This window comes from Paraflavitalea speifideaquila, from assembly GCF_032395985.1.
Taxonomy (GTDB): Bacteria; Bacteroidota; Bacteroidia; order Chitinophagales; family Chitinophagaceae; genus Paraflavitalea; species Paraflavitalea speifideaquila.
The window spans coordinates 5,554,302-5,611,972 of record NZ_CP135920.1 but is presented as its reverse complement, the minus strand read 5'-3'; the positions used below and the strand labels follow the sequence as shown (position 1 = coordinate 5,611,972).

The window sequence follows — 57,671 nt, the reverse complement described above, 5'->3', positions numbered from 1 at the left end:
TGGTGCAGGTGTATGGACGTACGGGAGCACGGGCAAAATTATTGGCCGATCAATGGCAAGCTGCCTATACCACCAGTATGGAATGGATCGACAAAAGTGCCGACCTATACATCCTGGCAGTGGCAGATGCTGCGTTACCTGCTGTAGCTGCTACCTTACGGGTAAAGGATAAACTGGTAGTGCATACAGCAGGATCTGTACCCAGCGATGTTTTAAAAGGCTGTAGTACCCGTTATGGAATTTTGTATCCGCTGCAAAGTTTGCGTTGGGAAATGCAGGCACTGCCCGAGATACCTTTTCTGGTAGATGCCAATACAGAGGATGACCAGTTGTTAGTACGCGATTTTGCCATCAGTCTTTCAAACCGGGTAAGTATTGCAAACGATGAACAGCGTTTGCAGTTGCATGTGGCGGCTGTAATGGTAAGTAATTTTACCAATCACCTTTATACGCTGGCCGAAAAATATTGTAAGGCTCAGCATGTTGATTTTTCACTACTGCATCCATTGATCCTTCAAGTGGCCGAACGTTTACAGGTTATGTCGCCACATGAAGCACAAACTGGTCCGGCCATACGGCAGGATGCGCCTACCATAAAGAAGCACCTGGAGCTGTTGGAAGCGCATGGAGAGATGCGGGAGTTGTATGAGTGGTTTACGAAGAGCATCCAGCGTGAATCGTCAATCGACAATCGGTCTCGCCAAGGGGCGGGATGAGTGGGTTTACTTCGATCTTGATTACAACGTTTCTCAGCAGGTGGTTCATAGCTCGTGGCTCTTCTTCGCTTTCTTTTTCTTCGCCGGGTATTCGCCGAGGTAACGTTCTTTAATGATGTTCATATGGTGAGCAACGTGGCCTGCGCATACAAAGCCGAGGCCGGCCACACTCATGGTATTGCTATTGGCGGTACCTGTAGCCAGGTGTTGGTCCTCATCGAGTGCATTAAAGAAAAGTTCATTGGCCATACGAAGGGCCATAAATTCATCAACCAGGTCATTCCAACTCCGTTTGGGTGCCTTGGCTGTTATAGCCCATACATTTTCATCAAAACCAGGAAGGGGGCGTTGTCTTTGCGCGCAAAATGCAATGCCCGGAAGGTAAATACCCTTTCGGTGTCAATAATGTGCTGTAACATTTCCTTCAGGGTCCACTTGCCTTCCGCATAGGCATAGTTGATCTTCTTTTAGGAATATTCTTCAGCAGTTTGCGAAAGCGCCTGGTATTTTTCCGTAAGGCATCGGTAAGGTTGTTTTCGGAAACAGCGTTGACATAGCGGGTAAAAGCTTCGGGCATGGAGACTTCTTTCCGGCTGACCATGGTTTTAATGTTTAATTAAAGCTATTGAAAAGAGTTGGAAAGTGGAAAAGTTGACAGGTTGAAAAGTGAAAAGGGGGAGCAAGGGGTAAGTTGCCAGAGGCGGGTGGTAAATGGCGGGTAGTAAGTGGAGGAGGATTAAAGATCTTCAAACTGCTGGCGAATTGCGTTGCTAAAGAAAAAGCGTTTACAGTCTTGAAAGCTGTAAACGCTTTTGAAATTAATCAGATAATAGGTTTTCCACCACTTATTACCTTACCCCTTCTTGTTCTGCAGGGTAGGTTTGGGTGTTTTCTTCTGGGGAGCTACTTTGGTAGGTTGCAGCGTTGCTGCAATCTTAGCGGCTTCAAATACATTGATCACACCACCGGTTTTGCTGATATCAGAAAGGTTTACTTCCTCATCTGTACCGGGTTTATTGACCTTATTGGCGGGTGATTGCGCCGATTTCTCCAGGCAATACTTTATTTGCTGGGGTGTGAGGTAAGGAAAATATTCCAGCAGGAAGGCTGCTGCGCCGGCTACTACCGGCGAGGCCATACTGGTTCCCTGGGCATTGCCATAGGTGGTGGTGCCAGGTACGGTGGAATAGATCCTTACACCAGGTGCAAATACATCCACTTCCTTTTACCATAATTGGAGAAAGAAGCGGTAATACCACCTGCCTTGGGGTCGCCGCTGGCGCCAACAGTTATCCAGTTGGTAGCTTTTGTTTTACCATCTCTGAATACGGGGTTAGGGAAATTATCGGCCGTATCTACGTTCTTGGCATCATTGCCGGCTGCGTGTACCAACAGTACACCTTTGGTATCGGCATATTTTACTGCCTCATCGATCCATTTTTTTGTGGGGAGAAATCTTTACCAAAGCTCATATTGATGATCCTGGCGCCATTGTCTACGGCATAACGGATGGCCAGGGCAATGTCTTTATCGTGCTCATCGCCATCTGGAACTGCACGGATCATCATGATCCTTACATTATCTGCTACACCATCCATGCCTTTTCCATTGTTGCGCACAGCGCCAATGATACCAGCAACGTGGGTGCCATGGAAAGGGGTAGACGCCATTACATCGGGATTGCCGTAATATTTATCTTCAATATCATCCTCATTGTCTCCAGTGATATCTTTACGGTAGCTGGGAGGCACTTTGTCTTTGGCTTCTGCCTTCCTTTCTTCACCGCTTACAAACTCATCAAAATCACCAATGAGGTCCTTATTGGTTTGATCCATCCGCTGGTTAGCGCGGAAGAGATAAAGCAGGTTCTCACGGGCAGCCTTGTCAACTGCATTGGCGGCAGTCATGCTGTCGAGGTCATTACCTGTGTAAGTATCTTTGTTGAGTGCAACCTGCAAAATGCTATCGCCTTTTTGGCGCCTTTAAGCAATCGTTTCAGCAATAACAAGTCTATTTGAGGTTCACCGTCACCACCTTCAATACGCGATTTTGCTTTCAGCCATATCGTGTATTCTGCCAGTTCTTCGCCTTTCAATGTGGCAGGATCAATTTTTTTGTTGTCGTATTTGGGTTTCAGTTTGTGGTATACGCGCGCTCCTTCGTAAGAGTCCTGCTTAAGGTTGCGGCCATCTTTGTTGCCGATGAAGTTCCAACCGTATACATCATCAACGTAACCATTGCCGTCATCGTCGATGCCATTACCTGGGATCTCTTTGGGGTTTTTCCACAATATTTCTTTCAGGTCTTCATGCAATGTATCAATACCCGAATCAATGACTGCCACCACTACGGTTTTTCCCTTGAGTTTTTTTGTCTTAATAAATTCATAGGCTTTGTCAACACTGATACCATAGAACCCATCCTTCTCTTTATCCAACAAATGCCAACCCTTGGGTAATTCCTCGGGTTGTGTATGGTTATCCTGTTGCGCCTGGGATACGAATCCTGTCAACACAAGGGCGACAGCCAGCCCTGTAACTTTTACCGGTTTAATCATTGTGATTGATTTATTGACTTATTCTACAGATGTTTTAATTGCTTAAATCGTTTATTGCAAAGTCGCAAATATCTTGTTTTTATTATTTATTAACGTTAAATATCCAGCAATCACCAATCGACAATTGGCTCTTTTTGCTTGATACCTGTTATTATGCTGCTTTTGTTTAAAAACCGGACCAAAGTTACTGTCGCAGTTAAACCCCAGAATCTCAACTAATCTTGTACCCAATGTATAAAAAGAAGGCCATTCATGTAGTAAGATTACATGAATGGCCTATGAATATTTCGTAGGGACTTATTGTTCTGTTAATTTAAGTTCCACGCGCCTGTTTTTGATACGGCCCGCTTCAGTAGTATTGTCTGCAATGGGCTTTTCCGATCCATGACCGGCAGCAGTTAGTTTGCCAAAGGCTATTCCTTTATCTACCAGGTATTTCTTCACCATATCAGCACGTTTTTGTGATAATTGCAGGTTGGTAGCTGCTTTACCGCTATTGTCGGTATAACCGTCAATCGCTAAACGTAGCCTTGGGTGTTTCTGTAGGATTGTTGCAACTTCATCGAGTGACGCTTGTGAGCTGGCAACCAGTGTTTCACTTCCTTTGTGGAATAGAATATTGCGCGCGGCAAAGTTTACTTTTTCGATGACTTCCTTTTGGAGCACCGGGCACCCATTTTCGGCCTTTGTACCAGGTTCCGTAGGGCACTTATCATCTTTGTCTATTATACCATCACCATCTGTATCTGGTTCGGGCTTGGGTTGGGGTAAGGGACAGCCATTGTTTGATACAGGACCAGCTTCAGTTGGACATTTGTCTTCCTGGTCATTCAGGCCATCCTTATCAGTATCCGGGACCGGACAACCGTTATAAGCGGCTACGCCAGGTATTTCGGGACATTTGTCGACCTGATCGGCAATGCCATCCCCATCTTTATCCGGACAGCCTTTGGTAATAGCATTACCGGGTAGGGTAGGACATGCATCCTGGTCATCCGGAATACCATCATGATCTTTATCCTGAGGTTGCCTGGGTGCTGGCTTGGGCGCTTTGGTAAGCCAAAAACCAATGGAGGCGCCAATTACCTGGTGTTTAAAAGTGGCATCATAATCTGCCTGGAAAAAGTTACCCAATCCCTGGCTAAAGAAGCCGGAAAGGATCACCCCGCCTATTTCAAAGCCTGCCCGCCCATTGATACCGTAATCAAAGGTCTTTGCTTTACGAGAGCCCTTGCCTGTTTCAATCTTATCCTCTTGTTTGCTGAATTTGAGGGAAGTATCAGTAGGCGCCACTAATAGTTCTGAATTGTTCTTTCCGTTATAAAAGAAACTGATATAAGGTCCGGCACTGAGAAAAAACTTACCCTTTTTGCCTAAAGGCAACTTATAGGTAAGGTTGAGGGGAATGTCTATGTAGTTGGTAAAGAAATTGGTTTTGAGGGAAAGTGTATCGGTTTTCACGACGGTAGCATCAAAAGCCTGCTGGAATTTCCTTCCTTTCGACATATAAAAGATGCCTGGCTGCAGGGCCAGGTTGCCGGATTGATTCAAGGGTATTTCGGACAGGAAGCCGATATTCAAACCACCTCGATTGATATAAAAGGGCTTTACTTTTGTATCCCAACCTGAAATACTGTTTTTTTCATTAATGGAGGCGGAATGAGGGCCGGCAAGGACGGCCAGCCTAAGCTGTGAAAATCCCGGAATCAAGGCCCCCATAAAACAAAGCAGTGTAAACCATTTTTTTCATAAAGTAGTAGCTTTCCGACCACTACTAACGAATTGGAGAACAAAATAGTATGGGGAAGAAGTCGGAAAGTCGGAAAGTCAGGAAGACCGAAAGCCCGCGCGTTTTGTCTCACGGACTTTCGATCTTCCGGATTGTTTTATAGATCGAACTTAATACCTTGTGCCAAAGGCAATTGTGTGGAATAATTGATCGTATTGGTTTGACGGCGCATATAAGCTTTCCAGGCGTCGCTGCCGCTTTCACGACCACCACCTGTTTCTTTTTCTCCGCCAAAAGCACCGCCAATTTCAGCCCCGAGGTACCAATATTTACATTGGCAATACCGCAGTCGCTTCCTGCATAGGAAAGAAACTGTTCTGCTTCACGCAGGTTAAGGGTCATGATGGCGGATGACAGACCTTGAGGCACGCCATTCTGAATGGCAATAGCTTCTTCTAAGGTCTTGTATTTCAATAAATAAAGGATCGGTGCAAAGGTTTCATGCTGCACTATGGCATAAGCAGGCTTGGCTTCAGCAATACAGGGCTTTACATAACAGCCGCTTTCATAGCCCTTGCCATCCAAGACGCCGCCTTCAACGATGAATTGGCCGCCTTCTTTTTACAGGCTTCAATGGATTCGCTGTAGAGCCGTACGGCATCTGTATCAATGAGGGGGCCTACATGGTTCTTTTCATCCAATGGATCACCAATACTGAGTTGCTTATAGGCGGCTACCAGTTTATTTTTAACGGTGTCATAAACATCTTCATGGATAATAAGGCGGCGGGTGGTGGTACAACGTTGTCCGGCGGTACCTACAGCACCGAATATGGCGCCACGAATGGCAATATTCAGGTCAGCATCTTTGGAAATGATGATGGCATTATTACCACCCAATTCCAGGAGTGACTTACCAAGACGGGCGCCTACTGCTGCTCCTACGGCTTTACCCATCCGGGTTGAACCGGTAGCAGATACGAGGGGATCCTGGTATCGGCAGCCATCCATTCGCCGGCATCGCGGTTGCCAATGACCAAGCCGCATACGCCTTCCGGAACATTATTTTTAGCAAATACTTCGGCTACGATGTGTTGACAGGCTACGGCACAGAGTGGCGTTTTTCTGATGGCTTCCACACGCATACATTACCACATACCCAGGCCAGCATAGTATTCCAGCTCCAAACAGCTACAGGGAAATTGAAGGCAGAAATGATACCTACAATACCCAGTGGGTGCCACTGTTCATACATACGGTGGGCAGGACGCTCACTGTGCATGGTGAAACCATGTAATTGACGCGAAAGACCTACGGCAAAATCGCAGATATCGATCATTTCCTGCACCTCGCCATAACCTTCCTGCAAGCTTTTGCCCATTTCATAGGATACCAGTTTACCCAGGGTTCTTTATATTGACGGAGGGCTTCACCAATCTGGCGAACGATTTCCCTCTTTTGGGGGCAGGCCATTGCCGCCAGGCCAGGAAAGCCTCTTCTGCCTTGGCTACTACCGCTTCATAGCTCTGCCAGTCAGCAGCTTGAACTGTACCGATGAGCTTGCCATCTACGGGTGAATAGGAAGAAATAGAAGATCCAGTGGTATTGATCCACGCTTTGCCGGTAGATACGCCGGCATTATTAGCCTGTACTTTCAAGGAGGCAAGAAAATCCATAAGTTGTTTTTGTTAAGACCGCAAAAGTACGAAGACGAAATAGAATTCAGCATCCTGAATACAAAAGCCGGTTTTTGGCCTATAGTTGTATCTTAATACGACAAGGTGAGCCGCCCGGCGAGGGCGACCCACCTTGAATAAATAAACAGGAAGGCTTAGAACGTAAAGCTGAGCCGGGCAAAATAGTGGCGGCCACCAAAGTTCATTTGTACAGAATCCCACAAACCACCTTCTTCGGTATTTTCCTGATCTTGTTTATCGGGGTATGTATTGAATAGGTTATCAACGCCTGCATAAATGGCGATGTTTCTGGAAATGCGGTAGCCCAAGATCAGGTCGGTAGTGATCTTGGGATCATATACGTTGGTTTTATCATCGTAGCCAATCAGGCTTATTTCTCCAAAACGTACCGCTCTCACTGTAGTGCTAAACCGGTCAAGGGTATAATCCAGAGTGAGGTTCACCTTGCTTTTGGGAGCAGAAGCAATAATAAAAGACTTTTCTCTGGCGCTAAGGTAATGGTCTTCCTTGCCTACAAGTTTGGGGCTGGTATGGATAGCTTCAATGGTAAGTTTATTAAAATTAGCGGCGAGGGTGGTGTTCAAACGGCCATTGCCCAGCAGGGCATAGTGGGTAATGATCACATCCAGGCCAATATTGCGGGAGTCGATGGCATTAGTGAAGAAGTTGGCTTTGCCTACGCCCAATGCTGCCAGGTCATTACCGATATCGGGATCGTCTTTGTCGAAAGTACCGGTGAGTACGATCCGGTCTTTCACATTGATCAGGTATCCGTCCACCGTGATCGTAAGGCTTTTCACCGGTTTGGCGGTAAAGCCTGCGCTCAGGTTTACTGATTTTTCTTCTTTCAGTGGAGGTATACCCAGGGTGCGGGTTACCGTGCTGAGGTTATTGGCCAACAAGATCTCAACAGGTATTCCCTGTTCAAAATTGGTATAAATGGTGTTGAAATAAGTTTGTTGTAATGAGGGCGCACGGAATCCTGTACTCACCGAAGCACGCAGGTTGAATCCAGGAGCTACTTTGATCCTTGTAGCCAGTTTGCCATTGAGGGTATTGCCGAAATCACTGTATTTTTCATATCGTACAGCACCAGATAACAAGAAGGCTTTACTAACATCCAGCTCCACATCCACATAACTGCCAAAATTGGTACGACTGGCGGTCACCTCATTGCGTGGTTGAAAGCCTGGAAAGCCCTGGGAGCCGGCGGGTCTTTTCAGGGCATCATATTTTACTACGCGGTTGTTGATCACCGTATCAATAACGCCATAGTTTTGCCATGAGCCTTCTTCGCCGGCAAAAATATTGTAGCGGTCGGTACGGTATTCGGCTCCAAAAGCCACGTTAAGGCCAGCAGCTACATCCAAGGGTTTGGAAAAGTTGATGCCTGTAGTATTTTGGGAGAACCAGAAACCTCCTGCGTCAAAATGTGTGGGTGATTTGGCCAGTAGGGTAGCATTGAGGGTGCCATCCACGTAATAATGCATTTTGTTTTTACCATAGGTATTATTGAAATCAATGTTCCATCCATTGTGCATGGTGCGGATGCCTACTGAAATGGAATTATCGTCAATGGATGATTGTATACGTGGGTCAAAGCCGTTGGGGTATATTTCCTTCACATTCCTATCATCATCTGCATCGCGCGACCAGGCATAGGCATCTGTAAAACGATGGGTGGTGCCTCCGAAGGCATATACGGCAGTGTTTTCTGCTATTGGTAACTCACTATTGAAAAAAGCACTGAAACTTTCAGCTGAAGCATCGCCAAATTCCCGGCGGTAAGTCACTGCGCCGGGTGGGGGTACGCGGTTGGTCTTGGCATTGGTGAGGTAATCGGCTGTGAAATTGATAAAACCTTTGTCGCCAATGCGGGTACCATAGTTACCATTCAGCTGGAAGCTTTCGCCGTCGAAGTTCCTGTCGGTCCGGTATTTTTTTGCATTGTAAACGCCTGAATTAATATTGGCAGAAAATTCATTGACGGATGATTTGAGGATCACATTGACTACCCCGGCAATGGCATCGGAACCATATTGAGCGGAAGCGCCATCGCGCAGCACTTCCACCCGCTCAATAGCTGCGGCGGGAATGGCATTGAGGTCGGTACCGGTATTGCCCCGGCCCCTGGTACCAAACAGGTTGATGAGGGAGCTCTGGTGCCTTCTTTTGCCATTGATCAATACAAGGGTTTGATCGGGACCCAGTCCACGGATGGTGGCCGGATCAATATGATCGGCGCCATCTGATCCTGATTGTTTGTTGGCATTAAAAGAAGGAGTGGCAAATTGGAGCATATTGTTCACATCGAACCGGCCGGTTTGACGGGCAATGCTTTTGATGTCGATCACGTCGATGGGTACTGCGGTTTCGGTAGCTGTTCGTCCCAGTTTACGGCTGCCCACTATTGTAATCTCCTGCAGGTTGCCGGTGCCAGGTGATAGTTCTATGTCGAATGATGCTTTGTCATCTACTGTTATTTCAGCAGCAGCATAACCAATGTACCTGATAACGAGGATGTCTCCTTTTCGTGTTGTAAGGGTGAAGGTGCCAGTGTTGGAGGAAGTGGTGCCCTGGTTGGTGCCTTTGAGGGTGATGGTGGCACCGGGTAGTGGTTCTTTGGTTCTGGCGTCTTTAATGGTTCCGGAGATGGTAGTTTGAGCGGATAGCAGATAGGAGCTGGCAATTAATACCACCAGCATGAGTAATTTTCTCATAGTAGTCCAGTTTGGTTACTCCTAATTTAACCCATTTATGGGAGAATGCCATAAATAGGTTACCCGGCCTTCTATGAAACTGGTCTCATCCTTGTGCCATCCTTGAGTCAAAGAGGGGCTTCTCCAATGGGGAGGTCAGTTTGACACATGGTTCACACAAGGATCCTGTTATTTTTGGATACTTAATACTGTTCTTGTTCGTTGGGGAAGTCGCGGTCTTTTACATCTTTGATATAATGTTTCACGGCATTGGTCACCTGCTCGTGCAGGTTAAGGTATTGGCGTAGAAAGCGGGGCTTGAATTCTGTATTGATACCCAATAAGTCGTGCATGACCAATACCTGGCCGTCGCAATGCCTGCCTGCTCCGATGCCAATGGTGGGAATAGCTACGCTTTCGGACACTTCTTTGGCCAGTTGGGCGGGGATCTTCTCCAGGACCATGGCAAAGCAGCCGGACTCCTGTAATATCCGGGCATCGCTGCGTAGTTTATTGGCTTCGGCTTCTTCTTTGGCCCGTACGGTATAGGTACCAAATTTATAGATCGACTGCGGCGTTAATCCCAGGTGTCCCATAACGGGAATGCCGGCTGCCAGGATACGTTTAATGGATTCTACTATTTCTTCACCACCTTCCAGTTTAACGGCATGGGCTCCCGTTTCTTTCATGATCCGGATAGCAGAGGCCAGTGCTTCCTTGGAATTGCCCTGGTAGGCCCCAAAGGGGAGGTCTACTACGACCAGCGACCGTTCCACCCCCTGATCACCGAAGAAGCATGGTAGATCATCTGGTCCAGTGTGATGGGTAAGGTCGTTTCGTGACCAGCCATGACATTTGAGGCAGAATCTCCTACCAGTATCACATCAATACCAGCGGCATCGAATATTTTGGCAAAGGAAAAGTCGTATGCGGTGATCATGGAGATCCTTTCGCCCACAGACTTCATTTTTGCAAGGTGTTGGTGGTGATCCGTTTTACTTCTTTATTAACAGACATGGGGCTGATTTTTTTGTTGAGCGGGCGGAAAGGTAGGGAAAGTTTTGGGTTTACCGGGTGGACACCAGTTTGGTTTTGAGCTCGTCGTACAAGTGTTGTATAAGTCCATCTGCCAACCCGATCTTGGGAACATAAATTTCGGAGATATTGGCCCAGCGCATTACATTGATATAGATCTGCAGGGCCGGAACGATCACATCGGCCCTGTCTTCCCGCAGGCGATACAGGCGCATCCTGTCGGCCAGGGAAAAGCTGCTGAACTCTTTGTAATAATCCTTCAGCAGTTCCAGTTGAAGGGGTTTACCTTCCTTGCGTTTTGAAATGGAGAATATTTTATTGATGTTACCACCCGAACCAATGGCTACCATATCATTGTCGTGACCGCGGGTTTCACGCTTGAGCATTTCTTTCATTTCTTCCCATTGGGCATCTTCCACTTGCTGTTTCAGCAAACGGATGGTGCCAATATTGAAAGATCGTTTGAATACCAGTTTGCTGTCGGCAAAGAAAGTGAGTTCTGTACTACCGCCCCCTACATCAATGTACAGGTAGGAATGTTCTTTATCGAGGTTTTCGGCGATATGATTTTCATAGATCAGGGAAGCTTCAGCTTCACCGGAAATAATTTCTATATCGATGCCTGTTTCCTGCTTTACCCTATGTAATATAGCATCGGCATTGGAGGCATCGCGCATGGCCGAAGTGGCGGCAGCTTTCAGGTATTGTACACCATAGGCGTCCAATAGGTGGCGGTAAGCTTTGAGTGTGTTCATGATCATGGCTTCCTTTTCAGGAGATATCTCCTGCTGTTCAAATACATCAAAACCCAGCCGCAAGGGTACGCGGATCAGGTTGATCTTTTGGAACAGTGGTTTGCCATTATCCTGTAAAGTTACATCGGAGATCAGCAATCTTGCCGCATTACTTCCTATATCAATAGCCGCCAGCCTCATGGGTTAGTTTAGTGTGATTATTGCGCACTGCATCAGACTGTGGTCACCGGCAGTATAGTGGGCGGTTGTAAAATGCCCAGCACGGAACTTGTTTTCTGATGCAGGTAATTGTATATCTCTACCTGCGACCGCACCTTCTTCTGTTTTTTGTCACGTACATAGCGGTTGCTCAGATCATTGTCCAAAATTCTGGCTTTTACATTATCACTCAATTGAATTTCCAGTATATTTTTCAACACTTTCTTAATATTCTCATCTATGATGGGGCAAGTGGCTTCCACCCGGTGGTCGAGATTACGTACCATCCAATCGGCCGAAGAGATAAAAACTTTATCCTGGCCATTGTTGTGAAATATAAATACGCGGGCATGTTCCAGGAATTCATCAATTATGCTCACGGCTTTTACTGGATGCACAAATTTTTTACTTTCAGAGTACATGCAGAAGATACCACGGATAATGAGTTTGATCTCTACACCAGCTCTGCCGGCTTCATACAGGCGGGTGATGAGTTCCTCATCCGACAAAGAATTCATCTTAAGGGTAATGGCTGCTGGTAAACCTGCCCGGGCATTCCTGATCTCCTTTGTAATGAGTTTGTGCAGTTCGCGTCGCAGACTGGTGGGGCAGGGGATCAGTGTATTGCAGGCTTTCAGGAATTTAGCACCTTCCTTGGGCTTCTCCAGGTAATTGAAAAGGCGGTTAACATCGGCCATGATAAAGCGGTCTGCCGTCAATAGGCAGTGATCACCATATACAAAGGATGTTTTTCATTGAGGTTGCCGGTGCTTACGAATCCATAATGGATGGTATGGTTATTCTGTCTTTTCTTGATGAGGCAGATCTTGGCATGCACTTTCATGTTGGGGATGCCAAGCACCACTTTCACCCCTTCTAATTCGAGGCGTTCTTTCCATTCAATGTTGTTCTCCTCATCAAATCGGGCCCTTAATTCCAGCATTACGGTTACCTGTTTGCCATTGCGTACGGCATTGATGAGGGCGTTGATGACCTTGGAGTTGGAGGCCAGGCGGTAAGCGGTGATCTTGATAGACGTCACATCGGGGTCAATGGCTGCTTCGCGCAGGAGGTCGATCACGGGATTAAAGCTATGATAAGGGAAATTGAGCATGACATCAGTTTGTAATACCGTATCTGTTACCCGCATGGTATTTTTCAGTAAAGGATGCTGAAATGGTTTTTTCCGCTGCCCCTTGCGCTGAAATACGTCTGGGAAATCCATGAAATGTCGAAAATTATGAACCCGTCCGCCAGGTATCACACTTTCTTTCCGGGATATATTGAGCTTGCGGATGAGATAGGCCAGCAAGCCATCGTCCATTTCCTTGTCATAAACAAAACGTACGGGCTTGCCCTTACGCCGGTTCTTAAGTCCCTTTTCTATTTTTGGATGAGTGAGGTCGACAGGTCCGTATCCAGGTCAAGCTCGGCATCCTTGGTTACTTTAAATACCCAGCTTTGGTAGCGGTCGTATCCAAAATAGGAAAAGATGCTTTTCAGGTTGAAACGGATCACATCTTCCAGCAGGATGATATGGTGTTCGCCATCTGGTGAGGGTAGCTTGATAAAGCGGCCAATTGCCTTAGAAGGCACCTCAATAATGGCGTATTTACGGCGTAGGGTAGCGTCCTTTCGCGATAATACGACTCCCAGGTAGATAGACTTATCGCGCAGATAGGGGAATTGAGGGATGCTTTCCACCATCAGCGGGATAATATTAGAACGTACCTCTTCTTCAAAGTAGTTATGAACAAATCGCTGTTGATCTTTATTCAGTTGCTTTTCATTAATGAGGTAGATCTTTTCCCGGGCCAGGTCTTTCCGTATTGTTTCCCAGATCTGGTTAAATTCGGCCTGTTGTTCCAGCACGATCTGCTGAATTTGGTCGAGGATGCGGCCGGGGGCCTGCTCCAGGTGCATATTCCTGAGTTTGGAGCCCATTTCGGTCATACGTTTAAGGGTGGCTACACGTACGCGGAAGAATTCGTCCATATTATTGGAGAAGATGCCAAGAAATTTAATGCGTTCGCGCAAGGGAACGCTGGGGTCGGCAGCTTCCTGTAATACCCTTGCATTAAATGATAGCCAGCTAATATCCCGCGCAATGGTTTTCCTTTTCATTAGTGTCATTTAGAATAGCCTTTTGCCAAAGTTGTGGCAGGCAAAAGGAACTTTAAATTAAGGAATTATTAATTATCAGACTGTTTTCCATGCACTTGTAGGGCTGATACAGGCCTTATTATATATTTTACAAATACTAAAATAGTATTATATTTGGAGCGTAAAAGGCATTAATCGTAAAATTGGACTAGCTTTATGAGTACTATAAATATCAGGCTATATGATATCTTCAGGAAAATTTAAGATTACAAGAAATTGAGGCGAAGGAACTAGTGGAAGTGATTCAAGAAGTTACAAAAACGAACAAGCTGATAAACATAAACATACAGAACAAATGGTGCAGAAGGACATAAAGCTTTTAGGGGATCGCATGGATCTTGAATTTGGGCATATGCGGGAAAATATGCGCCAGGAGTTTGCTCGTTTGGATACTAAATTCGCCACCAAAGAAGAGCTAGCTAATCTGAAGGCGGACCTATCAAAAGCAATTTATTTTACTTCCCTGGCGCAATTAATAGCCATCATTGCCTCGGTGATCTCCCTGGTTTTGATCCTCAAAAGTAAATCCGGACATCTAAGTCCGTGATTTTGATAATTTTTGCTGAAATTCACACTGTGGACAACCTTTATTGTAAAAACCTTCATTTTCTTTTTCATAATTCATCGCTAATCGCTACCTTTGCCGTCCTAAATTTTTGAAGTCATGGCAAGAGTATGTCAGGTAACAGGTAAAGTTCCAGTGTCTGGGCACCGCGTTTCGCACTCAAATATCAAATCAAAGCGCCGTTTTCTGCCTAACCTGCAGACCAAACGTTTCTTTTTCGCTGAAGAAGACAAATGGATTACCCTGAAACTGTCTACTGAAGGTATCCGTACCATCAACAAGAATGGTCTGAGCAGCGTGGTAAAAGAGTTGAGAGCCAAAGGCGTAAAAATCTAACTTAACGTAAAAGTCTATAAAAATGGCAAAGAAAGGAAGCAGAGTACAGGTGATCCTGGAGTGCACAGAGCACAAAACCAGCGGTAAGCCCGGTACCAGCCGCTACATCACAACCAAGAACAAAAAGAACAATCCAGAGCGTCTGGAATTGAAGAAGTTCAACGCGATCCTGAAGAAGGTGACCGTTCACAAGGAAATTAAATAAGTGAGCGAATTTGCAAAATGTACGGTTGTGCGCATGCTATCCGTGAATACTGCAAGCCCGTCATTTTCAGATTTTCAAATTAACATATTTTCAAATTAAAGAATCATGGCAAAGTCAGCTAAAACCGCGATCAAGAAGGACCCTAAACTTGCTGCTGAAGCAAAGAACTGGACCAAAGTGATCCGTGCGGTACGCAGCCCTAAATCTGGTGCATATACTTTTAAGGAAGCTATTGTGCATAAGGATAAGGTAAAAGAATACTTAGCTCAAAAGTAAGTTGGATTGTAAGTACAATATTAAAAGCTGTTCTGTACCCAGAACAGCTTTTTGTATTCATTAAACCTATACAGTACCATGGGCCTGTTCAATAAATTATTCGGCAAGAAAGAGAAAGAAACCCTTGATCAGGGGTTGGAGAAAACCAAGACCGGTTTTTTATCGAAACTTACCAAGGCAATTGCCGGCAAAAGCTCTGTAGACGATGAAGTGTTGGATAACCTGGAAGAAGCGCTGGTGAGTGCCGATGTAGGTATTGAAACCACGGTACAGATCATCGAACGGATAGAAAAGCGGGTGGCGAAGGACAAATACCTAAACACCAGTGAACTGAATGGTATTCTACAGCAGGAAATGGAAAATATCCTGGTAGAGGCTCCGGAATCGTCGGCTTATACATTTTCCTCCACCTTACCGGCCAAGCCCTATGTGATCCTGGTCGTAGGCGTGAATGGAGTAGGTAAAACCACTACCATTGGTAAATTGGCCTATAATTTCAAGAAGGCAGGAAAATCGGTATTACTGGGCGCCGCTGATACCTTCCGGGCTGCAGCGGTAGATCAGCTCACGATTTGGAGTGAAAGGGTAGGGGTGCCCATCGTAAAGCAAGGAATGGGAGCCGATCCTGCATCTGTTGCTTTTGATACGGTACAAAGTGGTGTGTCGAAAGGTGTCGATGTGGTAATTATTGATACGGCTGGCCGCTTGCACAATAAAGCCCACCTGATGGACGAGCTGAGCAAGATCAAACGGGTAATACAAAAGCATATACCGGAGGCGCCGCATGAAGTATTGCTGGTGCTGGATGGATCAACCGGGCAGAATGCCCTGGAACAGGCCCGGCAGTTCACAGCTGCTACTGATGTAACAGCACTGGCTATTACCAAGCTGGATGGTACTGCCAAGGGTGGTGTAGTACTGGCCATTGCCAACCAATTTAAGATACCGGTAAAGTTTATTGGTATGGGTGAAAAGATGGAAGACCTGCTGGTATTTGATAAACATGAGTTTGTTGATAGCCTGTTTAGTTTGGAGAATAAATAAAGGAATTAGCTATAATACATAAGAAAAGGGTGAGTTACCTTAGAAAGGTGCCCCGCCCTTTTACTTTATCATTACTTCCAGAGGAAAGAATTAATTGCTTAGAAAGTAAACCGGAAGGCCAGGCCTGCCCAGAAATCAAAATCGGTGGAAGGCGCCAGGTTGAATACAGGATTCAGGTCGAAGGAAACATTGATGGGTGCGCCGGTGAATTTGTAATCAAGACCCAGTGTGCCTCGGAGAGCAAATACCACATCATCACCATATTTATCCCTGGTTGGGAAAAAGATCAATCCTCCACCACCGACATACCATTTTAGTCCTTGGGCTCCGTCGATATTATCATGCCACTCATATAACCCTTCCAGACCCAGGAAACCTCTTTCAAATAAGAGGGATGCATCCAGGGCGCCTTTGTTACTGAGAAAATGTTTAATGTTGATCCCTCCCGTACTGCCATCACCAAAATACATTTTGGCGCCAAGGGCTGTTCTGTAGGTACTACCGGTTGATTGGGAAAAGGCTGTTTGCGTGAAGGTAAGCAAACAGATCATGGCTACTGCAATAATGGTTAATTTCTTCATGTTTAGTTCATTTACAGCTGGATATAATAAATATTGTGCCAAATGTTTAACAAAAAACAGCCCAGTTGATGATATGAGGTTTAATGGATTGTAAACCATTCAGTAACATATTTGATTGTAAATGAACCAGAAACGAATATTGTATAGAAAATCAGGGTGTTAGGTGTTGGTTAGGTATTCCTTATCACCTCAACTTAATTACACTTTTCGGCATATCCTCAGTACCTTTGCCGGCTTATATTATTATGAAAACGAGGTCACTAAAAAGATAAGGTCAATATTATTACACTGGGCTGTAGTAAGAATATGGTGGATAGCGAGGTATTAAGTGGTCAGCTAAAAGCCAATGATATTAATGTGGTGCATGAGAATGCAGGTTTGGACCACAATATTGTGGTGGTGAATACCTGCGGCTTTATTGACAAAGCCAAGGAAGAGTCCATCAATACCATCCTGGATCAGGTGGATCTGAAGCGGAAAGGCAAACTGGATAAAGTGTATGTGACAGGTTGTTTAAGTGAACGCTATAAAAATAACCTGGAGCAGGAAATACCCGAAGTGGACGCCTATTTCGGGACGATGGAGCTACCCCTCCTCCTCAAGCAGTTTGAAGCTGATTATAAGGCCGAATTATTGGGAGAGCGGCTACTGGCCACCCCCCAGCATTATGCCTACCTGAAGATATCGGAAGGATGCAACCGTACCTGTTCATTCTGCGCCATTCCTTTGATGCGTGGTACGCATGTGAGCAGACCCATCGAGCAACTGGTGCAGGAAGCCGAACGGCTGGTGCAGATGGGGGTAAAAGAAATTATGTTGATAGCGCAGGAGCTTACTTACTACGGCCTGGATATTTATAAGAAGCGTATGCTGCCCGAACTATTGCATAAATTGGCTGATGTAAAGGGATTACACTGGATCAGGTTGCATTATGCTTATCCTTCCAAATTCCCACTCGAAATACTGGATGTGATGCGCGAAAGGGACAATATCTGTAATTACCTCGATATGCCTTTGCAGCATGCCAGCGATCCCATGCTGAAAGCCATGCGCCGCCAGATCACCAAGGCCGAAATGGATGAGCTTATATTTTCCATCCGGGAAAAAGTACCTGGTATTTGCCTCCGTACCACCCTTATTACTGGCTTCCCGGGTGAAACAACCCAGGATGTGGAGGATGTTAAAAACTTCCTGCGTCAACACCGGTTCGACAGGGTGGGTATTTTCACTTACTCACATGAAGAGGGTACATCGGCGCATGACCTGATCGATGATATTCCACAGGAAGAAAAGGAGGCAAGGGCCCAGGAGATCATGGAAGTGCAGCAGGAGATCAGTTTTGAAAAGAACCAGGAGAAAGTAGGGCAGGTTTTCAAGGTACTCATTGATAAAAGGAGTCGGGCCGTTACCTGGGCCGGACAGAATTTGACAGTGTGGAAGTGGACAATGAGGTGATTATTAATAGCTCCAAAAAGTTAACCCCGGGCGAGTTTGTACAGGTAAAGATCACCAAAGCGTATGATTATGACCTGGAAGGGGAGGTCATTTGATATCGGATGTAGATCATTGGAGAATTTTGTACTAAAATTGATTAAATACCGCAAAATATATCAATCCGTGGCTCCGTAGTTTTGTTCTCAAATTTTTAGCCCATGCATTTTGAATGGAAAGGTGTTTTTCCTGCACTAACTACACAGTTTACACCGGATGATGAATTGGATATCCCGCTTTTTGAAAAGAACCTGGCTGCCCAACTGGAAGCTGGCGTTGATGGCGTTATCCTGGGAGGTTCACTGGGCGAAGCCAGTGTACTTACTACTCCTGAGAAAGAGATATTGGTCAAAACAGCACTGCAAAAGACAGCCGGGCAAGTACCCGTGCTGATCAATATTGCAGAAGGCTCAACCCGTGAAGCGGTTCAACAGGCGGCCCTGGCTGCTAAATGGGGCGCTCATGGATTGATGTTGCTACCTCCTATGCGCTATAAAAGCGACCACCGGGAAACCGTTGCCTACCTTAAAGCAGTAGCCGAGTCGACTGACCTGCCAATCATTGTTTACAATAACCCGGTTGATTATAAAATTGAGATCACCCTGGATATGTTTGAAGAACTGGCAGATTGTAAGAATATCGGCGCGGTGAAAGAGTCAACACGTGATGTATCGAATGTAACCCGGATGATCAATCGTTTTGGTAAACGCTTCAAGATCTTATGCGGGGTGGATCCCCTGGCCATGGAAGAATTGGTGATGGGAGCTGATGGTTGGGTTGCAGGACTGGTGGATGCATTCCCCGTGAAACGGTGGCTATTTACCGCCTGGTAAAAGCAGGACAATTGGAAGAGGCGGCGGCCATTTACCGTTGGTTTATGCCATTACTGGACCTGGATATTCATCCCAAGCTGGTTCAATACATCAAGCTGGCAGCTACACAAGCAGGGATCGGTTCTGAATATGTAAGAGCGCCACGCCTCAGGCTTATTGGTGAAGAGCGGGAAAAGGTATTGGAGATTATTAATGAAGGTATCCGTACAAGACCCGTTTTACCGGATTATATGAATCTTACCGCAGTAAATAATTATCTTTAAAGCTTAGTTCATGGTGGGCAACCTTAATAAGATGCCCACTATGAACCTTTAAGTATCTACTTGCTTTGCAGTATCCTGACTGCTTATAAGAATATTGTTGGATCTTCATGAGTATCCTGGTGGGTAATTACATCGGGCAAAGCTTTGTCTTAGCTTATTCATGCTAAAAGTTATTATGTATGTTTAAAGATGCTACTATAGCGGAGATCAATGGGGTGATGGAAAATGCCTGGAAAGCTTTCCATACCTACCGTAAATTACCAATAAAGCAGCGTGCTAACCTTATGCGGGCAATTGCAACCGGATTAGACAATGCCCCGGATGAACTGATCAGTACTGCAATGCAGGAAACCAACCTGCCTGAAGCACGTTTGCGGAATGAAAAAGCACGTACCGTATTCCAGTTAAACAGTTATGCAGAGGCATGTGAAAAGGGGAGTGGCTGGAAGCACGAATTGATACGGCTAATCCTAACCGAACGCCACCAAAACCAGATATCCGCAAGTTATTGGTTCCCTTAGGGCCAGTCGTTGTATTTGGCGCCAGTAATTTCCCTTTTGCGTATTCTACGGCTGGAGGCGATACGGCTTGTGCCCTGGCGGCCGGTTGTCCTGTTATTGTAAAAGGGCATCCTGCACATGCGGGTACATCTGAGATCGTGGCCGGTATTATCCTGCAAGCAGTTCAACAGCTCAATTTACCCGAAGGTGTTTTTGCCCATGTACAGGGGGCTTCTTTTGAAGTAGGAAAGGCACTGGTTACACATCCCTATACAAAGGCGGTTGGTTTTACAGGCTCCTATGGAGGCGGTAAAGCCTTATTTGACTGGGCCAACCAACGCAAAGAGCCCATACCGGTATTTGCCGAAATGGGCAGTATCAATCCTGTATGGTTATTGCCTGGCAAACTGCAAACGGCGGCTGCCGACATTGCCAGGATGTATGCAGGCTCTATTACATTGGGCGTAGGACAATTTTGCACCAACCCGGGTTTGATCATTGGTATTGAAGGTGAACCGCTGCAACAATTTATCACCGCACTGGGGCAGGAAATAAAGCAGATAGCGCCCGGCACTATGCTGCACCCAGGTATTGCCAAGGCTTATGCTGAGAAAAGGCGGTTGCGCTATCGCAGCAAGAGGTGACTACTGTTGCAGAAGCAACTGCACCGGCGGCAGCTAACCAGGGAGTACCCGCCATTGCTTCAGCCTCGGGCAAAGCATTCCTGAACAACCCCGTATTGCACCAGGAGGTATTTGGCCCATATTCGCTGGTGATCCGTTGTGCCAATATGGAGGAGATGACACAGGTGGCTGAAAAACTGGAAGGACAACTGACTGCCACCCTAATGGCAACCGACCAGGATATACGGGAGCATGATGAACTGGTAGAGGCGATTAAAAACATCTGTGGCCGGTTTATCCTCAATAATGTACCTACTGGTGTGGAAGTATGCCTAAGCATGCACCATGGAGGGCCTTTTCCTGCCAGTACGGACGCCCGATTCACTTCGGTGGGAGCCGATGGGATTAAACGTTTTGCCCGCCCCGTAGCCTTCCAGGGATGGCCCGACAGTTTACTGCCAGATGAATTGAAAAATGCTAACCCGCTCAATATCTGGCGAACGGTCAATAATGAAGTAACAAAGAACAGTCTATAAATAGGATACATGCTACAAAGGGGCCACCCTGCTGCCCGGCATAGCAGTGCGGCAGGGTGACTCACCTTCATTTAGAAGAAGTGATACCGCTGATCAACAATCTGACTTTTTATGACGAATAACCCCATTACCAAACCCATTTCCACTTTATCCAAACCACTCCATGGGGCGGTATTTCATTGTGTGGACGCGCATACCTGTGGTAACCCGGTACGATTGGTAGCAGGCGGTGGCCCTGCTCTGACGGGAGCTAACATGAGTGAGAAACGACAACATTTTCTAAAGGAATACGATTGGATCCGCAAAGGCCTCATGTTTGAGCCGCGTGGGCACGACATGATGAGTGGAAGTATTTTGTACCCACCGCATGATCCGCAAAATGATGTAGCTGTACTGTTCATCGAAACCAGCGGCTGCCTGCCTATGTGTGGGCATGGTACCATAGGTACTATTACCATTGCCGTAGAGGAAGGACTGGTGGTTCCTAAAACACCAGGTATTATCCGTATGGAGGCGCCGGCCGGCCTGGTCATGATCGAATACAAGCAGGAGGGAAGCAAGGTTAAAAGTGTGAAGTTGACAAATATTCCTGCGTATCTTGCATCTACCGAATTAACCGTTGAGTGTCCCGACCTTGGTGAGTTGGTTATTGATGTATCCTATGGCGGTAATTTTTATGCCATTGTGGATGTACAGAAGAACTTTAAAGGGCTTGAACACTATGCCGCCGATAGGCTGATTGCCTGGGCGCGGGAATTGCGCAAGCGCATCAATGAGAAATATACTTTTGTACATCCGGAAGATCCTACGATCAATGATTGTTCGCATATCCTGTGGACAGGAGCTGTACTGGACAAAAAAGCTACTGCCCGGAATGCAGTATTTTATGGAGATAAGGCCATCGACCGGTCGCCCTGTGGTACGGGTACCTCGGCCAGGATGGCCCAGTGGTATGCGAAGGGACTGCTAAAAAAAGGGGATGAATTTGTACATGAAAGCATTATTGGTTCTACATTTATCGGCCGTATAGAAGAAGAGATATTCAATGCTTTTGGAATGGGCATATCGGCCATCAGGCCAAGTATTGAGGGATGGGCAAAGATCTACGGGTATAATAGTATTTCGATCGACCCGGAAGATGATCCGTATGCGTATGGATTCCAGGTGTTGTGATCGCAATCGTGAATCGGTGACCTAAGGGTGTAATAGCGATTGATGTGTTGAACTTCCTGTAAAGGGGACTGAATTGGGTTTGGCAAAATGTTTCAATTATAAACCAGTAATATGAAATCAAAACGATTGGTTACACATTCCTTATTTTGCATCGGTATGGCTGCTGCCATGGTAAGTTGCAATGACAGTACGAGCACCCAAACAGACAAGCAAACAGAATCATCATCAACATCTGTAAAAATGAGCCTTACACAAGCACCCTTTGGAACGACTGACGGAAAAGAGGTTACTGAATACACGCTCACCAACGGTAATGGTGTTAGCGTAAAGATCCTGACCTATGGAGGTACTATTACGCACCTCACCACACCCGATAAAAATGGTATCGCCGGTGATATTGTATTGGGATATGACTCTTTAAGCGGTTATCAGCAAAAGGGCAACCCCTATTTTGGCTCCCTGATTGGTCGTTATGGCAACCGTATTGCCAATGGAAAGTTTAACCTGGATAGTAAAACTTATACTTTAGCCCCAAATAACAATGGTAATTCATTGCATGGCGGATTGAAGGGGTTTGATAAAGTGGTTTGGACGGGAGCGCCCCTGAGCGACAGCAGCCTGAAATTAACCTATGACAGTAAGGACGGAGAAGAAGGCTATCCCGGTAATCTCCACACCGAAGTTGTGTACACTTTGACTGGTAATAATGAATTGAAAATTGAATACAAAGCTACCACAGATAAGGCTACACCGCTGAACCTTACCAATCATGCCTATTTTAACCTGAGTGCCGGAACTGATTCCACCATCCTGGATCATGAGTTGATGCTGAAAGCGGATAAATATACTGCCGTGAATGATAAACTGATCCCTACGGGGCAATTGCCAGACGTAAAGGGTACACCCATGGATTTCACAACCTCTAAGAAAATTGGTAACGATATAGGTATAGTACCTGGCGGATTTGACCACAATTGGGTATTGAGCAAAGGGGCTGGTTTAGAGCTTATCGGTGCCTTGTACCATCCTGCCAGTGGCCGGTATATGGAAGTGTTTACTACCGAGCCCGGGGTACAATTCTATTCCGGTAATTTCCTGGATGGTTCTTTGAAAAATACAAAGGGCGGCAAAACCTATGTGAAGCATGCAGGGCTTTGCCTGGAAACTAACATTTCCCCGATTCACCCAATCAGCCTTCTTTTCCGAATGCGATCCTGAAGCCGGGAGAAACCTATACACAAACAACGATCTATAAGTTTTCAACAAAATAAGTACCGGAAAGCCGTCCGGGTGACCTTCATGGCGAAACCCGGACGGCTTTTCTATTTAATAACCATAAAGGGTCTCTGTTATTACTATGAGCAAGCAAGTTACTATTGTAGGTGGTGGAGTTATTGGATTGTGCTGTGCCTATTATTTACAGCAGTCGGGCCACCAGGTGACGGTTATTGAAAAGGGAGATATTACGGATGGTACCTCTTTTGGGAATGCCGGCTATGTATCGCCCAGTCACTTTATTCCTTTGGCTACTCAGGTATTGTAGCTCAGGGATTGCGATGGATGCTGCGCTCGGATAGCCCCTTTTATATTAAACCCCGTTTAAACTGGGACCTGGTTCGCTGGTGTTTCAATTTTTATAAAAAAGCCAATGGGGCCAATGTGGAGCACAGCGCTCCCCATTTGAATAATTTCCTGCAGCTAAGCCGGGAATTGACAGTAGGCATGAAAGAACAACTGGGCAATCATTTCCGGATGCAGGAAGTGGGGTGTTTTATGTTGTACAAAAATGCCAGTACCGAAAAGCATGAAATAGAACTAGCCGAAGAGGCTGCTCATTTTAATATTGATACCAAAATATTCTCCGCACAAGAAATACAGGCCATGGAGCCTGATGTGGAAGTGAATGTACGCGGAGGAATATTGTATCCCATGGATTGTCATATGCACCCTGGTGATTTTATGATCACGCTAAAAAGCATCTGCAGCAAGCAGGGGTAAACCTTCAATTGAATACGACTGTTACGGGATTTGAAAAGAATAGCACCCGTGTAACGGGAGTGATCACCGATAAGGGCAAATTTGAATGTGAAGAGCTGGTATTGGCCAATGGCTCCTGGCTACCCGTAGTTACAGAACAACTGGGTATTGATCTTTTGTTGCAAGCGGGTAAAGGGTATAGCATTACTTATGAAAAAGTAGAACGCAACCTGCGTTATCCCGCTATCCTGGTGGATGACCGGGTGGCGATGACGCCCTTGGGAGGGGACCTGCGGATGGGAGGTACCATGGAGATCAGCGGATTGAACTCACCTACGCTGCCCAAACGGGCGCAGGCCATCTTTAAAGCGGTAAAGAACTATTATCCCGACCTCCCGGTGACATTCCCTTCCATAGACAAAATATGGAGCGGATTGAGGCCATTAAGCCCCGACGGGCTACCCTATGTTGGCCGGCATAGTAAATATGCCAACCTTACCCTGGCGGGTGGTCATGCCATGCTGGGGCTATCCCTGGCTGCTGGTACAGGGAAGCTGGTAGAGGAAATCGTGGAAGGCAGGAAGACAAGCATCGATGTTTCAGCCTTTAATGTAGAACGATATAAGTAGCTGGAGAACCTTTTCGCTTAGACTTTGTTAAAAATGACCGGTGGGTTTTTGCCGCCTGCAAGTTGTACTTTTACGATCGTTTAAGCACTTATGAACTGTAATACTACACAACTACCTTATATTGCTACCGGTTATTTTTCAAAAATCGTTACAGATTACCTGCAGCAATCGCCTTCTTTGCGTCCATTCTACCAATACGAGTCTACTATAGAAGGCGTAAAAGAAGCTATCAATAACCGGCAGCAACTACCTCAACACCGTTCGTTGCTATCGGCTGCCCTCAAAAAGCAATATGCTCATGTGCCTACCTCCGATGCGGTACATAAGAATATTGATCTGTTGCAGCAAGACAATACATTTACCATTACTACAGCACACCAGCCGGCCATTTTCACTGGCCACCTGTATTTTATCTATAAAATTCTGCATACCATTAAATTAGCGGAACAGTTCAGGAAAGAGCTACCCCAATACCAGTTTGTACCGGTATTCTGGATAGGGAGTGAGGATGCCGACCTGGACGAACTGGGGAATATCTGGCTAAGTGGCGATAAGCTGGTTTGGGATACCAAACAAACAGGCGCAGTAGGCCGGATGAATACCAAGGGGCTTGAAACGATCGTACACCGTATTGAAGGTGAACTATCGGTACTGCCACATGGGAAGGAGTTGGTTCAATTGTTAAAGGACGCCTACCTCAATAGCCCCGATATACAAACCGCTACTTTCAAATTACTCAATGCTTTGTTTGCCGGGTATGGATTGGTGGTGTTTTTGCCAGATAGTGCCGATCTGAAGCGCATTATGCAGCCGGTATTTGAAGATGACCTGTTTAATCAAACGGCTTCTTCCATCGTAGAGAAAACAATTGAACGGCTGGATGAACATTATAAGGTACAGGCCAATCCCCGGGCCATTAACCTGTTTTACCTGGAAGGCAATATTCGTGAACGCATAGAAAAACAAGGTGATGAGTGGGTAGTAGTAGGACAGAACATCCGGTTTACTGCCGAATCGCTTAAAAAGGAACTGGAAGAACACCCTGAGCGCTTTAGCCCCAATGTAATATTGCGGGGAATGTACCAGGAAACCATATTGCCCAATATCGCATTTGTAGGCGGTGGAGGCGAAACAGCCTACTGGCTGGAGTTGAAAGACCTGATGCAGCATTATAAGGTGTCTTATCCGGTATTGGTATTGCGCAATTCCTTCCTGATCGTGGAAGAAAAATGGCAGGATAAGATCAGTAGATTGGGTTTTACAATAGCCGACTTCTTTCAGAACGAACAGCAAATATTAACAGCTTTGGTAACAAGGCATTCAAACGGGCACCTGAAACTGGAGAATGAGTTGCAGGCGGCAGAACAATTGTATAAGCAATTGCGGGAGAAAGCCGGACAAATAGATGAAACGCTGGTGCCGCATATTGAAGCGCTGGAGGTAAAGACCTTGAAGCCTATACAGGAATTGGAAAAGAAGATGTTGCGTGCAGAGAAAAAGAAATATGAAAATGAGCAGCAACAGATCAATACCATTAAAACTGCCTTATTCCCTGTAGGCGGTTTGCAGGAACGTATTGAGAACTTCCTGCCATATTATGCATTATGGGGCAAGGCCTTTATTGATTGCCTATACAACAGCTCACTGGCTTTAGAACAGGAGTTTGTGGTACTGCATCAGAAATAGGGCTACTGTTTATTGTAATTTCCGCATCTTGGAGGAAGCAGTGTGCCCGCCCTCTTTTATGTAACTATCGTAAAAGTAGGTATTGCCTTCAGTTTTTACTATGGTTATCGTTACATCTGGAGTTGCAAGCCGAGTACTGTCAGTACTCTCTAAATACGAGAGGGTATACGTGCAATCATCTTTCCAGGTTACACGGAACTTATAGTTGTGGCCGTTTTCCAGGTTTTTTCAACCTGCGTGTCTTTGGTCCTGGTTATCCTATAAGGAGTATCATCTCCTTCCAATACGAATGTGCCTGTTTTAAATCTTGCACAATCTGGAGGAGGAGCGGCATTTTGTTTGCAGGAATAAAGAAAGAACGATAAAAAAAGATATACTTCATTGGAGTGCGCTATGAGCGCTTATTTAATTCTCACTTTAAACACACAACTTACTCCATTATCATTGTCGGCAACGAGTTGTAGTTTCAGGCGTTCATTCTTCTCTGTTTGAACGCAAACTGATTCTATCTTATATCCCTTCATGGATTTCTCGGCTTCGCGCAAATTGATGATTTCATTCACTTTCATGTCTTTACGCCCAATCTTACGGGAGGCGTTTTCAATAACGCCCAGGTAGCTGTCTCCAATGGGGCCATCATCAACGGGATTATCCGTTAATTCAGTAGAAGCGGTAAAAACCAGCCAATCATTCAGGGGTGAATAGGTGAGGCCTGAAATACCGGCTTGCTTTAACTTATTGTCTTTGCCTGGAAACTTGATGGGTAATATTTCAATTTCGGCTTCTGCCTGGTGTTTCCAGAAAGTATTCTTGGTAAAAATGAGGTGGTTATCTGGATTTTTGCCTGTACCCCGATTGCCCAGTACAATATAATCTTCTACCAGGGTAGCGGCAGATTCAATATTCAGGTCGGTAATGCCAGCTGCTTTGATCCTGTCATAGAAAACCGCCATGTCAAATTCATCCTTCAGGTAGCTGTCCAGGTCGAGCAGGATGGCCTTATTGCGGTGTTCGGCTTTGGAACCCGAACCCAGTATCAATAATCGGGGAATGCTGTTAACGACTACTACAGTGGTAGCTTCCAGGTCGGACTTGATCTTTTTGGGTATGCGATCTTCAACTGATTGAAAAAGGGGATGCGTTCCAGTTCTTTCCAACGCTTATTCATTACCAGCACTTCCCTGGCATCATCTCCAACAAGGAAAATTTTTTCATCATGGTACTCAATACCCGATCCAGAAGGAAAAGAAGTTAGTTCTTTAAAGTCTGTCAGCGTCAATTTCATATAATGTATTTATACTACCTGCACAAGCTACTGTTGCGGTTTATCAATATAAGTGCAACAGGTTATTGGTCGAACTGGTTTTGCCAGCCTTCTTTTTCAGTTTTTCTGCTTTCTTCAACACCTCGGCTTCCAGGTTCTTTTTATAGGTGGCTACTTTTGTGCCAATTCCGGCATCAAAGGCGCCAATTATGGAGGCCGCCAGGATGCCGGCATTTTTAGCTGCATTCAGGGCTACCGTAGCTACGGGTATACCATTGGGCATTTGAAGGATAGATAATATGGAGTCCCAGCCGTCGATAGAATTGGAAGATTTTACGGGAACGCCAATCACGGGAAGAGGGGTAAGGGAGGCCACCATACCAGGCAAATGGGCCGCGCCACCTGCTCCGGCTATGATCACTTTCAGGCCCCTGGTCTGCGCTGTAGTAGCATATTCCACCATCCGCAAAGGGGTGCGATGGGCCGATACCACCGTCAATTCGTAAGTGATGCCTAGTTCAGAAAGTATATCGGCAGCTGCCTGCATGATATTCAGATCACTATCGCTGCCCATTATTATGCCTACCTGCGGACTCATGCAAGGATTGATTTGAACGGCAAAGAAAGGAAAAATTTACAAGTAATACCTCAAAAGAATCTCCCGGATAATGGTATTTAATATGGGGATTCTTGTACAAATGAACTAATATCCAGCCCGGATGGAGCAGGTGTTTGATTGACAACTCGTCTATTGAAAGCCTATTATTTCACCAGATCGCCCTTGAGCCTTAACAACTCCGTTTCGGCCAATTTGGTATTGTACCGGGCAGCGATCAACCGGTTATAGGCATCCTGAAGGCTGATCTGCGCCTCGCGCAACTCCAGGAAAGTAGATACTCCCATGCGAAAACGTTCCAGGGCGATCATCACATTTTCCTTAGCCAGGGCAATATTGTCTTCTTCCAGGTGGAGGAGTTTTTTTGCAACTCATAATCCTTAAAGGAGTTGCCCAGGCCCACATCGATCAGGGACCGCTGATTGTCGTACACCAATTGTAGAGAACGTACCTCCAACTCGGCCTGTTTAATGAGCCTTTTGGTATTGAACCCATTCAGGATGGGAATGCTCATGCCAAAACCATAATTGAAACCTTTATTTCGATTAAAGAAAGGCTGGTTGATATTGACGGCTACACTATTGTCATTTTGCGTAAAGTTGTAGGCTGAATTAAATGACAGGATGGGGAACAGGTCAGCTTTGCGTTCTTTTACTGTAATGCGGGCTATATCAATATTCTTTTGGCAAAGAGGAGGGAAGGGTTAGATGCTTCAAAGTTTTGTGTCAGGTCGCTAAATTGAAGGGAGGTATTCAAGGGAATACTGTCGCTCACATTGTAGGTAGCGCCTATACGAAAGCCGATCAGTTGGTTGAGCCGGTCGCGCAATTGGGCAATCAGGGTGAGTTGTTGCAGTTGTGCTGCTTTCTGAGCATTGAGATCAACCCTGGCCTGTAATAACTCTGGTTTGCTGCCCAAGCCTACCGACAATTTCTTATCGGCCAGCTTTACTCTTTCCTCATTAATGGATATCTGTTCTTCAATAGCTTTTAATTGTTGTTTCTGACGAACAATGATATAGTAGCCATTAACAATGGCAGCTACCGAATTTATTATTTGTGTCTTCACGCCCAGTTCGCCCAGCTTTTCCAGTTCTTCCAGTTTAGTACGGGTGGCAAACATTTTAAGCCCATCAAACAACGTCCAGTTAAGGTTTAAAGCATAATTCATATTATGCGTTTTCACCGCATCCCTGTTTACGCTGCTATCGCCACCACCTGATCGTTTCGCAAATTTTAATTGTTGGTTATTGGTATTCCAGGTGGTACCTGCTGTTGCATTGAGCTGTGGCAGGAAGGCTGCCCAGGAATAGGAATTGTCCAGGGCATAGGAGGCTGAATCATTGCGGGTAAGCAGGATATCAAAGTTGTTTTTAAGGCCGGCCATGATTGCCTGTTCCAGGGTTAGAGAGTCCTGGGCTGCGGCAGATGTTATGAATACTATGGAAACAAAGAAAGCAAGTGCTTTTTCATAATAGAAATGCATTTATGCATGGTGGACCTCCATTGCTGGTGTTTGGTTTTGTGCCGTTTCATCCATCAGCTCCATTACGCTCTTTTTCTTTTTACGGGAAAGGAAGGTATACATGGCAGGTATTACATACAAAGTAAGTACCAGGGAGAACAAAATACCTCCAACAATTACAATACCCAATGGTATACGGCTGGTGGCTGCAGCGCCCAATGATAAGGCAATGGGAAGTGCGCCGAGTGACATGGCCAGGCTGGTCATCAGGATCGGCCGTAAACGTGCCTGGGCCGCTTCTGTCACCGCCTGTCGTTTGGATAACCCTGCCAACTGCTTTTGATTGGCAAATTCCACAATGAGGATACCGTTTTTGGTAACCAGGCCAATGAGCATGATCATACCGATCTGTGAAAAGATATTGAGGGTTTGGTCAAAGAGCCAGAGGGATAATACGGCGCCCGCAATGGCCAATGGTACGGTAAACATGATCACCAAAGGATCTATAAAGCTTTCAAACTGTGCAGCCAGTACCAGGAAGATCAAAATAAGCGCTAGCATAAAGGCAAAGCTGGTATTGCCGGAGCTTTCGGCAAAATCCCTGGAAGGACCGGATAAAGAGGTTGCATACGTATCGTCCAGTAACCGGGCAGCAATATCCTGCATGGTTTTAATGCCTTCGCCCAAGGTACGGCCATTGACCGGGCTGCCTGAAATAGTAGCCGATTTATAACGATTGAAATGGTACAAGGTAGGTGGCGTCGTTTCTTCGCGGATACTTACCAGGTTATCCAGTGAAATGATCTCATTGCGGTTATTCCGTACATAAATATTCTTCAGGTCGGTTGGGTCATCGCGGTCATTACGGGCTACCTGACCTATAACCTGGTATTGTTTACCCTCACGGTAGAAATAACCCAGCCGCAGGTTGCTCAATGCCAGTTGCAGGGTTTGCGAAACATCGGCAATGCTAACACCCAGCTGACTGGCTTTAATACGGTCTATATCTATATTCAATTCGGGCTTATTGAACTTAAGATCGGCATCTACGTTCATTAACACGCCGCTCTTATTGGCTTCTTCCAGGAATCTGGGTAATACTTCTTTCAGTTTCTCAAAGTTGTTATTTTGAATAACAAATTGAACGGGCTGACCAGACCTGCGATTGACGGATATGGTTTGTTCTTGTGTAGCGAAAGCCCTGCCTTCTGAATACTTGCCCAGATTGCGGTTTACCATGTTTACAATATCATCCTGCGAGCGGGTGCGGTCTTTGGGATCTACCAGCGTTACCCGCAGCATACCAGAGTTTACGGATCCCGCCCCACTAAAACCCGGTGCGGTGATGGTGAGTACAATACGGCGTTCTTCGGGCTTGATGGAGTCCAGCATGAGTTGGCCCAGCCGGTCCATATAAGTGTCCATATAATCGAAAGAAGTGCCTTCGGGTGCTGTTACGGACAGGCGAAACTGACTGCGGTCTTCCATGGGAGCCAGTTCAGATTTAAGGTTACCACCAATAAACCAGATAACGCCAAAACAAGCTATGATAAGGATCAATGCGATCCAGCGTACCCGCATAAAACCTTTGAGGGAATTGAAATACCCCCTTTCCATCCACTCAAAGAAGGGTTCGGTTTTGAGGTAAAACCAGCTATGCTTATGCACCTTGCGGGTAAGCTTTACGTTCAGTACCGGGGTAAGGGTGAGTGAAACCAGGGCCGAGATCAATACGGCACCGGCTACCACGATACCAAACTCGCGGAATAGCCTACCCACAAAACCTTGCAGGAAGATGATGGGTAAAAAGATGACCGCCAGGGTAATAGAGGTGGCAATAACCGCAAAATAGATCTCTTTGGACCCTTCTTTGGCAGCCGTGTATTTATCCATGCCCTGCTCCATCTTCTTAAAGATGTTTTCCGTTACAACAATACCATCATCCACTACCAGTCCGGTTGCAAGCACAATACCCAATAAGGAAAGTACATTGATGGTAAAGCCACTTAGGTACATGATAAAGAAAGCACCAATCAGCGAAACCGGGATATCGATCAATGGTCTTATGGAAATGATCCAGTCGCGGAAGAACAGGTAGATGATTAATACTACCAGGATGAGGGCAATAATGAGTGTTTCCTCTACTTCTGATATGGATTGTTTGATAAACCTCGTCTGGTCAAGCGCGATATTCAGCTTAATATCCTCCGGCATTTCCTTTTGAGCTGATTGAATCGTTTATAGAATTCATCGGAGATGGCTACATAGTTAGAGCCGGGCTGGGGTACCAGGGCGAGGGCGATCATCGGTATCAGGCTTTCCTTCAGGATCGTTTCTTCATTTTCGGGTCCCAATACCGCTTCGGCTACATCTTTGAGGCGGATCTCATTGCCGTTGACGGTTTTAACAATTACATTGTTGAAATCCTCTTCGGTGAATAATCGTCCATAAGTACGGATCGATAATTCGGTCGTGTTGCCGGATATTTTACCAGAAGGCAATTCTATATTCTCACGGGCCAGGGCGCTTTGTACATCGCCGGGAGTAAGACCGTAAGCGCTCAATTTAGCTGGATTAAACCATACCCGCATAGCCCAGCGTTTTTCACCCCATACCTGTATGGCGCTCACACCGGGAATGGTCTGTAATCGTTCAACCAATACGTTGTTTGCATATTCAGTAATCTGCAGTTGGTTGCGCGTATTACTTTGAATGGTCATCGAAATGATGGCATCGGAGCTGGCATCTGCTTTAGATACGACTGGTGGCGCAGGTAAGTCATCGGGTAAAGAACGGGAGGCCTGTGATACTTTATCACGAACATCATTGGCGGCTGCCTCCAGGTCAATGCTTAGGTCAAACTCCACATTAATACGACTGGTGCCCTGACTGCTGGTAGAGGTAATATTTTTACGCCGGCAATACCATTGATGGCTTTTTCCAGCGGTTCGGTGATCTGTGATTCCAGGATCTCTGCATTGGCGCCAGGATAAGAGGTCATGACACTTACGTTGGGCGGATCAATGGCAGGATAATCGCGCACACCGAGAAACGTAAAACCGATGATACCAAACAACACGATCACGATATTCAGCACGGTAGCCAGTACCGGGCGCCGTAAACTCAGCTCAGAAATATTCATGACTAGTGCTTATTGAACTTTTGTTAATTTGATTTTGCTCTCCGGGCGGATGGCCAACAGGCCGGTAGTAATGATGGTATCGCCCAATTTCAGCCCATCGGTGATCTGCACAAAAGAGGAGTCGCGGATGCCGGTAGTTACAACCTGGTATTTAGCTACTCCATTGGAATAAATAACCACGCGTTTGTTCCGGGCCTGCGGTATAATAGCCTGTGTTGGTATGATCAGTGCCTTGTCGTTTTCATCCAGTCTCAATCCTACCTTGGCAAAAGCGCCAGGTACCAGTGAAGGATCATTGCCTTTTACCACCGTTCTCACTTTCAGGGTCCGGGTATTGGCCTCAATGTTCGATTCGGTAGCCAGTATCGTTGCATTGAATGTTTTTGGTGTACCGGCAACGGTGAACGTTACACCCCGGCCTTTGCGCATAATATCACTGTATTTTTCGGGCACAGAGAATTCCATTTTCAATTGTGCTACCTGGCTGATGGTTGTAATGAGGTTGGTAGGGGATATATAGGCACCATCACTGATCGCTTTTAAACCTATCCGGCCATCAAAGGGAGCACGGATCTCCGTCTTGCTGATGCTTACCCTCACCAGGTCTATATCGGCTTTCAGGTTATTGACCGCCAATTCGCTCAGGTCATATTCCTGCTGGCTGATCCCGCCAATGGACAATAATTCTTTTTGACGCTCGGCAGTTTTGGCATTGATCTGTAATTGTACCTGCAGTTTCTTTAGCTGGGCTTGCAGGTCTTCATCAAACAACTTTACCAATAAAGTACCTTTCTGTACGAAACTTCCTTCTGGGATATTGAGTTTTACAATCCGTCCGCTGATCTCCGGACGTATTTCCGTTTGTTCAAAGGGTAATAAGGTGCCTGGTACTTCCAGGTTTTCACTTAGGGATTGGGTCTTTACAATAAAAGCTTCTACTTGTAAGGGGGCATTAGGAAGAGCGCCTGCAGCTGGCGCACCTCCTCCTTTCTTTTCTTCTTTACAGGCTATAGCAAATGCGAATAATAATACGGCTAACCGGCTTTTACCTTTCATGTGCATTAGTTTGTCTTTCAATGACCATGTATTACCTCGCATATTGATACGGGAAAAGGTGGGCATGCTACGTCTCATGTACTTAGGGCAATTGGGTTTATGGGTGCGCGGCTAAGTTAATGTTTTAACAATGCTTCAATGTTAAATTGGGTATGAGCGGTAGGCATAACATCCTTAACTAATGACTTTTAACGTGTTTTTAATGCGATGGGCTTTATAGGTCAGGTCGTGTTTATCCTTACTGACGATAGTTATATGCCCCATCTTGCGGCCAGGCTTGGTTTGTTTTTTCCATAGATGTGGACAAAAACATTATCCATTTGAAGAATTTCCTGTAAGCCGTCATATTTGGCATCGCCGGTATGGCCTTCGGCACCTAGGAGGTTGACTATGGCGGCGGGTAGGATATGATCCGTATTGCCCAGGGGATAATTGAGCATGATGCGCCAAAGCATATCGAATTGTGAGCTGTAATTGGCCTCAATGGTATGATGGCCGCTGTTGTGTACGCGGGGGCTGTTTCGTTCACAAATACGTCGCCCTGCTTGTCAATAAACAGTTCTACTGCAAAAGGCCGGGGCTTTTCAGGCCTTTCACCACAGCCAATGCAAGGGCTTCAATTTTCCACAAGTTCTTTTCGGGTATATCGGCCGGGCTGATCTGGTAATCGAGCAGGTTGAGAGAAGGGTCAAAAACCATATCTACTGCCGGGTAGAGGGCTGTCTCACCTTTGGCATTGATGGCCACGATCAGGGCGATCTCCTTGTGGATGGATACCATTTTTTCCAGTACGGCAGGGGCATCAAAACCTTTCTCAAGGGCATCGGGGTTTGGATCACCTGCACACCACGGCCATCATACCCTCCCAGGCCTACCTTGTGTACGGCAGGTAAAAAAGCAGCCTGTTGCCGCAGTTCGGCCTTGTTTTGGGTAATAACGAAGGGGGCGGTAGGTATCTGTAGGTCTTTATAAAACTGCTTTTGCAGGATCTTATTCTTGATGGTGCGTAAAGCCGAAGGTTTGGGATAGATCTTTACGCCTTCCTGTTCCAGTTTTTCCAGGGCATCTTCATTAACTGCCTCAATTTCAATGGTCAGGGCATCCAGGCCCTTTCCGAAATTGTATACATCATCAAAATTCTGAATATTGCCAAGGGTAAAATGATGGCAGAGATGGGCCGCAGGACATGCGGGGTCATTTTCCATGACGTATGTTTCGACTGGATAATTAGCGGCTGATTGTAACAACATTCTTCCTAACTGTCCGCCGCCGAGAATACCAACTTTTTGCATGCCTGTGGGTTGAGGCGCAAATATAAGCTAAGAGATTAAACGAGGTAAAAGAGTTAAGGGAGGCCTTCGCCTTTTTTTCTCTTGCACTCTTTTGATCGCTAATCCCTTTATAAGAGATTAAACGAGGTAAAAGAGTTAAGGGAGGCCTTCGCTTTTTTTCTCATGCACTCTTTTTGATCGCTAATCCCTTTATAAGAGATTAAACGAGGTAAAAGAGTTAAGGGAGGCCTTCGCCTTTTTTTCTCTTGCACTCTTTTGATCGCTAATCCCTTTATAAGAGATTAAACGAGGTAAAAGAGTTAAAGGAGGGCTTCGCCCTTTTGCCACTTTTTTCTCTTTCCACTCTTTTGATCGCTAATCCCTTTATAAGAGATTTAAACGAGGTAAAAGAGTGTCGCCCTTCTGCCTCTTTTTTCTCTTTCCACTCTTTTGATCGCTAATCCCTTTATAAGAGATTTAAACGAGGTAAAAGAGTGTCGCCCTTCTGCCTCTTTTTTTCTCTTTCCACTCTTTCAACCTCTTAGCCCCTTTTATTAGCTTCTTGAGCTGTCTACCAGCTTCCAGATACCGCCACCAATCAACCCGCCAATGATGGGGCCTACAATGAATACCCAAAGCTGTGACAAGGCGGCGCCGCCCACAAAAATGGCAGGTCCAATACTTCTGGCCGGGTTAACCGATACGCCGGTAACCGGGATACCCACTATATGTATCATGGTGAGTGCCAAACCAATGGCAATGCCGGCAAATGCTCCATTGCCGTTATTCTTGCTGGTAGCGCCATGTATAACCAGGAGGAAGATCGCGGTAAGGGCAACTTCGGCTACCAGTCCGCTCATTTGGGTGTATCCATCAGGGGAGCCACTTTCTACCCCATCCTGGCCCAATCCGTTGGCGGCAATGGTATAATCGGCCTTACCCGAAGCGATCAGCCATAAGAGGGCCGAAGCTACAATAGCACCTGCTATTTGGGCAATGATATATCCCATAGCATCCTTGGATGAGATCTTGCCGGTAGCCAGCATAGAAATGGTAATTGCAGGGTTGAGGTGACAGCCTGAAATATGTCCAATGGCATATACCATGGTGAGGACCGACAGGCCAAAGGCAAAAGCAATACCGAGAAAGCCTACATGTTTGCCGGCCAGTACTGCGGCGCCGGTGCCGATAAATACCAATACGAAGGTCCCGAAAAATTCTGCCATGCATTTTTGCGTCAACGAGAATTTCATAATTGATTTAGTTTAATTGTAAACATTGGTTATAGATTACCGGCTTTGTACCGGATTCATTGCCATGATATGATCACTATCACTAACCAGAGCGGGGGAATGTTTTCAACGGGGGTAAAGGCGAACAAGAGGCAGGGTTTCGCTTATCACTTAATTATGTTCTAATATACGATATATAATCATCTGGCACCTAAAACCTTGACCAATAGTTAACAACATTTGTGGGTAACCGGGTAGCGGTAAGTCAGGTACAAAGGCAAGGTAAAATTGGGAGGACTAACAACCGGTAGTAGATGACTATGATTGGAAAGCAAAAAAATTATCTTTGTAGTCATGCGTCCTGATTTCGATCATAAATTATTCAACGACAAAAGAATGGGCTACTGCCTCCTGATGGAAGCCCTGGCCATGGATTCACTGTAATTTCCTGCTTATTTCCCCGCTTTGTGTGTTTCTTTTATTGCATTTGTTGACCTTATTTATTGACTTATTAAACTCGATCATATGCCTACTCAACTGGCAACCGCTGGTACTATTGCTGCCAATACCGATTTTCTCCCTTTGCAGGGAACAGATTATGTTGAATTTTATGTGGGCAATGCCAAACAGGCGGCTCATTTCTATAAAACCGCTTTCGGCTTTCAGTCATTGGCGTATGCCGGACCGGAAACGGGTGTTAAAGACCGCGCCAGTTATGCAATAAGGCAGGAGAAACTCACTTTTGTATTTACTACCCCTTTGCGAGGAGGCAATGCCATTGCCGACCATATTTATAAACATGGCGATGGAGTAAAGATGCTGGCTTTGCGGGTAGAGGATGCGACCAGCGCCTGGGAGGAAACTACTAAAAGGGGTGCCAGAAGTTATATGGAGCCTTTGAAAATGCAGGATAAAGACGGAGAAGTGGTAATGAGTGGCATTTATACCTATGGTGAAACCGTCCACTTGTTCATCGAACGTAAAAATACAATGGACCCTTTATGCCAGGTTTCAAAGCCTGGACCACCCGATACAATCCGCCTCCTACCGGCTTATTGTATGTAGACCATTGCGTAGGCAATGTGGGTTGGAACCAGATGAATAAATGGGTAAGCTTTTATGAAGATGTGATGGGATTCCGCAATATCCTGAGTTTTGACGACAAAGATATTTCTACTGAATACTCGGCACTGATGAGTAAGGTTATGAGTAATGGGAATGGGTTTGTAAAATTCCCTATCAATGAACCGGCCGAAGGCAAAAAGAAGTCGCAGGTGGAAGAATACCTGGAGTTTTATGATGGGGAAGGTTGCCAGCATGTAGCTTTGGCCACTGCCAATATTGTGGAAACAGTAACGGCTTTGCGTGACCGGGGGTTGAATTTTTACTGGTGCCAACTACTTATTATGATGATTTACAAGACCGCGTAGGAAAGATCGATGAGGATGTGACTCCTCTGAAAGAGCTGGGCATCCTCGTAGACCGCGATGATGAAGGCTACCTGTTACAGATATTTACAAAACCCGTTGAAGATAGGCCCACCTTATTTTTCGAGATCATCCAGCGTAAAGGCGCCAAGAGCTTTGGCAAAGGCAACTTTAAAGCATTGTTTGAAGCCATTGAGCGTGAGCAGGAGTTGAGAGGGAATCTTTAAATACAAGTCGGAAAGTCCGGAAGACCGCAAGTCCGGAAGAAAAACGGAGCAACGGTTGTATTACTTACCGACTTCCGGACTTCTCCGTATTTCTACCACGTGTTTCCACTTAGTTTTTCACATTGTTAACAATCTGGGCTGATTTTTGCACCCGCATTTGTGCTAATTTTAATACTGGATTTGACGTTTTCCCGAAATATCCGGTCTTAAAACACGTTATCACTTATTGTGGGATTCTACCAGATGAAATATGTACTGATTGTGGCAATGGCCCTCTTGATGGGGAGTATGCGTGGTCGCAAAATGCGGCGACTAATTTCAATTTTGTTGAATACCAGAAGACTTTCCCCCGTACCAGCGATGCCTGGAAACGTAAGGAAGATACCATCATGAAACAGTTCATGGAAAAAGGCCTGGCCTGGCCTTTCCGGTATATGTACCTGCGTTCCTTCAAATATGACAGCCAACTGGAGGTATGGGTGAAGCACGAAAAGAACGAGCCCTTCAAATTATTCAAAACCTATAAAGTGTGTGCACTGGCAGGTACTTTGGGCCCCAAGCGTATGCAGGGCGATTACCAGGTACCTGAAGGGTTTTACTATATCAATGAGTTCAATCCCAAAAGCCAATACCATCTATCACTCGGTTTAAATTATCCCAATACATCAGATCGCATTCTCAGTGATTCCTTACAGCCCGGTGGAGAGATCTACATTCATGGCAGTTGTGTTACTACAGGTTGCATACCGATTACTGATCAGCAAATAGAAGAATTGTACATCCTGGCTGCCAATGCGCGCAACCAGGGCCAGGATTTTATACCTGTGCATATTTTCCCAATTCAATTCAAAAACCAACGTAGCAGCGAATACCTCGCTAAGCATGTGAAGGATTTTCCGGAATATGTGCCCATGATGGAGGAATTGAAACATGCCTACCTGTATTTTGAAAGCACCAAACAATTACCCGTAGTGATGGTCTCCAAAAAAGGAGGCTATGTAATTGAAGGCGTGATCCCTCCTGCACCGGAAAAGCCGGTAAAGGTGGTAAAGAAGCGAGTACCCAGGCCGGTCAAGGAGTTTACGGGTGAAATAGTGACAGTGGTGAACAAATTGCCCGTATTTCCCGGTGGAAATCCTGGTTTTCAGTCATTTATAGATAAATTAAGCCATGACATGACACAGTACCTGGAAGAAGACCAGAAAAAGGCCTATGTAATGGTGGAGTTTGTAGTTGATAAGCATGGTAAACCGGGTTACGCCAAAGTGCTCAAAGGCGGAAATGATGAATTGAATGACCGGTTAATGGATGCTTTTGATAAAATGCCCGATTGGATACCAGCTGTTCGGCTGGAGCAAAATGTAGCAGTCAAATTGAAGCAATCCCTGTATATTGAGCGATTGGAAACTTCTTCTACTAAAACACCTGGGGCAACCGGAGGAACTGGCACCACGGCCAACAATTAAAACAATTTATTGACCAATAGCTTGTAAGGCCACCATTCGGTGGCTTTTTGCTTTTGCATCCTTTAGGGAAGGGAATAAAAAAGCCACCCGGAAAGGGTGGCACTATATAAGAGGTTTGAATAAGCTTAGATAATATCCAGCGCTAGTACAAAATACGTGCACACAAAAGGTATGATCAGGGTAAGGTATTCCCAGGGTGCTGCAATAGCCCAGATCAAAGCACCAGTAGAGATAAGGAACAAGATCCAGTTTAAGCCTTTATTTCTTTTAGACGCTGCCATGTTTCAAAAAGTTTGCGCAAAAATAAGATGAAAGCGTTAATTATGAAAGGGTAAGGTAATATTTTTTGAGGGCGCCTGGGTTACCCGGCCTGCTTATTGTTAGTGCTTCGTGAGCGCCGGCAAGGGCAGTTGGGGAGGGGTGGGCCATTTTTTTGAAGGGTAGGCTAATAGGACGTAGTTGGCCTGAAAGGTAGTGCTGGCAGACTTTACCCGGTTTTCTATATACCGCATTTCGCTAACATGTTTGTAAAACGCGGACAGCAGAGTAGCGTAATTCATACACTTTGTAATAAATTCGCCCATCCTAACCTGTGTGGGAGGGCTTCTGTTTGGAAAACACCTAATGATGAGAATTCACTTTTATGTTCGCTTTCATACCCAATATGGTCAATTGCTGGCGGTTACCGGCAATATTGAAGCGTTGGGTAATCATGATGTAGAAAAGGCTTTTACACTCAATCACCTCAATAATGAATTCTGGCACGGTACCATTGATACCGATTTCCCGGAATCGGGAACCATTCATTATAATTATATACTGAAGAATGAAGATGGCTTCCGTGTATTTGAATGGGGCGACCGGGTGATCGACAGTGATAAAATACCCGCTACGGGCACCTTGCAATTGGTGGATACCTGGAATCATGCCGGGGAATATGAAAATGTATTTTATTCAGACCCTTTTCAGGAAGTGTTGCTGCATGATCCCTCCCGATCAAAAATAAAGCAGCCCCGGAAATTTACCCATCAATTCAAGGTTAAAGCTCCCTTGCTTAACCGGCATGAAGTGGTATGCCTTTTGGGCAATACCGACGAAACAGGGAATTGGGATAACCAGGCGCCGGTATTGATGAACCGGGAAAATGGCTGGTGGTCAGTAAAACTCACTTTACCCCGGGAAGGCTTTCCCTTGAGCTATAAATACGGCATTTATGATACCAGGAACGAGGCGTTTGTGCGGTTTGAGTCGGGTGATAACAGGATGTTGTACGGATTGCAAGGCCTCTCGGGCGATGATGCCAGTCACCAGATGGTGACCATCCTGCACGATGGTTTTGTACATGTGCCCAATGATACCTGGAAAGGGGCCGGGGTCTCTATTCCCGTATTCAGTTTGCGCAGCAAAAACTCATTCGGAACAGGAGAGTTCACCGATCTTACTTTGCTGGTAGACTGGGCCAGGAAAACCGGATTGAAACTGATCCAGATATTGCCGGTGAATGATACCATTGCCACACATACCTGGGTAGATACTTATCCCTATGCAGCTATTTCGGCTTTTGCGCTACATCCGTTGTACCTCAACCTGGAACGGGTGGCGGGTAAACAGCATGCTGATATCATCAAGCCGTTGAAGAAAAAGCAGAAGCAGTTGAATGAATTGGCGGATATGGATTATGAGACCGTCATGAAACTGAAGTTGGGCGTTATCCGTGAGTTGTATGCCCTGCAAAAAGAAGAACTGCTGAAGGATAAAGATTATTATCTCTTCTTTGAAAACAATAAGCACTGGCTGGTGCCTTATGCTGCTTTCTGTTGTTTGCGGGATCGTTATAATACTTCCGATTTCAATCAATGGAAAACGCATAACAAGTACAGCAAAGAGTCGATCGAAAAATTTGTATCGCCCCGCGCGAAACATTATGATGATGTTGCACTGCATTATTTTACACAGTATCACCTGCACCTGCAATTAAAGGAGGCGGCAGAATATGCGCATAAAAACGGTGTGATCCTGAAAGGGGATATCCCCATTGGTGTTTACCGCTATGGTTGTGATGCCTGGATGGAACCCGAGTTGTATCACCTGGATGTACAGGCCGGCGCACCGCCCGACGATTTTGCGGTAAGGGGCCAAAACTGGGGATTCCCTACCTATAATTGGGAGCGTATGGCCGAAGATGGTTTTGAATGGTGGCACCGGCGTTTTGTGCAAATGGGTAATTATTTCGATGCCTTCCGTATTGATCATATCCTTGGTTTTTCAGGATATGGAGTATACCCATTCATGCGGTGGAAGGTATCATGGGTTATTTTGTACATGCCATTCCTGTTAACCTGTATGAGTTTGGTCAAAGGGGGATCTGGTTTGATCATTACCGCTATTGCAAGCCCTGTATCAATGATGCAATCCTCTGGGAAATGTTTGGCCCTAATAATGATAAGTTCAAACCTTTCCTGCATGCTATTGGTGGCGGTACGTATGAACTGAAGCCGGAATTTGCTACGCAACGGCAGGTAGAACAATACTTTGCCGGACAAGAACCTACAGAAGAAAACCTGCGGATAAGGCAGGGGCTGTATGACCTGATCTCCAATGTGATCTTATTTGAACAGCCAGGTTCCAATGGGCAGGAACTTCATTTCCGTTTTGGTATCGATAATACCGCTTCATTACGGCACCTGGATGAGCATACGCAACACCTTTTAAAGGAGTTGTACATTGACTATTTCTTCCGCCGCCAGGATGATTACTGGATGAAAGAGGCTATGAAAAAGCTGCCTGCCTTGAAGCGTTCTACCAATATGCTGATCTGTGGGGAAGACCTTGGCCTGGTGCCAGGTTGTGTACCACATGTGATGAAGCAATTAGGCATATTAAGCCTGGAAATTCAACGTATGCCCAAAGAGGCTTACCATGAATTTTTCAATCCGGCCAATGCCCCTTACTTAAGTGTAGTAACACCATCAACGCATGATATGAGCACCATTCGTGGCTGGTGGGAAGAAGACCGGGAGAAGATACAACGTTTTTATAATAATGAACTCCAGCAGTGGGGCGAAGCACCCATTTTCTGTGAGGCCTGGATCAACAAAGCCATCGTACAGCAACACCTGCATAGCCCGGCTATGTGGGCTATCTTCCAGTTGCAGGACATCCTGGGCACCCATGATGACATACGCCGGCAAAACCCGCAGGAAGAGCGTATCAATGTGCCTGCTATATCACAACATTATTGGAAATACCGTATGCACCTTACCCTGGAACAACTGCTCAAAGAGAAAGCATTCAATGAAGAGCTGAAAGAGCAGGTGGAGAAGAGTGGGAGAGGGTGAGTTGTAAATAACAAAAAAGACTACATTATAAATCTGGCATTAGTACATGAAAGTATCGTACAGGACCTATAATCTACCTTTCCGTCATCCTTTCACTATTTCAAAAGGAACCAAAACCCACCAACCATCCCTCGTGGTGGAATTGGAACACCGGGGTGTGGTAGGTTATGGGGAAGCGCCGGCCATCGCATATTACAATATTCCGGTAGAGAAAATGATCGAAGACCTGGAGCGTAAGAAAATGATGGTCGAGAAATTTGCCTTCACCGAACCGGAGCGTTACTGGCATTACCTGCACCACCTGTACCCGCAGAATAATTTCCTGGTTTGCGCATTGGATATGGCAGCCTGGGATATGTTTGGTAAAGCTTACGGCCAGCCTTTGTACAAGCTGTGGAAACTGGATGCTGAAAAAGCTCCTTTAACAGATTATACCATTGGTATCGACACCATTGATAAAATGGTGGTCAAGATGCAGGAGAAGCCCTGGCCCATCTATAAGATCAAATTAGGTACCCCCGAAGATATTGCGATCGTTACTGCCCTCCGCAAACATACCGATGCCACCCTGCGCATTGACGCCAATGCTGGCTGGACAGTAGAAGAATCCCTTGAAAAGATACCCCAACTGGCAGCATTGGGTGTTGAGTTTATTGAACAGCCGCTGGCAAAAGATAATTGGGAAGGCATGAAAATACTATTTAAAAATCGACTCTACCGCTCATTGCTGATGAAGCTTGTGTGGTGCAGGGAGATGTAGAAAAATGTTACCAGCATTTTCATGGTATCAATATCAAACTCACCAAGTGCAGTGGTATTACGCCCGCACGGTTCATGATAGAAAAAGCCCGTTCCCTGGGTATGCAGGTCATGGTGGGCAGCATGAACGAAAGTACCATCGGTACCGCTGCCATTGCCCATTTAACGCCCCTGTTGGATTATGTAGACATGGATGGCCCCTTATTGCTGAAAGAAGACATTGCCACAGGGATCAACTTCGATCAGGGCAAAGTGATCTTCTCCGGTAAACCTGGATTGGGAATAGAATTTACTGATATATACGAGAAGTTGGAAAGTTAGTAAAGTCCGGAAGTCAGGAAGACCGAATGTCCGGAAGCAAAACCGATTTGAAGTAAGATACTACCGGACCTTCCGGACTTTTCCGACCTTCCAGTTTACGGACTGCTTTACCAGATCTTCACCCGCAAACTGTCGGGGCGGTATAATTTGTCACCGGGCTGTACATGGAAGGTTTCATAAAAGGCGTCTACATCGGCCATAGGGCCGTTAACGCGGTATTGTGCCGGTGAGTGTACATCCGTAAGCAATTGATTGGCCAGTGATTCCTTACGGGTATGTCCCAGCCAGCCTAAGGAATATCCCAGGAAATAACGTTGGGCGGGTGTGTAGCCAGCCTGCTTTTCCCCTTTCTTGTACTGGTCTGTTTTTTGGAAAGCATCCCAGCCGAGCAGGATACCGCCCAGGTCGGCAATATTTTCTCCAAGGGTGGTTTTGCCATTGATGCGTAGGGTATCCACTACAACATATCCATTGAACTGATCTACCATTACCTGTGCTTTTTTGTTGAACCTGGCTTCATCTTCCTTCGTCCACCAGCTTACCAGGTTGCCTTTGGCATCGAATTGGCGGCCTTCGTCATCAAAACCGTGGGTGATCTCGTGGCCAATGGTAGATGCAGCAGCGTAGCCATATACTACGGCATCATCCAGCTCTTCCTCGCGAAAACCCGGTACGGTAAATATGCCGGCGGGTAATACAATTTCATTGTTGGATGGATTGTAGTAGGCAATGTATTCCTGCGGCGGCATATCCCATTCTGTGCGGTCAACCGGTTTGCCTAATTTATGGATATAATACTGGTGGCCCATGCTTTCCAATCAACAGCCGGAGTTAATTTTTTGATATCGGTCACTGCAAACTTATTGTAATTGGCATAGGGATCGCGCAGCGCTTCCAGTTTGCGGGAGGCTTTTGCCAACCTTGTTTCCAGCTTCATAATGGTAGCGGCATTGGTAGCTGCTGTAAGGGTATCATCGCCCGTCAGGTGCAGCATAGCCGCCAGGTGCTTTATGTACTCCTTACGGATATTGGTCGTTCTGTCGTCCGTATTGAAGTAATAATCCCGGTTGGGCAGGCCAAGGCCGCCCTGATAGATGTACAGGGCCATCTGCTCACTGTTCTTGCTATCCTGAAAAACAAACATACTGAAGGCCCGAGAGATGCCCTTGGTTTGCCAATCGGCAATCAGTTGCAGCATGGAGGGGATGTCCTTGAGGGCGTTGACCTTATCCAATTCAGGTTGAAGTGGTTTTATTCCTGCTTGTTCAATGCCCAGGGTATCCATGGCACTGAGCCAGAAATCGGCCATTTTTTGAGAAGGGCCACCCGTGGTGCTGTTGGCCACCGCTTTTTCATTGATCGTACGTACCCGTTTGTAAATTTCCTCATTCACCAAATTGCCAATACCCCATCGGCTTTCTTCATCGGGTATGGGGTTTTGTTTGATCCATCCGCCATTGGAATACAGGAAAAGTCGTTTCCCGGTTTTACCGTGGTATCCATGTTGGCGGTTACCACATCGGGCTTGGAAGGTTCCTGGGGATTGTTTTGACAGCCTACCAGGCTGCCGAGCAAGGCAATTGTTAGCAACACATAGCATTTCATAAATGAAAAGTTATTTTGGTATGCCTAAAGATACCGGTTGCCAGCCCAGGGTAAGTTGGTATAATAGATGAATGAGGTTTTTTCGGGATAAACCGTAAAAATACGGTTAAAGAGCGCTGCATTTTTTGTACAAACTAAGCCAACCCTTCCCATTGATTACGAAAACGTATTCGTTGGCGAATACAATAAATGGAAATACTTATTTAGTGTATTCATCTCAATTGTATTTCAGAATTGTTGATTGCACAGTTATTTGCCATTTTAACACACTTACACCCCAAAGCTGCACACTTAATAGTTTGTGCTTTGCGGTTTCCTAGTACATCCTTTAATTTGCTGCCGTTACGAAATAATATTTTCGGCTAGTCCGAAAATCGATATCCATGTCCATTGTAAAGACCGTTTCATAATCTCTATTAATAAACACAACCAAATCTGGCTGCGAATATGGGATATCCATGTCCGTACAAGGTTCCTTACCTTATTATATTAGTATTGACTTTTTAATAGTCAACACTACAGCCACTGCACAATTGGTTGCCACCGGCGATACCTCCAGGCCGGGAAAAAGGTTTCCGAAAAATTACCGATTCAGTTCACCATCTTACAGACACTACGCTGAAAGGAATGCGGCTATTAGCCAATTACCAGCGGGATCAACTTAAGCAAAAGTATAGATCAGGGCGAGGTTCACTACCCGCCTTGCCACCCCTTCCAGGTAAAAAGATTTCCTGCCAAAAGATTCGCTGCGTTTTGACCTTAAGCATCCATTCGACAAGCTTTTGCTGGGCAAGCCAGCTATACGAATGAGAGGGGGTATATGAGCTACCAGTTCAATTACCGGTCGGCAATAGATACTCCTTATATTGAAAAGATATTGCACAGCACAATATTACAGGCAACTTGTTCCTGACTGTAGCCGGCTACTTGCCAGTGCGGATTAACTGGTGGTCGAGGCAAAGTAATTCCAGGATATTCCGTGATATTTCTGATGTACAGGTTTCTTTTGATGGTGCTGCTTTTCAGCAACATTTACAAAATTCTTTACGGCAGCGCCTATTGGCCCTGGCGCCACAGTTACGAGATTCGCTTACCGAAAAATTATATGCTTTAAAGCAGTGGCGGCTGGATAGTTTGAAAAAGGGCCTCCTGGGTTCATTCACGCCACAAGACCTGGTAGAAGCACATGAAACCTTGCGGGTACCGCGTATCACCTGGAACCCCAACCTGCCCGATAGTGTGAACAGCGCCCGGGAGGATTCACTGAAAAAGCCGCCGGTTTGTTTCTCGACCTATATGCAAAGACCAAGGGCGAATACGATCATTTGGTAAAACAGGTGGATTCGCTGAAAGGGGAGGTACAACAGCAGCAGGCAAAGGTACAGCGCTTCAAACACATGGTCAATGGTCGTTGGGATGACCTGATTGCTTCGAGGGATTGGACAGGTAAATTGCAGGAATATGGTATGAATAAGGTGGCCGTACCTGCCAAATACCGTTGGTTGCTGGGCTTGCGTCAATTCAGTGTGGGCCGTAGTGTAACCAATTACAGTGAGTTGACGGTGAAGAATACGAGCGTGAATGGGGTGAATTTTGAATACAATAGTTGGTATTACCTGGCGCTAAGTGCAGGTGTAGTGGATTACCGATACAGGGATTTTGTAGTGAATGGTTTTAATAAGAAATCTCAGTACCTATACCTTGTTAGAGCAGGTATTGGCAGGCTGGAGAAAAATTACTTCATCGTATCGGCTTTCCGGGGAGAGAAACAATTATTTCCTCCCAGCGGTGCGCGATTGTCTTCTATTACAGTAACCGGCTTCAGTGCAGAAGCGCGGATGCAGATAAACCCTACCACGTATATAACGGCTGAAATAGCCAAATCGCTGGCGCCAGATTTCCGGCACAACCCTACACAGGGCAATACCAAATTTACATTGTCCGACCGTAGTAACCAGGCTTATGCTTTTAAGGTGTATTCCTATATTCCCTCGTTAGGCACCCGGTTAGAAGGTTTCTATAAACATACGGGCGCTAATTTCCAATCTTTTAGCAGTTTCCAAACCAATGCGGAGCTGGAAAGCTGGACACTCAAAGCAGAGCAAGGCTTTTTTAAACGCAAACTGCGGATAGCGGCTTCCTTGCGGAAGAACGAATTTACCAACCCTTTCCTGCCACAGGACTATAGCAGCAATACTGTTTTTAAAAGCCTGACGGCATCTTTCCGGATGCGCAAATGGCCGGTAATTACCGTGGGCTATCAGCCCATGAGCCAGTTAACAGCGCTGGATAACCAGGTGATCGAAAACCGCTTCCAGGTATTGAATGCAAGCCTATACCATCTATACCATATTGGTAGTTTGCGCAGTTCTTCTACAGTGGTATTGAATAAGTTTTACAATACAAGCCGTGATACTGGATTCGTGTATTACAATGCAACAAACGTATTCTGGGCCCAACAATTTTTCTTCCCCGCTTTTACAACACAGGTGGCAGTATCCTATACCCAAAATGGCAGCTACCGGCTGGTCGTGATGGATGAAGGTGTGCAGTGGAACTTGAAAAACTGGGGTCTCTTGGTTTTGGGGTAAAGGTGAATAACCTGAACGATGAGCTGGTGAAGGCAGGCGGTTATGTAAATGCCAATATACGGGTATACAAACAGGATTTTATTACAGTAAGTTATGACCGGGGCTATTTACCGGGGTTTAATAAAGGGCTTATCCGGAATGAGATAGCTACGGTACAGTTTGTAAAGAGTTTTTGAGTGATTCACGAAATACAACTTATGAGAAAGATACTATTCATCATGGTGCTGTTTTCACTGGGAATATATTCCAATGCCCAGGTAGTGCTGAACCTGCAGTTGCCACCGCTGGGCCTTACCATTAAACCGCAATTGTGGAACCTGTCGTTGATCAATACTTCCCAACAGGATATGCAGGTACGTATTGAAATGGTGATGACGGATGTGGCCACCAATCAACGGGTACTGACTGGTACTTCCAGGTTAATCCTATTGCCCAAAGGTATTAAGCAGGTACAGCTAAGTGATGTAATCCCTGTTACCTACAATGCCGGTAGTCCGGGATATGCTATAGATCCTTCACCAGAAGGGTTTTTACCCACTGGTGTATTCAATATTTGTTATACCGCGCTCAAGGTAGAACAGGATTATGTTGATAGGCTGGGAGAGGAGTGCGAAACGATTGAGATAGAACCCATCAGTCCGCCACAGTTGATGATCCCGCTCGATGAAGAGCAGGTAGACATCACCCGGCCCTTTTTACCTGGATACCTCCTTCGCCTTTTACTACACTCAATGGATTGTTGTATGACTGGATATTGGTGGAAGTACAGTCTATGCAAAGCCCTGCTGACGCCTTGCAACAAAATATACCCTTGCTAACCCGGCAACACCTCGCTTTTACCAATTTCCAATATCCATTATCAGCTCCCGAACTGGATACTTCCAAATTGTATGCCTGGCGTGTTACGGCCAAGAACAACCTGTTGCCAATTGGCAATAGCGAGGTATGGAGTTTCAGGGTACGAAAAGTACAGCCCGATACGGTATTGGGAGTAAGTACTGGATACTTTAACAAACTGCAAAGGGAAGAGGATGCCGCTTTTACCATCTGTACTGGCGTGCTGCGTTTTGAATATACAAACGACCTGAATAGCCCTACTGTGAATCTGCGCCTGTTTGACATCAGCAGTGCCGGGCGTAAGCAGATCCTGCTGGACAGTGCTTCACAACGGGTGCGCATGGGACAAAACTTTGTTCAGGTAGACCTGCGCGAGACCAGTGGTATGGTCAAAAAGCATATCTACTTGCTGGAGGTGGAAAATGCAAGAAGGGAAAAAGGTTATTTAAAGTTTGAGTATAGAGAGTAAGCTAGAAGCCATTAGTAATTATTAATTACTAATTATTCATGATTAACGAAAGACGATTCACGATTAAAATATCATTTACATGTTAGTTTCTCTGGTGCGTTATCATAAGTGTATTGCCTGGTTTTTATGGGCCTGTTTTACCTGGAGCTGGTGTTGGTGCCTGTGGCCGGAAGGAGTGAAGGCAGGGCGGCTATGCCCCGCAAAGTTCCCCATACGTATGGAACCGATTTGCCGTATTTGAGCAAGGAAGCAAGGGCAGGAGGTTTGGGTATGGCCGCTACAGAAAAAGGGGAAGCTACCGCTATGCCTGCATTCAACAATACAGCCCTGGCTCGCTACAAGGCTCCCCTTTCTGTTAAAGGCACAGGTCCAGGACAGCCGGAGATGGCATCTTTTTCTTCCGTAAACAATGGTAACCTGGTAGACCTGTTCTCCGGCGACTTTTCCTATAGCATTCCCTTGATGGAGGTAGGTGGTTACCCCGTCAATTTGGGTTATCGTGCAGGTATATCGATGGACCAGGAGGCGAGTTGGGTGGGCCTCGGGTGGAATGTCAACCCCGGCACAGTTACCCGAAACCTGCGCGGATTGCCCGATGATTTCAATGGTGCGAAGGATTCTATACGCAAGGTAATGTCCATCAAAGAAAATAAAACCATTGGGGTAACCGGTGGCGCTGATATTGAAATTGGGGTTTCCCAAAGAACCCCAATGTTGGCCTGGGTTTAGGCGCCAGCCTGGGGTAGTACACAATAATTACCGGGGCTGGGGTATCGAGCAAGGTATCAATGCCAGTATTAACTCCGGAAAATCCGGGAAAGGTCCCCTATCGGGTGGGCTTTCCATTACCAATAGCTCAATGGATGGATTAACCCTGGCGCCCTCTCTTTCGCTCAAATTATGGCAAAATGAAGTTGATCAAAATGCCATGTTCTCGGGAAGCATGTCTGTTTCCGCTCCTTATAATTCGCGTTCAGGATTAAAAGCCCTGCAACTAAGTGTGGGGGTGCGCCAGTCGAAAACCGATGAGAAGAACCAAAGCAGTAGTTATGGAGGCTCGATATCCAGTTCCATTTCTTTTGCCTCACCTTCTTACACGCCTTCCATTACCATCCCGTATACCAGCAGGCAGTTTTCTTTTACCGGTAAGGTTGGTTTTGAAGCCAAAGTATTACACCCCAGCTTTTACCTGAGTGGTTATGTGGCCAAGCAGCGCGTAGATGCCAAGGATACCGCTTTGTCATTGCCTTCCTATGGTTACCTCCATTACCAGGAAGGGGCGCAGAACAGGGCTTCTTTGCTGGATTTTAACCGGGAGAAGGAAATGCCTTACCGGGAAAAAGCCGGCCGTTACCAATATAGCCATACCTAGTGTAATGACAAATTAATTATGAAACATTTTGTATATTAGTGCTCTAAATCGACACTAATATGGCATTATCCTTAAAGCTTAACCGGAAAGAACTATCCTTTCTAGAGTCTAAAAAGCAAGGTAAGGATTTGGGGTTGCGCAGATATAACCGCATTAATGTGCTATTGCTTCTTCACAAAGGGAAGAAGGCGTCAGAGATAGAGGAGTTCCTGGGAGTCGACCGTATCACGGTCTGGCGCACAAAGAATCGTTATCTGGAGCAAGGGATAGAGGCGGCCATTGAGGAAGAAAGTCGTACAGGTCAGCCGGTGAAGTATACAAGCGATCATGAAGCTGAATTGGCCTCATTAGCCTGTGGTCCGTGCCCTGCAGGCAGAAAGCGTTGGACAATACGTTTACTCACAGAAGTGATCCGGTCCAAACCCGGTTTTGAACAGATCAGCCGCGAAAGTGTGCGGCTGGTGTTAAAAAAATGAATGTAAGCCTTGGTTAAGGAAGATGTGGTGCATTCAGGAGATAACCCCGGAATATCGTAAACGAATGTACCGGCTCCTGGATCTTTACAAGCAGCCATATGACGATAAACACCCGGTGATCTGCCTGGATGAAAAAAGTAAACAGTTATTAATGGACAGCCGTTCACCGATAGCGGCCAAACCCGGAAATCCGGAAAAGTATGATTACGAATACAAGCGAAAAGGAACCTGTAACATATTCGTTGCAGTTGTACCCAAAGCCGGAAAGCGTATCGTGAAGGTAACAGATACAAGAACAAAGGCGGACTTTGCCTGCTTCGTTGAAGAACTGCTGAACAACCATTTTCCAGAAGCCGATTACATACAGTTAGTCGTGGACAACTTAAATACACATTTTGAACGTTCCTTTTATGAAACAATGGGGCATCAAAAGCTTCCCGGATACTGAAGCGAATAAGATTTATTTACACCCCGAAACATGCAAGTTGGCTGAATATGGCAGAAATTGAAATCAATATTATGGATAGGCAGTGTACCGGCGGCAGGATAGAATCAAAGAAAAATTGATCACTGACATCCACGCCTGGAGCAAAAAGCGCAATCGTAATAAATGTGACATCGAATGGAAGTTTACACAGCAGGACGCAGATAAAAACTTTCTAAACACTACGTTTCATAATTAATTTGTCACTACACTAGTTATACCTATGATGCATTTTCCATAACAGGCGAAGGCACCGGCGGTATGTTCCGTGCTTATAGAGCGGATATTGGTTTTATACACGACCATTTTATCCGTACCAAGGACGAATCCGACAGGATAAGTGTGGATGTTGGTATTGGAGATATGGTACATGGTGGGGTTGACTTGAATATCAACCGGGCCTTCACGCAAAATGGCCCTTGGCTGGAACAAAACATGCTGCGCAATACCATTGATTTCAAACGTGATTCGGCTGGGTTCCAATCTGTCTATTTCCGCAATCCTGGCGAAAAGTCCATAAACCCCAAAAGCTTTTATGAAGCAGTGGGTGGAGATGATGTTGTTACCGTAGCGCTTTACCAGGCAGGTAACAGCAGCTCCACTATCCAGGCTACAAATTACCTGACACGTTATAGGAATAAGCGGGCAGTAGGCAGGAATTTACTTACACCGCAGAATGCGATTAAAAATGAACGCGACAAGCGCACGCAAGTGATCTCTTACCTCAGTGCGCGGGAAGCCGAACAAGTAGGATTGGCAAAATACATAGAGAGCTATTCACTCAACCAGTTTAGCACTGGCTTATGTACCGAAGGAAATGTAGAAAGTGTAGAAGGAAATGGCAGCGGACTATTGGCGTCCTATTACCGTACCGTCGATCTGAAAGGGCCTGCCTATAGCCGGATTGATCGCACCATCAATGTGGATTGGGGCAAAGGCGCAGCCAACGTTCCTGTAGCGCCTCCTTTTAATTCCAATTTCCCGGGTGATTATTTTTCCATACGATGGGTGGGTAGGTTGCGTGCTCCTGTAACCGGAAAATACACCTTCTTTACGGAAACAGATGATGGCGTTCGCCTTTGGATCAATGATTCACTGTGGATCAACGACTGGAAGGATCATGCTGCCCATGTAAACAGTGTGCAACTGAACCTGATTGCTGGTGAGTTTTACTCCATCAAAGTGGAGTATTTTGAACGAAAAGGCAAGGCCTCTGTTAAAATGCGCTGGGCCTATCCGGGAAGAGCTGAACATATTATACCGGATACTTTTCTTTATCAACCGCCTGCAAAAGATACTTTTAAGATCAACAATTTCCTGGTGCGGGAAAAGCGGGTAAACGGTTTTCGCAAGGAGAATCATATTTCACAGGTCGATGTATTGAACAACGATGGCCGCCGGTATATATACGGCATACCGGTATACAATCTTCGCCAAAAGGAAGTAACCTTTGCTGTAAATGGAAAAGATAACCGGGGCAATACCGAAACGGGCCTGGCAGGTTATATACATGGAATTGACAATACTACCGGCAACCGCCAGGGAAAAGATTGGTACTATAATAGCGAAGAAGTACCTGCTTATGCGCATTCCTTTTTATTGACCAGTATCTTGTCGGCCGATTATTCTGATGTTACTGCCAATGGAATTACGGAAGATGATATTGGCGATGCCGTTAAGTTTAATTATAGCAAAGTGGCGGGTATTACCAACCCTTTTAAGTGGCGTGCACCGGCGGTTATGGACAGCGTTACTTTTGCGCAAGGATTGAAAACAGATTACCGCGACGATAAGGGTAATTATATCTATGGCGAAAAAGAGTTGTGGTATTTGCATTCCATAGAATCCAAAACCATGATTGCCACCTTTACGGTCGAAGGCCGTCAGGACCTGGCAGGGTATGATGAAAAGGGCACTAAGATCAATAATGGTTATGCCAAAAGATTAAAAGAGATCAACCTGTACAGTAAGGCCGATTTTGCGCGGAAAGGAACGGCAGCCAGGCCCATCAAAACAGTTCATTTCAGGTATTCCTATAGGCTATGTCCGGGCGCTTATGGCCCTGGAACCGGTAAGCTTACCCTCGATAGCGTTTGGTTTACTTATAATGGCAATAACAAGGGCAAAAAGAACCCCTATGTTTTCTACTACAACACACCTAATCTGGGCTATAATAATAAATCTTTTGATCGCTGGGGTAATTTTAAAGACCCCTTACAAAACCCGGCTTCTGTACCCGGCAATGTGATCACCAATGCCGACTATCCATATAGCCTGCAAGACAGCGTCCAGGCCGCCCGCAATGCGGCGGCCTGGACAATGGATTCCATTTACCTGCCTTCCGGTGGTTCTGTTAAAGTAGATTATGAAAGTGATGATTATGGTTATGTGCAGAACAGGCAGGCCATGAATATGTTCCGCATCATTGGTATGGCGGCATCTTCTTCTTACACCGCCCGCACCTCCAAACTGTATACTAAAAGCCTTTTTGAAGGAGATGATTACCGGTACGTATTCATACGGATCCCACGGCCTGTGAGTACCGTGCAACAATTGTATAATACTTATCTGGCGGGTGTCAATAAGTTATATTTTAAATTATCTGTCCGGATGCCGGATGATAATTATGGCAGTGGCTATGAAAGTATTCCCTGCTATGCCGACCTGGAAACTGCCGGCAGTTATGGTATCGTGAATAGTGAAGTGATCTGGATCAAGGTGGCTGGTATTTCCCTACAGGGAGATGAACCGGGCACTTATAGCCCACTGGCCAAGGCAGCTATTCAGTTTCTTAGACTGAACCTTCCGTCGAAAGCCTATCCTGGTTCTGAAACGGGCGATGAGCTCGATCTGGCAGAAGCGGTTAAGATGCTCGCTTCCATGGCTACCAATATTACTACTGCTTTCAAGTCATTCGATCGTATAGCACGCAACCGCATGTGGGCCTCCGAATTCGATACGGCACGCAGTTTTGTAAGGTTGAATAGCCCCTGGTTGAAAAAAATTAGGTGGCGGTCATAGGGTAAAGCGGGTCAAAACGTATGATAACTGGGACAAAATGACCAATCAGCGGGCTGCAGTATATGGACAAGAATATACTTATACCGACCGCAAGGAGATCAATGGTGTAATGACCACGATCAGTAGTGGAGTAGCCAGTTATGAACCAGGTTTGGGAGGCGAAGAAAACCCATTCCGCGTACCGGTAGAATATGTAGAAAAGGTAGCACCTCTTGGCCCTGTAACATTGGGTTATACAGAAGAACCACTGGGTGAAAGTTTCTTTCCTTCGGCTGGTATTGGATACAGCAAGGTGCGCACACGTACCATTCATTATAAGAATAAGAAATCGGCCAATGGATATGAGGAAAACAGGTTCTACACGGCTTATGACTTTCCAACCTATACGGACCGGACATTGATCGATAATGATACCAAAAAGCGTTATAAACCTGCACTGGCAAATTTCCTGCGCGTAAATGCCAAGCATTACATATCCTTATCACAAGGGTTTAAAATAGAGTTGAACGATATGCATGGAAAGCCAAGGTCGAAGGCCATATATGCTGAAACCGATGCTGTTAACCCAATCAATTATAGTGAGCAGGTATATAGGGTAGAAGACGCTAACGCTACCTTTAAGCGATTGAGTAATACAGCGATGGTGATCAGGCCCGATGGTTCGATAGATTCGAGTGCATTGATTGGTAAGGATGTGGAATTGATGGTGGATATGCGCGAACAGCTTTCGATAACCAATGGTTACAATGTAAGTCTTAATACGGATATGTTCTCCATTCCCTTCCTGCCTCCTTTCTTCCTCATTCCCTCCTTCCTGAACCTGGCCCAGCGGGAGGAGAATATTTACCGTTCGGCAGCTACTGTTAAAGTAATACAACGGTACGGGATCTTAGACAGTATTATTGCTGTAGACAAGGGCAGTAAAATATCTACGAAAGACCTATTGTATGATAGTGAAACTGGTGAGACGCTCTTAAGCCGTACGCAGAATGAATTCAATGACCCTGTGTATACCTTCAATTGGCCTACACATTGGGCTTATGATGGCCTGGGAATGGCTTATAAAAATATAGATGTGGTTTTAAAAAACCTGACTATCCGTGAGGGAAGGATTGTGGGTAGTACGGCCTCGATGGACAGCTTGTTCAGTAGTGGGGATGAGGTGTTGGTAGCCGGCAAACAAAAAACGGGTGGCGTTAATTGTAGTGATGAATTCTCTACTTTCCCCATTTATAATAAAGTTTGGTCCTTTGATAGCAGTGTGGTCAATGGCGGAAGCAGGGCGCTTTATTTTATTGACAAGGAAGGGAAACCTTATAATGGCTTTGATGTTACTATAAAAATTATTCGGTCGGGCAGGAAAAATATGGCTGGCGTTGTTGGCAATATTACCTCCCTGGAGTCGCCGTTGGTCAGGAATGGATCGGGCAATTATGAGCTCTTGGTAAATACCGGAACCAAGGTGTTGACGGCATTTGCGGCAGAACAAAAGCAATTTTGGAAAACGGAAGACCGGAATATCCTCAAGCGTAATATGGTGATCACTACCGGCACCTGCCCGGCTGGATACACCTATTCGGAAGAATTGGGAGAGTGCATCAAAGATACGGTAGCCCAGATCTTAAGCACCTTTACGGTATGTGCTTCCGATCGAAACAATGCCTATTCGGCCTGTGGCAGCTATATTTATTCACAGTTCAATGTAACGAATACAGCCTATGTCAGGAGCAGGATCAATCCGTTAGATAGTTTCTGGATCAATTATGACCGGTATCCTGCTTCTTGCGGCTACACACCTGGTCTGGTGAAGACCTTGCCACCTGCAGGTCCGGCTTTCAGGAAGATGGCCGCCCAGGTGAAAGACTCAACAGCAGGGAAAACCGGCATGATGCAGGCGGCCCGTTTCCAGGCTGGTACCGGTCCGGCCGGCCCGCTCAACCGTACAGGTGTTTGGACCTGTAACAGGGCTTCTGTAAACCCCAATACCTGGTTTGGCTTTACCAAACCGATCTACTTCCCCATGACGGATGGTATTATATTGGTATGGCTGCTGATAACCTGATCCGGGTAACCATCGATACGACTTTGTTCCATGTGGATACGGATGCTGGTGAATATGAAACGTTTAAAATATGGCATATATATCCCCGGTATTTTACCAAAGGCGTATACAATTTCACCATTGAAGGCCAGGATGACGGAGAGGTGGCAACTGGTTTCGGGTTGGAAGTATATGACAACTCCGAAGGGGAAATAGCCGCCGCCACCTGTTATAATGAACTGAACCTCCTTTTCTCAACAAAGGACATTATTGGCGATACCATTCCTTCCACCTATAGCTGCCCATTGGGTTATAAGCTGGCCAATGGCGCTGCCGACTCGTTTGTTTGCCGTAGCTCAGTGCCCCTTCCCAGGGATACAGTGGTTACTGAAAACTGTTATAGCCTGGTGAAGGATACGGCTGTGAACCCCTACATATCCGGCATATTGGGTAATTGGCGTGCATCCAGGAGTTATGCTCATTATGCCCGCCGGGCCGAAACATCTCCAGCGGCTGCTACCAATATCCGAAAAAATGGAGCCTTCGGTGAATTTACCTCCTTCTGGAAATTTCAATCCGGCAAGTTAGTCGCCCAGTACGATACGGCACATTGGGTATGGAATAGTGAGAGTACCCTGTTTAGCCGTAAAGGATTTGAGGTGGAGAATAAAGATCCGCTGGGCCGTTACAATTCGGGCCAATATGGTTATAACCTCACTACTCCGGTAAGTATGGTACAGAACAGCCGTTTACGAGAGGCTGCTTTTGAAGGGTTTGAAGACTATGGATTTATTACTCAAACCTGTGATACGGCTTGCCCGGTAGGACGACATATTGATTTCTCGACCTACAAAAGCAATATAGACACTACCCAAAAACATACTGGTAAAGCCAGCCTCCGGGTACCAGCGGGAGAGACGGTAGGT

At 45.9% G+C, this 57,671-nt stretch carries 59 protein-coding genes and 9 pseudogenes (2 of these 68 cut by a window edge); 36 read left to right on the top strand and 32 right to left on the bottom strand.

The features are described 5' to 3' along the window. Positions 1–716, top strand: partial view of a Rossmann-like and DUF2520 domain-containing protein gene (locus RS881_RS38560; RefSeq protein ID WP_315815631.1) — the 3' portion only. 76 nt of this gene lie to the left of the window's left edge; only the last 716 of its 792 coding nucleotides appear in the window; its start codon lies off the left edge, out of view; it ends in the stop codon at positions 714–716. A 45-nt stretch (positions 717–761) separates the two neighbouring features. Here RS881_RS38560 and RS881_RS61885 read toward each other — a convergent pair whose 3' ends face one another. The 15 genes and pseudogenes from RS881_RS61885 to RS881_RS60490 all read right to left on the bottom strand — a co-directional run bounded on the left by RS881_RS61885 (position 762) and on the right by RS881_RS60490 (position 13,453). After that, entirely contained in the window at positions 762–1,028 is a 267-nt protein-coding gene (locus tag RS881_RS61885) for a DinB family protein (RefSeq protein WP_484557642.1), read from the bottom strand. Continuing rightward, complete coding sequence (locus RS881_RS61880) at positions 1,025–1,135, bottom strand: hypothetical protein (protein ID WP_425476306.1); 111 nt, start codon at positions 1,133–1,135, stop codon at positions 1,025–1,027. The genes RS881_RS61885 and RS881_RS61880 overlap by 4 nt, the downstream gene beginning before the upstream one ends. A gap of 5 nt (positions 1,136–1,140) precedes the next feature. Continuing rightward, positions 1,141–1,317, bottom strand: coding sequence for a hypothetical protein (locus RS881_RS38550; protein WP_315815629.1), 177 nt, complete (start codon positions 1,315–1,317; stop codon positions 1,141–1,143). A 252-nt stretch (positions 1,318–1,569) separates the two neighbouring features. Next, positions 1,570–2,386 (bottom strand): annotated as a pseudogene (locus RS881_RS38545) (S8 family serine peptidase). Positions 2,387–2,619: 233 nt separating this feature from the next. Then, positions 2,620–3,273 carry a S8 family serine peptidase gene (locus RS881_RS38535; protein WP_315815627.1) on the bottom strand — a complete coding sequence of 218 codons (654 nt, stop codon included), beginning with the start codon at positions 3,271–3,273 and terminating at the stop codon, positions 2,620–2,622. Between the two features lie 297 nt (positions 3,274–3,570). Beyond that, positions 3,571–4,854 carry an OmpA family protein gene (locus RS881_RS38530; RefSeq protein WP_315815626.1) on the bottom strand — a complete coding sequence of 428 codons (1,284 nt, stop codon included), beginning with the start codon at positions 4,852–4,854 and terminating at the stop codon, positions 3,571–3,573. 277 nt (positions 4,855–5,131) lie between these two features. After that, positions 5,132–5,958: pseudogene (locus RS881_RS38525) on the bottom strand (aldehyde dehydrogenase family protein). Beyond that, positions 5,943–6,140 carry a hypothetical protein gene (locus tag RS881_RS38520; protein WP_315815625.1) on the bottom strand — a complete coding sequence of 66 codons (198 nt, stop codon included), beginning with the start codon at positions 6,138–6,140 and terminating at the stop codon, positions 5,943–5,945. Before RS881_RS38520 ends, RS881_RS38525 begins: the two are co-directional and overlap by 16 nt. Beyond that, a complete protein-coding gene (locus tag RS881_RS38515; protein ID WP_315815624.1) occupies positions 6,104–6,382 on the bottom strand; it encodes an aldehyde dehydrogenase family protein in 279 nt (92 codons plus the stop codon). The genes RS881_RS38520 and RS881_RS38515 overlap by 37 nt, the downstream gene beginning before the upstream one ends. A gap of 16 nt (positions 6,383–6,398) precedes the next feature. Continuing rightward, positions 6,399–6,677 carry an aldehyde dehydrogenase family protein gene (locus tag RS881_RS38510; RefSeq protein WP_315815623.1) on the bottom strand — a complete coding sequence of 93 codons (279 nt, stop codon included), beginning with the start codon at positions 6,675–6,677 and terminating at the stop codon, positions 6,399–6,401. 155 nt (positions 6,678–6,832) lie between these two features. Next, positions 6,833–9,418, bottom strand: coding sequence for a TonB-dependent receptor (locus RS881_RS38505; RefSeq protein ID WP_315815622.1), 2,586 nt, complete (start codon positions 9,416–9,418; stop codon positions 6,833–6,835). A 182-nt stretch (positions 9,419–9,600) separates the two neighbouring features. Continuing rightward, a pseudogene (panB, locus tag RS881_RS38500) lies at positions 9,601–10,337 on the bottom strand (3-methyl-2-oxobutanoate hydroxymethyltransferase). A gap of 127 nt (positions 10,338–10,464) precedes the next feature. Beyond that, positions 10,465–11,367, bottom strand: a complete 903-nt coding sequence (locus RS881_RS38495) for a Ppx/GppA phosphatase family protein (protein WP_315815621.1) — start codon at positions 11,365–11,367, stop codon at positions 10,465–10,467. A 32-nt stretch (positions 11,368–11,399) separates the two neighbouring features. Then, a complete protein-coding gene (locus RS881_RS38490) occupies positions 11,400–12,083 on the bottom strand; it encodes a phospholipase D-like domain-containing protein (RefSeq protein WP_315815620.1) in 684 nt (227 codons plus the stop codon). Positions 12,084–12,100: 17 nt separating this feature from the next. Then, positions 12,101–13,453, bottom strand: a pseudogene (locus RS881_RS60490) (phospholipase D-like domain-containing protein). Positions 13,454–13,843: 390 nt separating this feature from the next. Here RS881_RS60490 and RS881_RS38475 point away from each other — a divergent pair. The 5 genes from RS881_RS38475 to ftsY all read left to right on the top strand — a co-directional run bounded on the left by RS881_RS38475 (position 13,844) and on the right by ftsY (position 15,974). After that, positions 13,844–14,095 carry a hypothetical protein gene (locus RS881_RS38475; protein ID WP_315815619.1) on the top strand — a complete coding sequence of 84 codons (252 nt, stop codon included), beginning with the start codon at positions 13,844–13,846 and terminating at the stop codon, positions 14,093–14,095. A 117-nt stretch (positions 14,096–14,212) separates the two neighbouring features. Then, positions 14,213–14,449, top strand: a complete 237-nt coding sequence (gene rpmB / locus RS881_RS38470; RefSeq protein WP_315815618.1) for a 50S ribosomal protein L28 — start codon at positions 14,213–14,215, stop codon at positions 14,447–14,449. A 22-nt stretch (positions 14,450–14,471) separates the two neighbouring features. Next, a complete protein-coding gene (rpmG, locus tag RS881_RS38465) occupies positions 14,472–14,654 on the top strand; it encodes a 50S ribosomal protein L33 (protein WP_315815617.1) in 183 nt (60 codons plus the stop codon). A gap of 105 nt (positions 14,655–14,759) precedes the next feature. Next, positions 14,760–14,930 carry a DUF4295 family protein gene (locus RS881_RS38460; protein WP_167291903.1) on the top strand — a complete coding sequence of 57 codons (171 nt, stop codon included), beginning with the start codon at positions 14,760–14,762 and terminating at the stop codon, positions 14,928–14,930. A gap of 78 nt (positions 14,931–15,008) precedes the next feature. Beyond that, the gene (gene ftsY / locus RS881_RS38455) at positions 15,009–15,974 is read left to right on the top strand and encodes a signal recognition particle-docking protein FtsY (protein ID WP_315815616.1); all 966 of its coding nucleotides are present in this window, start codon (positions 15,009–15,011) and stop codon (positions 15,972–15,974) included. A 98-nt stretch (positions 15,975–16,072) separates the two neighbouring features. On the opposite strand, the gene RS881_RS38450 is transcribed toward ftsY, so the two are convergent. Then, positions 16,073–16,555 (bottom strand): hypothetical protein, encoded by a 483-nt coding sequence (locus RS881_RS38450; RefSeq protein ID WP_315815615.1) that lies wholly within the window; start codon positions 16,553–16,555, stop codon positions 16,073–16,075. Between the two features lie 306 nt (positions 16,556–16,861). Between RS881_RS38450 and rimO the strand changes: the two genes are divergently transcribed. From rimO to bshC, 12 genes and pseudogenes are all read left to right on the top strand, one after another. After that, positions 16,862–18,010, top strand: a complete 1,149-nt coding sequence (rimO, locus tag RS881_RS38445) for a 30S ribosomal protein S12 methylthiotransferase RimO (protein WP_315815614.1) — start codon at positions 16,862–16,864, stop codon at positions 18,008–18,010. After that, positions 17,995–18,105, top strand: a complete 111-nt coding sequence (locus RS881_RS38440) for a TRAM domain-containing protein (protein ID WP_315815613.1) — start codon at positions 17,995–17,997, stop codon at positions 18,103–18,105. Before rimO ends, RS881_RS38440 begins: the two co-directional genes overlap by 16 nt. A 102-nt stretch (positions 18,106–18,207) precedes the next feature. Beyond that, positions 18,208–18,879, top strand: coding sequence for a dihydrodipicolinate synthase family protein (locus RS881_RS38435; RefSeq protein ID WP_315815612.1), 672 nt, complete (start codon positions 18,208–18,210; stop codon positions 18,877–18,879). Beyond that, the gene (locus tag RS881_RS38430) at positions 18,858–19,142 is read left to right on the top strand and encodes a dihydrodipicolinate synthase family protein (RefSeq protein ID WP_315815611.1); all 285 of its coding nucleotides are present in this window, start codon (positions 18,858–18,860) and stop codon (positions 19,140–19,142) included. The genes RS881_RS38435 and RS881_RS38430 overlap by 22 nt, the downstream gene beginning before the upstream one ends. A 179-nt stretch (positions 19,143–19,321) precedes the next feature. After that, positions 19,322–19,663: an aldehyde dehydrogenase family protein gene (locus RS881_RS38425; protein ID WP_315815610.1), complete on the top strand. Its 342-nt coding sequence runs from the start codon at positions 19,322–19,324 to the stop codon at positions 19,661–19,663. Continuing rightward, a complete protein-coding gene (locus RS881_RS38420) occupies positions 19,651–20,286 on the top strand; it encodes an aldehyde dehydrogenase family protein (RefSeq protein ID WP_315815609.1) in 636 nt (211 codons plus the stop codon). The genes RS881_RS38425 and RS881_RS38420 overlap by 13 nt, the downstream gene beginning before the upstream one ends. Further along, positions 20,283–20,801, top strand: coding sequence for an aldehyde dehydrogenase family protein (locus tag RS881_RS38415; protein WP_315815608.1), 519 nt, complete (start codon positions 20,283–20,285; stop codon positions 20,799–20,801). Before RS881_RS38420 ends, RS881_RS38415 begins: the two co-directional genes overlap by 4 nt. Positions 20,802–20,912: 111 nt before the next feature. Further along, a complete protein-coding gene (locus RS881_RS38410; RefSeq protein ID WP_315815607.1) occupies positions 20,913–21,974 on the top strand; it encodes a 4-hydroxyproline epimerase in 1,062 nt (353 codons plus the stop codon). Positions 21,975–22,085: 111 nt separating this feature from the next. Continuing rightward, on the top strand, positions 22,086–23,192 hold the full coding sequence (locus tag RS881_RS38405) for an aldose epimerase family protein (RefSeq protein ID WP_315815606.1): 1,107 nt from the start codon (positions 22,086–22,088) through the stop codon (positions 23,190–23,192). A 139-nt stretch (positions 23,193–23,331) separates the two neighbouring features. Further along, complete coding sequence (locus RS881_RS38400) at positions 23,332–23,517, top strand: NAD(P)/FAD-dependent oxidoreductase (protein WP_315815605.1); 186 nt, start codon at positions 23,332–23,334, stop codon at positions 23,515–23,517. 17 nt (positions 23,518–23,534) lie between these two features. Further along, a pseudogene (locus RS881_RS60485) lies at positions 23,535–24,580 on the top strand (NAD(P)/FAD-dependent oxidoreductase). 90 nt (positions 24,581–24,670) lie between these two features. Next, positions 24,671–26,266, top strand: a complete 1,596-nt coding sequence (bshC, locus tag RS881_RS38385; protein WP_315815602.1) for a bacillithiol biosynthesis cysteine-adding enzyme BshC — start codon at positions 24,671–24,673, stop codon at positions 26,264–26,266. A gap of 401 nt (positions 26,267–26,667) precedes the next feature. Here the strand turns inward: bshC and RS881_RS38380 are convergent. The 12 genes and pseudogenes from RS881_RS38380 to aqpZ form a co-directional block, all read right to left on the bottom strand. Continuing rightward, positions 26,668–27,551: pseudogene (locus RS881_RS38380) on the bottom strand (DUF6929 family protein). A gap of 43 nt (positions 27,552–27,594) precedes the next feature. Then, positions 27,595–28,128 carry a 5-(carboxyamino)imidazole ribonucleotide mutase gene (gene purE, locus RS881_RS38375; RefSeq protein ID WP_315815600.1) on the bottom strand — a complete coding sequence of 178 codons (534 nt, stop codon included), beginning with the start codon at positions 28,126–28,128 and terminating at the stop codon, positions 27,595–27,597. A 164-nt stretch (positions 28,129–28,292) separates the two neighbouring features. Beyond that, positions 28,293–28,457 carry a hypothetical protein gene (locus RS881_RS62395; RefSeq protein WP_484557602.1) on the bottom strand — a complete coding sequence of 55 codons (165 nt, stop codon included), beginning with the start codon at positions 28,455–28,457 and terminating at the stop codon, positions 28,293–28,295. Then, positions 28,457–28,660 (bottom strand): hypothetical protein, encoded by a 204-nt coding sequence (locus RS881_RS62390; protein ID WP_484557601.1) that lies wholly within the window; start codon positions 28,658–28,660, stop codon positions 28,457–28,459. The genes RS881_RS62395 and RS881_RS62390 overlap by 1 nt, the downstream gene beginning before the upstream one ends. Positions 28,661–28,812: 152 nt before the next feature. Continuing rightward, positions 28,813–29,532 (bottom strand): TolC family protein, encoded by a 720-nt coding sequence (locus RS881_RS38365; RefSeq protein ID WP_315815599.1) that lies wholly within the window; start codon positions 29,530–29,532, stop codon positions 28,813–28,815. 99 nt (positions 29,533–29,631) lie between these two features. Continuing rightward, positions 29,632–32,752, bottom strand: a pseudogene (locus tag RS881_RS38360) (efflux RND transporter permease subunit). Positions 32,753–32,761: 9 nt separating this feature from the next. Continuing rightward, positions 32,762–33,886 carry an efflux RND transporter periplasmic adaptor subunit gene (locus RS881_RS38355; RefSeq protein ID WP_315815598.1) on the bottom strand — a complete coding sequence of 375 codons (1,125 nt, stop codon included), beginning with the start codon at positions 33,884–33,886 and terminating at the stop codon, positions 32,762–32,764. 96 nt (positions 33,887–33,982) lie between these two features. Then, a complete protein-coding gene (locus tag RS881_RS38350; protein WP_315815597.1) occupies positions 33,983–34,072 on the bottom strand; it encodes a hypothetical protein in 90 nt (29 codons plus the stop codon). Further along, entirely contained in the window at positions 34,060–34,263 is a 204-nt protein-coding gene (locus RS881_RS38345; RefSeq protein WP_315815596.1) for a hypothetical protein, read from the bottom strand. Before RS881_RS38345 ends, RS881_RS38350 begins: the two co-directional genes overlap by 13 nt. Positions 34,264–34,369: 106 nt before the next feature. Continuing rightward, complete coding sequence (locus RS881_RS38340; protein WP_315815595.1) at positions 34,370–34,588, bottom strand: hypothetical protein; 219 nt, start codon at positions 34,586–34,588, stop codon at positions 34,370–34,372. Beyond that, positions 34,558–35,100: a 5-(carboxyamino)imidazole ribonucleotide synthase gene (locus tag RS881_RS38335; RefSeq protein WP_315815594.1), complete on the bottom strand. Its 543-nt coding sequence runs from the start codon at positions 35,098–35,100 to the stop codon at positions 34,558–34,560. The genes RS881_RS38340 and RS881_RS38335 overlap by 31 nt, the downstream gene beginning before the upstream one ends. Before the next feature lie 533 nt (positions 35,101–35,633). Continuing rightward, positions 35,634–36,305 (bottom strand): aquaporin Z, encoded by a 672-nt coding sequence (aqpZ, locus tag RS881_RS38330; RefSeq protein ID WP_315815593.1) that lies wholly within the window; start codon positions 36,303–36,305, stop codon positions 35,634–35,636. Positions 36,306–36,836: 531 nt separating this feature from the next. Here aqpZ and RS881_RS38325 point away from each other — a divergent pair. The 4 genes from RS881_RS38325 (at position 36,837) to RS881_RS38310 (ending at position 39,431) form a co-directional block, all read left to right on the top strand. Beyond that, the gene (locus tag RS881_RS38325) at positions 36,837–37,376 is read left to right on the top strand and encodes a VOC family protein (protein WP_315815592.1); all 540 of its coding nucleotides are present in this window, start codon (positions 36,837–36,839) and stop codon (positions 37,374–37,376) included. Continuing rightward, complete coding sequence (locus RS881_RS38320; protein WP_315815591.1) at positions 37,313–37,741, top strand: VOC family protein; 429 nt, start codon at positions 37,313–37,315, stop codon at positions 37,739–37,741. The genes RS881_RS38325 and RS881_RS38320 overlap by 64 nt, the downstream gene beginning before the upstream one ends. After that, positions 37,702–37,965 carry a 4-hydroxyphenylpyruvate dioxygenase family protein gene (locus RS881_RS38315; protein ID WP_315815590.1) on the top strand — a complete coding sequence of 88 codons (264 nt, stop codon included), beginning with the start codon at positions 37,702–37,704 and terminating at the stop codon, positions 37,963–37,965. The genes RS881_RS38320 and RS881_RS38315 overlap by 40 nt, the downstream gene beginning before the upstream one ends. A 389-nt stretch (positions 37,966–38,354) precedes the next feature. Then, positions 38,355–39,431, top strand: a complete 1,077-nt coding sequence (locus tag RS881_RS38310) for a L,D-transpeptidase family protein (protein ID WP_315815589.1) — start codon at positions 38,355–38,357, stop codon at positions 39,429–39,431. A 125-nt stretch (positions 39,432–39,556) separates the two neighbouring features. Here RS881_RS38310 and RS881_RS38305 read toward each other — a convergent pair whose 3' ends face one another. Further along, on the bottom strand, positions 39,557–39,712 hold the full coding sequence (locus RS881_RS38305; protein WP_315815588.1) for a hypothetical protein: 156 nt from the start codon (positions 39,710–39,712) through the stop codon (positions 39,557–39,559). A 343-nt stretch (positions 39,713–40,055) separates the two neighbouring features. Between RS881_RS38305 and RS881_RS60480 the strand changes: the two are divergent. From RS881_RS60480 to RS881_RS38285, 3 genes and pseudogenes are all read left to right on the top strand, one after another. Next, a pseudogene (locus tag RS881_RS60480) lies at positions 40,056–42,769 on the top strand (4-alpha-glucanotransferase). Positions 42,770–42,815: 46 nt separating this feature from the next. Beyond that, on the top strand, positions 42,816–43,529 hold the full coding sequence (locus RS881_RS38290; protein ID WP_315815586.1) for an enolase C-terminal domain-like protein: 714 nt from the start codon (positions 42,816–42,818) through the stop codon (positions 43,527–43,529). Continuing rightward, a complete protein-coding gene (locus RS881_RS38285) occupies positions 43,511–43,849 on the top strand; it encodes an enolase C-terminal domain-like protein (RefSeq protein ID WP_315815585.1) in 339 nt (112 codons plus the stop codon). Before RS881_RS38290 ends, RS881_RS38285 begins: the two co-directional genes overlap by 19 nt. Before the next feature lie 107 nt (positions 43,850–43,956). Here the strand turns inward: RS881_RS38285 and RS881_RS38280 are convergent, their stop codons facing one another. From RS881_RS38280 to RS881_RS38270, 3 genes are read right to left on the bottom strand one after another with little or no spacing between them, the layout of a single operon-like run. Next, complete coding sequence (locus RS881_RS38280; RefSeq protein WP_315824735.1) at positions 43,957–44,658, bottom strand: M13-type metalloendopeptidase; 702 nt, start codon at positions 44,656–44,658, stop codon at positions 43,957–43,959. Then, a complete protein-coding gene (locus tag RS881_RS38275) occupies positions 44,628–45,281 on the bottom strand; it encodes a M13 family metallopeptidase (RefSeq protein WP_315824734.1) in 654 nt (217 codons plus the stop codon). Before RS881_RS38275 ends, RS881_RS38280 begins: the two co-directional genes overlap by 31 nt. After that, positions 45,239–45,454 carry a hypothetical protein gene (locus RS881_RS38270; protein ID WP_315825035.1) on the bottom strand — a complete coding sequence of 72 codons (216 nt, stop codon included), beginning with the start codon at positions 45,452–45,454 and terminating at the stop codon, positions 45,239–45,241. Before RS881_RS38270 ends, RS881_RS38275 begins: the two co-directional genes overlap by 43 nt. A 903-nt stretch (positions 45,455–46,357) precedes the next feature. On the opposite strand from RS881_RS38270, the gene RS881_RS38265 reads away from it, so the two are divergent. From RS881_RS38265 to RS881_RS38215, 11 genes and pseudogenes are all read left to right on the top strand, one after another. Next, positions 46,358–46,786: a hypothetical protein gene (locus RS881_RS38265; protein ID WP_315815584.1), complete on the top strand. Its 429-nt coding sequence runs from the start codon at positions 46,358–46,360 to the stop codon at positions 46,784–46,786. Next, entirely contained in the window at positions 46,735–48,045 is a 1,311-nt protein-coding gene (locus tag RS881_RS38260) for a hypothetical protein (protein WP_315815583.1), read from the top strand. Before RS881_RS38265 ends, RS881_RS38260 begins: the two co-directional genes overlap by 52 nt. A 2-nt stretch (positions 48,046–48,047) precedes the next feature. Continuing rightward, on the top strand, positions 48,048–48,221 hold the full coding sequence (locus tag RS881_RS38255) for a hypothetical protein (protein ID WP_315815582.1): 174 nt from the start codon (positions 48,048–48,050) through the stop codon (positions 48,219–48,221). A 21-nt stretch (positions 48,222–48,242) separates the two neighbouring features. After that, a complete protein-coding gene (locus RS881_RS38250) occupies positions 48,243–48,863 on the top strand; it encodes a hypothetical protein (protein ID WP_315815581.1) in 621 nt (206 codons plus the stop codon). After that, positions 48,857–49,351, top strand: a complete 495-nt coding sequence (locus RS881_RS38245) for a hypothetical protein (protein WP_315815580.1) — start codon at positions 48,857–48,859, stop codon at positions 49,349–49,351. The genes RS881_RS38250 and RS881_RS38245 overlap by 7 nt, the downstream gene beginning before the upstream one ends. Before the next feature lie 126 nt (positions 49,352–49,477). Next, complete coding sequence (locus RS881_RS38240; RefSeq protein WP_315815579.1) at positions 49,478–50,080, top strand: hypothetical protein; 603 nt, start codon at positions 49,478–49,480, stop codon at positions 50,078–50,080. Continuing rightward, the gene (locus tag RS881_RS38235; protein ID WP_315815578.1) at positions 50,022–50,723 is read left to right on the top strand and encodes a hypothetical protein; all 702 of its coding nucleotides are present in this window, start codon (positions 50,022–50,024) and stop codon (positions 50,721–50,723) included. Before RS881_RS38240 ends, RS881_RS38235 begins: the two co-directional genes overlap by 59 nt. A 59-nt stretch (positions 50,724–50,782) precedes the next feature. Continuing rightward, positions 50,783–51,878, top strand: a pseudogene (locus tag RS881_RS38230) (IS630 family transposase). Between the two features lie 66 nt (positions 51,879–51,944). Then, positions 51,945–54,704 carry a PA14 domain-containing protein gene (locus RS881_RS38225; protein WP_315815577.1) on the top strand — a complete coding sequence of 920 codons (2,760 nt, stop codon included), beginning with the start codon at positions 51,945–51,947 and terminating at the stop codon, positions 54,702–54,704. Between the two features lie 37 nt (positions 54,705–54,741). After that, positions 54,742–56,766 (top strand): hypothetical protein, encoded by a 2,025-nt coding sequence (locus RS881_RS38220; RefSeq protein WP_315815576.1) that lies wholly within the window; start codon positions 54,742–54,744, stop codon positions 56,764–56,766. Further along, on the top strand, positions 56,748–57,671 hold the 5' portion of the coding sequence (locus RS881_RS38215; protein WP_315815575.1) for a hypothetical protein. The gene runs 606 nt beyond the window's last position; only the first 924 of its 1,530 coding nucleotides appear in the window; it begins with the start codon at positions 56,748–56,750; the stop codon falls past the right edge of the window. Before RS881_RS38220 ends, RS881_RS38215 begins: the two co-directional genes overlap by 19 nt.

Coding starts and splice junctions, on each gene's coding strand:
- RS881_RS38350 (WP_315815597.1), bottom strand. CDS start 34,072: ATGGGGCATATAACTATCGTCAGTAAGGATAAACACGACCTGACCTAT.
- RS881_RS38495 (WP_315815621.1), bottom strand. CDS start 11,367: ATGAGGCTGGCGGCTATTGATATAGGAAGTAATGCGGCAAGATTGCTG.
- RS881_RS38325 (WP_315815592.1), top strand. CDS start 36,837: ATGCCTACTCAACTGGCAACCGCTGGTACTATTGCTGCCAATACCGAT.
- rimO (WP_315815614.1), top strand. CDS start 16,862: ATGGTGGATAGCGAGGTATTAAGTGGTCAGCTAAAAGCCAATGATATT.
- RS881_RS38400 (WP_315815605.1), top strand. CDS start 23,332: ATGAGCAAGCAAGTTACTATTGTAGGTGGTGGAGTTATTGGATTGTGC.
- RS881_RS38240 (WP_315815579.1), top strand. CDS start 49,478: ATGGGCCTGTTTTACCTGGAGCTGGTGTTGGTGCCTGTGGCCGGAAGG.
- RS881_RS38475 (WP_315815619.1), top strand. CDS start 13,844: ATGGTGCAGAAGGACATAAAGCTTTTAGGGGATCGCATGGATCTTGAA.
- RS881_RS38355 (WP_315815598.1), bottom strand. CDS start 33,886: ATGAGACGTAGCATGCCCACCTTTTCCCGTATCAATATGCGAGGTAAT.
- RS881_RS38490 (WP_315815620.1), bottom strand. CDS start 12,083: ATGGCCGATGTTAACCGCCTTTTCAATTACCTGGAGAAGCCCAAGGAA.
- RS881_RS38345 (WP_315815596.1), bottom strand. CDS start 34,263: ATGCTTTGGCGCATCATGCTCAATTATCCCCTGGGCAATACGGATCAT.
- RS881_RS38410 (WP_315815607.1), top strand. CDS start 20,913: ATGACGAATAACCCCATTACCAAACCCATTTCCACTTTATCCAAACCA.
- RS881_RS38425 (WP_315815610.1), top strand. CDS start 19,322: ATGTTTAAAGATGCTACTATAGCGGAGATCAATGGGGTGATGGAAAAT.
- RS881_RS38280 (WP_315824735.1), bottom strand. CDS start 44,658: ATGGGCCACCAGTATTATATCCATAAATTAGGCAAACCGGTTGACCGC.
- RS881_RS38220 (WP_315815576.1), top strand. CDS start 54,742: ATGACCAATCAGCGGGCTGCAGTATATGGACAAGAATATACTTATACC.
- RS881_RS38450 (WP_315815615.1), bottom strand. CDS start 16,555: ATGAAGAAATTAACCATTATTGCAGTAGCCATGATCTGTTTGCTTACC.
- aqpZ (WP_315815593.1), bottom strand. CDS start 36,305: ATGGCAGAATTTTTCGGGACCTTCGTATTGGTATTTATCGGCACCGGC.
- RS881_RS38405 (WP_315815606.1), top strand. CDS start 22,086: ATGAAATCAAAACGATTGGTTACACATTCCTTATTTTGCATCGGTATG.
- RS881_RS38305 (WP_315815588.1), bottom strand. CDS start 39,712: ATGGCAGCGTCTAAAAGAAATAAAGGCTTAAACTGGATCTTGTTCCTT.
- RS881_RS38335 (WP_315815594.1), bottom strand. CDS start 35,100: ATGCAAAAAGTTGGTATTCTCGGCGGCGGACAGTTAGGAAGAATGTTG.
- purE (WP_315815600.1), bottom strand. CDS start 28,128: ATGAGTCCGCAGGTAGGCATAATAATGGGCAGCGATAGTGATCTGAAT.
- RS881_RS38510 (WP_315815623.1), bottom strand. CDS start 6,677: ATGGATTTTCTTGCCTCCTTGAAAGTACAGGCTAATAATGCCGGCGTA.
- RS881_RS38535 (WP_315815627.1), bottom strand. CDS start 3,273: ATGATTAAACCGGTAAAAGTTACAGGGCTGGCTGTCGCCCTTGTGTTG.
- rpmG (WP_315815617.1), top strand. CDS start 14,472: ATGGCAAAGAAAGGAAGCAGAGTACAGGTGATCCTGGAGTGCACAGAG.
- RS881_RS62390 (WP_484557601.1), bottom strand. CDS start 28,660: ATGAGCATTCCCATCCTGAATGGGTTCAATACCAAAAGGCTCATTAAA.
- RS881_RS38320 (WP_315815591.1), top strand. CDS start 37,313: ATGCCAGGTTTCAAAGCCTGGACCACCCGATACAATCCGCCTCCTACC.
- bshC (WP_315815602.1), top strand. CDS start 24,671: ATGAACTGTAATACTACACAACTACCTTATATTGCTACCGGTTATTTT.
- RS881_RS38250 (WP_315815581.1), top strand. CDS start 48,243: ATGAGAAAGATACTATTCATCATGGTGCTGTTTTCACTGGGAATATAT.
- RS881_RS38550 (WP_315815629.1), bottom strand. CDS start 1,317: ATGGTCAGCCGGAAAGAAGTCTCCATGCCCGAAGCTTTTACCCGCTAT.
- RS881_RS38460 (WP_167291903.1), top strand. CDS start 14,760: ATGGCAAAGTCAGCTAAAACCGCGATCAAGAAGGACCCTAAACTTGCT.
- RS881_RS61880 (WP_425476306.1), bottom strand. CDS start 1,135: ATGTTACAGCACATTATTGACACCGAAAGGGTATTTACCTTCCGGGCA.
- RS881_RS62395 (WP_484557602.1), bottom strand. CDS start 28,457: ATGATCGCCCTGGAACGTTTTCGCATGGGAGTATCTACTTTCCTGGAG.
- RS881_RS38310 (WP_315815589.1), top strand. CDS start 38,355: ATGAAACAGTTCATGGAAAAAGGCCTGGCCTGGCCTTTCCGGTATATG.
- RS881_RS38515 (WP_315815624.1), bottom strand. CDS start 6,382: ATGGGCAAAAGCTTGCAGGAAGGTTATGGCGAGGTGCAGGAAATGATC.
- RS881_RS38270 (WP_315825035.1), bottom strand. CDS start 45,454: ATGAAATGCTATGTGTTGCTAACAATTGCCTTGCTCGGCAGCCTGGTA.
- RS881_RS38505 (WP_315815622.1), bottom strand. CDS start 9,418: ATGAGAAAATTACTCATGCTGGTGGTATTAATTGCCAGCTCCTATCTG.
- RS881_RS38290 (WP_315815586.1), top strand. CDS start 42,816: ATGAAAGTATCGTACAGGACCTATAATCTACCTTTCCGTCATCCTTTC.
- RS881_RS38365 (WP_315815599.1), bottom strand. CDS start 29,532: ATGGCCGGCCTTAAAAACAACTTTGATATCCTGCTTACCCGCAATGAT.
- RS881_RS38225 (WP_315815577.1), top strand. CDS start 51,945: ATGTTCCGTGCTTATAGAGCGGATATTGGTTTTATACACGACCATTTT.
- rpmB (WP_315815618.1), top strand. CDS start 14,213: ATGGCAAGAGTATGTCAGGTAACAGGTAAAGTTCCAGTGTCTGGGCAC.
- ftsY (WP_315815616.1), top strand. CDS start 15,009: ATGGGCCTGTTCAATAAATTATTCGGCAAGAAAGAGAAAGAAACCCTT.
- RS881_RS38340 (WP_315815595.1), bottom strand. CDS start 34,588: ATGGTATCCATCCACAAGGAGATCGCCCTGATCGTGGCCATCAATGCC.
- RS881_RS38435 (WP_315815612.1), top strand. CDS start 18,208: ATGCATTTTGAATGGAAAGGTGTTTTTCCTGCACTAACTACACAGTTT.